Below are 57671 nucleotides of genomic sequence, written 5' to 3'. Positions count from 1 at the left end.
CGGTAACAGCGCCTGCTCGTAGGCATCGGCGGCGGCCTCCAACTGCGCCATGTAGAACGCTTTGGTCGCGGCAGCCAAGGCAAATACGCCAGTAATCAACGGTAGGTGATCCGGGGAAAGCTGTTCATCCCCCTCAACGGCAACAAACGTCGGGATCTCAAAGCCGGTCGCTTTAAGCGTTGCCAGAATACCGGCATCCACATCGCTAACGGAGACCACGGCCGCCGCCACATCGGTGTAGTCAGTCTGCCCCACGCGCACAATTTCGCGCAGGGTTTCAATGCTGGCTACCAGGCTGGCGCTGGTTGCTATCTTCAATTCTTTCATCATGCTGAGTCTCAAACGGTTAAGGATGAGGGTGTGCCACTGGGCACATAATGAGATAACCCTGGTTATCCCGGCAAAGTGATGAGCCAAGGCGCAACCATGACCGGCCGATGCGGGTAGGCATCAGACAACTATCGGGGACTGGGATCGGCAGCGTCCGATAGACATCAGTAAAATCAGAGCCGCAGCTCTATTTTTAATCATGCCTAACAGCGAGCATTGGCTAGCTTTACCGCATAACGGGCAGCGGTGTTCGCATAAATGGCGTTAAGGATACATGGAGTGATGGCATCATCAGACGTCTGGAGCGCAGCTGCGCTGAGGTGGTTAAACCCGTCATGCCTGTACTCCTCTGTGATGAAGTGGGGAATTCGCGCAATGATTACACGTTTTTTTCGAGGGTTCAAGCCGGTTAATAGTTACTATTAATGCATAATTATTTATTGATACCGTGTGGGTTTCCCCACACGGCCAGGCAGGCGTTGATTAGAACAGGTTGAACTTGTAATCCACCTGCAGTTCGATCGAGTGGTTCTGAGCGCGCATCGGCTTGCCATCCGAGGTCAGCTTCGGCTGGTTGCTCTGGCTCTGGTAGTTCCAGGATGGGCCACCGGACAGCTGCACTGCCAGGTTTTTCAGTGCAGGCTGTGACGGCGTCCAGCGGGAGAAAACCAGGGTTTCACCACGCTCAATGCTATGGCCTCGGTACTTCATCCCCCAGCCATAGTTGGTGACCATCCCCAGCTCAACCTCTGGCGTAACGGCATAGCCGAAGGTCCAGGCCAGCATCTTTTCCTTATCGCCCACATAGTCGTTACCCCAACTGTCGGCCATGGAGTTAAAGGTGCCGCGGCTGTGCTTGGCCAGGTGCCACTCAAAGCGCCCTAACCCGTTGCCATTATCGAGTGAGGCACGGGTGTATGAAGCCCCAACCTTGTGCTTCCAACGCTCGGCGCGCCATTCGGCGTACATCGCATAATGGTAGGCATCGTCATCGAACGTCTTGTGACGGGTGGACATGCGGGTCCAATCTTGCAGACCATGGTTGTAATACACCTGGCTGGCAAACTTGAGGCGATTTTCCGCCCATGACGCCGGTTGCCACCCCAGTTCCACCCCGTGGCGTTGCATATAGTTATGGCTTTCACCCAGGAAATAGAGTGCGCTATAGCCGTGATCGCTATAGCTCAATTCACCCGTCGCAATGCTGCTGATCTCCTTTTTATCCGCAGTGAGGAAATGGATCTTATCCGGAGAATCCCTGTCGCTATAACGGGTCACATAAGCACCTCGTACCCGTACTGGCCCGGTAGCCGCTTCACCACGCAATCCCAGGTAGGTACTTGGAATAGCGCGCGTGGAGTTGTTAAGTGCGCCCCATTTTTTAATCTGCTGCCAACCGGAATAAAGGTGCAGATAGGTGTCATCATCACCCAAACGCCCTTTCAGGTAGAGCTGACCCATCTTGTTGAAACCTTTCGCCTGGCCGTTGTCGTTATACAACACGCTACGGCCCCAGAAATCATCGCTGGCGGCCAGCTTAATCACGCCATAATAAGAAGCATCTACTCCCAATATATCTGCAAAATAGCCGGACTGATAATCAAGCGTGATCCCCTGCCCCCAGGCCGTTTGGATGGAGCGTTCCCCATAATCCTCGGTGCTTAAATTTTTAAACACGTTACGGAAAGAAAGATCTGCGTGACTATCATTAATAAAACTTGAGAAGAGATGATCGCTTACCTTTATTTCCTCTGCGCTGAGGGGTAAAGAGAACATCAGTGCAAACAATGCAAGAGGCTTTTTTATTTTAAATTTATTGATTTGATACATAGAAAAATCCCGTTTTCTATCTACTCACCCAGAACTATTTTAATTAAATGATTTCTAGATAATGTTGGAAATGTTTCACCCCGCAACCAGGGTGAAACACGGCTAATATTATTATTCTGTAATAATGGTATGGATCAGTTTTGGTGCTTGCGCCTTATCGGCAAGGGTGATGCTGTCATAGATTTTCGCCATGACGTTCGCCACATCCGGGCGGTTGGCATGGATCGTCACCAGTGAGTCACCGATGGCGACCCGATCGCCGACTTTTTTATGCATCATCAGGCCCACGGCCAGATCGATGTCATCTTCCTTGGTGGCACGACCGGCACCGAGCAACATGGCTGCCACGCCGATTTCATCGGCCACAATATTGGCTACCACACCCGCCTGCTTGGCCGGAACCTCAATCAGGTATTTAGCCTGCGGCAGCTTCTCTGGATGATCCACCATTGAAGCATCGCCGCCCTGGTTGGCCAGGAAGTCACGGAACTTGGCCAACGCCTTGCCGTTATCAATCACCTCTTGCAGCATGGCGCGCGCAGCCGGTAACGAATCGGCCTTCTTCGCCAGCACGACCATTTGGCTACCCAACTGCATGACCAGTTCGGTCAGATCTTCCGGGCCTTCGCCACGCAGCGTATCGATGGCTTCCTTCACTTCCAGCGCATTACCGATGGCGTAGCCCAAGGGCTGCGACATATCGGAGATCACCGCCATGGTATTACGGCCCACGTGGTTACCAATGCGCACCATCGCCGTGGCCAACTCGACGGCATCTTCAGTGGTTTTCATAAACGCACCGGCACCGGTTTTCACGTCCAACACGATGGCATCGGCACCCGCCGCAATCTTCTTGCTCATGATCGAACCGGCGATCAGCGGAATGGAGTTCACCGTACCGGTCACATCACGCAGCGCATACAGCTTCTTATCCGCCGGGGTCAGGTTACCGGTCTGGCCAATCACTGCCACCTTGTCGCGGTTCACCAGCTCGATAAACTGTTTGCTGGAGATTTCCACATGGAAACCGGCCACCGCTTCCAACTTATCGATAGTGCCGCCGGTATGCCCCAGGCCACGGCCAGACATCTTCGCCACCGGGATATCCAGCGCCGCTACCAGCGGTGCCAGCACCAGCGTGGTGGTATCACCCACGCCGCCGGTGGAGTGTTTGTCTACCTTGACGCCTTCGATCGCCGAGAGATCGATTACGTCACCGGAGTTCACCATCGACATCGTCAGATCGGCACGCTCACGGTCGTTCATATCCTGAAAGAAGATCGCCATCGCCAGCGCACTGGCCTGGTAATCCGGAATATCTCCCCGGGTGTAGCCGTTAACAAAAAACTCGATCTCTTGCGTAGTCAGCTCTTTTCCATCGCGCTTTTTGGCGATGATATCAACCATTCTCATTGTCATTCCCCGGATCTTTATTTCTGTAAGTCGATCTTGTAAACGGCAAAGCCGATATCGTCTTTTCCTACCAGCGTCATTGGATGCTGTGCGGACTGTTTGATGTAATCAGCCGCATTCTGGCTTGGTGAGGTCTCGATGCGGATATCCAACGGCTTATCCGCAGTAATTTGCGCGATCCGCCAGTTGTTTTTTACCTCTGGCTTATATGCGCCATGCTGTTTGGTCTGCTCGGAGATGTAGTTGGCCACGATAGTGCGCACTTCATCCGGCGAGGAGATAACGATATTTTTTTCACCCGTGCCGGCGAATTTGCCGGTAAATGCCCGGTAATTGTTCACGGCAACCAGGAATGGCGCGTCTGCTACCACCGGCTTACCTTTATAGGTCAGCGACTTGATACGCTGGGCCTGTGGATTGATCACGTTGCAATCCACGTCATAACGCGCAGGCTGGGTCACGTCGATCTGATAGCTCAGATCGTCAAACATATCGAAGTTGTAGGCCCGGAAACCGTTCCAGTTGAGCAGTGACTGTGGCTTATCGCTTTTCACGTCGATCTGGTTGTACATGCCCGCAGAGCACTCCAACCACTCTTTCAGATCGCTGCCTTTCACTTTCACTGCCGCCAGCGTGTTGGAATACTGGTAAAGATCGGCCGCGTTACGGAAGCTCAGAGGCCCTTTACGCATATCAACGAAGGCCGCCGGGTCGTTCTTCCTGCCACCCGCCTTGAACGGTGCCGCAGCAGAAAGAACCGGGATTTCAGCCAGATCCGGATCGCCCTGAATAAAGTGTTCAACGTAGGCTTTCTGCGCCGCACGGATGATCTGGATGGCCGAGGAGTCCTGCACTAATGACAGATAGGTATTGGTGTCTTCGGCAATGGTGCCAATCGGCTTGTTAACGAATTCACGGGTGTCGTTATGCGCCTGTTCCAGCGTTTTCACCAGCGTAGCCTTGGCCTCGACCAGCGATTTGTCATTCTTCTTATCAAAAATTGGGCGGGCTTCTGCACGGCTGGAGACCACCTTCCACTTATTGGTTTCCCCTTCCAGCACCAGGTCGATCACCCCCAGGTTATCCGCCCAGTGGCCCGGCATGACTGCGGGTACGCCATTAACCGTACCCTTTTCAAGATCTACCCCAGGAATAGCGGCGAAATCCTTGCTTGGGAAAATACCGTGAGAGTGGCCAAAGGTAATGGCATCGATGCCTGGAACCTGCGTGAGGTAGTAGACCGAATTTTCTGCCAGCGCCTTGTAAGGATCGGCAGAGATGCCGGAGTGGGCGATAGCAATCACGATATCCGCCCCTTCTTTACGCATCTGTGGCACCAGTTCCCTGGCAGTTTCGGTAATATCTTTGGCGACCACCTTGCCCGACAGCTTGTCCTTGTCCCACAGCACAATCTGTGGCGGTACGAAGCCGATATAACCGATGCGCAGCTTATGCTCTTTACCCTCGGTATCTTTTACCGGCGTGTCCACGATCAGGTACTGTTTGAAATAAGGCTTGTTGGTCTTGGCGTCATAGACGTTGGCGTTGATGTACGGGAATTTGGCCCCGCTAATCGCCATTTTCAGGTAATCCAGCCCGTAGTTGAACTCGTGGTTGCCCAGGCTGCCGACTGCATAATCGAGGGTGTTCATCGCCTGATAAACCGGATGCACATCGCCCTTCTTCAGGTTGGCAGCGGCATAGTCCGCCATCGGGCTACCCTGGATGATATCGCCGTTATCGACCAGCACGCTGTTGGTCGCTTCTGCGCGGGCAGCATCAATCAAGGTGGCCGCTCTCACCAAACCGTACTGAGCGGTGGCTTTATCTTTGTAATAGTCATAATCCATCATGTTGCCGTGAACGTCGGTGGTTTCCATGATACGGAGATCCACCGTTGCGGCATGCGCAGCGCCTGTAACCAACAGGGCCACTAACGATAGCTTGAGGGGAGAAGTCATTTTCATCACATATTCCTTATTGTTATAGCGATAGCAGGCCACAACCTCTTGATGTGGCCTTGAGCTAATTAAAAGAAGAAACCTACGACGGCGGCGTTCAGGAAGCTGACCAGCGTGGAGCCGTAAAGCAGCTTCAGGCCAAAGCGGGCTGCGGCATTACCTTGCTTGGAGTCCAACGCCTTGATGGCACCGACAATAATGCCGATAGAGGAGAAGTTGGCGAACGACACCAGGAACACCGAGATAATCGCCATGGTACGTTCAGAGAAGTTGTAATTACCCTGTGACAGGTTGAGCATGGCAACAAATTCGTTGCTGACGATCTTGGTTGCCATCAGGCCACCGGCCTGCACCGCTTCGTGCCACGGCACCCCCACCAGGAAAGCCAGTGGTGAGAACACATAACCCAATACCCCTTGGAAGGAAATGCCAAATGCAGCGGTGAATAGCGCGTTAGCCATGGTGATCAGCGCAATAAAGCCGATCAGCATCGCACCAACGATAATCGCTACCTTGAAGCCATCGAGGATGTATTCGCTCAGGACTTCGAAGAAGCTCTGCTTCTCCCCTTCAACGACATCCAGAATGTCTTCCTCAGGCTTGACCTGATAAGGGTTGATCAGCGACGCCATGATAAAGCCACCAAACAGGTTCAGCACCAAGGCAGTCACCACGTAGCGCGGATCAAGCATCACCATGTAAGCGCCCACAATCGCCATGGAGACCGTCGACATGGCAGAGGTACACAACGTATACAGGCGATGCTCCGGCAGCAGGCCGAGCTGTTTTTTCACCGAGATGAACACTTCAGACTGACCGAGGATCGCCGAAGCCACCGCGTTATAGGACTCTAAGCGCCCCATGCCGTTGACTTTGCTCAGCGCCAGGCCGATGTACTTGATGATAAAGCCCAAGATGCGCCAGTGCTGCAGAATGCCGATCAGCGCGGAGATAAATACGATGGGCAGCAAAACGGACAGGAAGAAAGAGATCTCGCCGTGATTCACCAAACCACCAAAGACGAAGTTAACCCCTTCGTTGGCATAGGAGAGCAAATTGCCAAATACCCCGGCGATCACGCCAATCACTTTATTGCCTACGTCGGTCTTAAGCAGCAGTGCGGTCATCAAAAACTGGCAGGCCAGCATGACGAAAATCGGACGATAGCGAATGTTTTTGCGATCGTTGCTCACTAAAAGCGCCAAAATACAGATAGTAACAATACACACTATCCCTATGATATATTTCATCTTTTCCCCAAAATTATCTGTGAACTTTTACGTTCCGTTGCCGAGCCTTGTACCCTGACGTTTGCCGGGAACTAATGATGTTATTATCGAAACATAACACAGACATTATGTTATTAAAGTTACATCGATCACATTTAAAAATCACAATAACCTTAAAATACATACATGTAACATGTTGCACTTATTACTAACATTAACTTGATTAGAGAATAGGCAGGGGTAAACATTGTTGGGGGTGAGTTTTCGATCTCTGGTGTCGGGCGTTTTGGGGGAGAAGGGAGAATGCTGGCGCAGGAAGGTAGCCCTGCCCTTGCTTGAAATTAGAGCAATCGCTCGGCTTTGTGACAGAAACCCATTGACGACACAGGGCCAAATACGGTTTAATGCGCCCCGTTGCCCGGATAGCTCAGTCGGTAGAGCAGGGGATTGAAAATCCCCGTGTCCTTGGTTCGATTCCGAGTCCGGGCACCATATTCAGAAGCGCTTGTCAATAATTCAGGATGAAAAATTGACCGGTTCTAAAGCGGGTCCAGATACACGATAACCGAAGGTGTGGTTGGAAAGTTTCATCCAGTGATACCATTACCCGGTTGTTGTAAAAAGGCTCTCGATGATCCCGCCTATCTCACTAGGCGGGATCTTTCGTGTACGATTTTTACAGCTTCCATAGGCGAATGTCAAATTGTGTCAAGGGGATACTCGTATTCAGCATCTCACCCTTTTCCCCATTCCTGCTCCAGAAGTTCACGTAACGCATCAATATCTTCATCAATATACTCCAACGTAGACCGTAAGCTGGAGTGCCCCAACAGACGTTTGACGGCTTGAATATTACGATCCGGGGATTTCATCAGGTTGGTCGCTACCGTGTGCCGAAAACGGTGAGGGCTGACAGCAAATCGGCACTCCTTGGAAATACGCCGAAAAAAAGCCCTTATGGGGTAAATCCCCATGTCTATGTCGTAACTTCCTGCCGCAAGCTGTGCTCTTCGTTTCAGGTCAAAACGGTTCACATTGAAAAGCTGATCACCTGATCCCGCACCTGCCGCTAATGAGCGTTCTAGAATGACCTCTAAGCGCGGATATAAAATAGATGTTATCGGAACCTTGAATTCACGGTGATTTTTTGAACCTTCGGAAATCACATCGATCCAGCGCTCCTCCAGATTGACATCGCACACCCGTACATGCAGAAGTTGGTTTTGACGCATCCCGGTATGACTTAACGTATCCAGTACAGACAGCCAAAACCAGGCAGGATAGCAAGCATTGGCTCGAGTGCTCATGGCATACGATTGAGCAAAGAGTCTCTCCTGTTGATGATGTTGATCCATCAATCGATAAACTGTTTTCACCTGCCCCTTTGAAAGCGTTTTTTTCTTCTTTTTCCCTACCCGGACAACCGCCTTATTAAAGGGGTTTTCCGTGTGGGATAGTAATCCCTTCTTCATGCCAAAATTAAATAATGCTCGCATATGCGTGACTTTATTGTTCCAGGTACAAGCCTCCAGTTTCTGTTCTTTAAGAACATGCCTACGCCATTCAAGTACCAATGTATTGCTAACATCACCAGGCAATTGCTGTGCGTACTTCTGAAAAGTTCGAACAACTTTCCGGTAACTCCATTCCGTCGCTGGCCGAAGAGAGTTACTGAAAAAATACTGCTCCATCAACTGTTCAAACGTCACATCCATCATGCCATAACTCCCTATTTCCTAAGGTTTTATCATCACAAGTGGGTTATCCCCTGGAATGTTATGGCCTTTATACAGTTTTTTGGCAACGATAAGATAACCTGTCATTTTCTGGAATCGCCCTTCCCTGGCCTTATCTTGATAGACATGGCAGGTATACATCACGCCTTTATCCTGTCGATGTCTCCCTAATCGTTCGAAGGCATTCTGTAAATGAGTTTTATCTTCGGAATGCCCCTGATTTTCCGATAAAAATTGGTGAAAAATATTTGGCGCACGAATAAAGACATAACCTGCAATAATATGAATCCTGGCATCGACAGTATTTACTGCAAAATCCCCTGAGCAACATCCTTCACTCAACCATCGCCAAAAACGTTCTCCAATCCCCTCTGGATCTGAAGGAGCGATGTCTTCCCCTGATTCAATCGCCGTATGCATCGATAATGCCTGCGCATCCTGCACCAAATTAGTGGGGTCAGAAAAACCCATGACAGCCAATAAATCCCCCGTAGTATCTTCTTCAGGAGAAGCTGGTTTGACAGCTTCACTATCAGGCACAGCGCTGTCGAGAGAGAAAGCAAGCCCTTCTGGTAGAGGACTCTCACCAGGTAGGAAAGAGGGAACCAGTTCCGGGGAAGATGCTGACTGAAGAGAGCTATTCACTAATGGCATTATCGTTTCAGGTGCAACCTGTGGGGTTGAGGCCGTAGTAGCAATGGCAGGTTCCCCTTTTCCTATTGATGTAGAGATAGCTTCAGAGACAATGGCATTGACTATTCCTGATTCGTTTCGAAATCCCGTCAAATACAGGGACAACGTGTTCAGCACCTCCGGCCAAGTACTCAACCAGATCAATACCTCATCAGGGATGACTTTCCAGGCCAGCATCGCGCCCAAGCTCTGCACCCGTATCGCATCAGCAACAGGCTTGAAACGAAAACGGTAAGGTGCATCCGGCATGGCACCAAGCGGCATCCAGCGCTGTCCACTTTCCAGCTCAACTTCGATATGGCATAACATGTCGAGCGACTGCAGCATGGCGGCATAGACAATCACCGCATTCCAGGCGGCACTCTGTGAGGCCTGATCTTCCGGTTGTGCCCCAACCGGCAACAGGTAATTTTTTGATAGCCGGGCAGCATAGGCCACTGTTTCAAGCAGATGATCCACCATCCCCCCCAGATAGGCATGATGGCCGTTCTCCGTGGCAGGGAACTGCTGCATCAGCGTGACGCAGTGTTCCAGCGGTTGCAGGTAATACTGCTGATACAGACTTTTTGGCAGTGACGAGTAATCCCACAACATCTGCAGCCATTGACGGCGCGGTGATATAGCCAAAAGTTTGGCTGCTTGTTCAGGTGCATGATAGCCATCAGGAACACTAGCGCCAGAGATAGCAACTCTCGCCTCCCCCTTTCCGATCGCCGTAGGTAGAAGTTTAAGGAGTGATTTCAACATGACTATTCTTCCAATAAGGTGTGTTTAGCAACAGTCTCAGCAAACTTACTTAACACCGTTTTTGCGATGAAATAACGCGCTAAAAAATATCTTTTATCAACACAATCAAATCCTTACAATAAGTTAACCCTACCATTTTATGGATATGCTTTTTCTCAGCAACAAAGAACCATAACTCACGCTTTAAAAGTTATTTATCTTCATTTTTTCATAGCTACATTCAATTAAAAAATGTCAGCTAAGGGCTTCATGATAACAAATACTTCTGTTATTCTCGAAATATGGAAATGTAAAAAGTGAGAGTCATGATGGAACTAGATGCCGTCGCAAGCGCCCTGAAAGAGTTGGGCCACCCTACCCGGTTGAGCGTTTACAAAGCGCTTGTCCGGTCTGGAGAGTGCGGGCTTCCCGTTGGTGAACTGCAAAAACGGTTAGACATTCCAGGCTCCACATTGAGTCATCACATTTCTGCACTAGTGTCGGTCGGTTTGCTGCAACAACGTCGTGAAGGCCGTACGCTGCATTGCCTTCCGCAATACGAAGTCCTCAACCAAATCGTCTCTTTCCTGGTTGAAGAGTGCTGTGCCGATCAAGACAAGTAATCACAATACACTGAATTTATTCTATTTAATTCGAAGTAAAAAATGCGAGGAGAAGCAATACACGATGAGCGACCTACTTTCTACATTGGATAACGTGGATAAGCCCCTCTTTGATTTGAGTATTTCTGAAGATCGATTTTTCGGTAAAAAAATCAATCATGCACCACGTATCTTGATGCTCTACGGCTCAGTGCGGGAGCGTTCTTACAGCAGGCTCGCGACGGAAGAAGCAGCACGTTTGTTGACAGCTATGGGTGCGGACGTGCGTATTTTTAATCCATCCGGATTACCGCTACCTGACGATGCCCCCGATACTCATCCTAAAGTGATGGAGTTACGTGAGTTGGTGATGTGGTCCGAAGGCATGGTGTGGTGCTCACCAGAGCGTCACGGTGCGATGACGGGGATCATGAAGGCTCAAATAGATTGGATACCTCTTTCGACCGGTGCCGTCCGTCCCTCACAGGGAAAAACGCTGGCAGTGATGCAAGTCAGTGGAGGTTCCCAATCATTTAACGCTGTGAATCAAATGCGTATCCTCGGGCGTTGGATGAGGATGATCACTATCCCCAATCAATCTTCTGTAGCAAAAGCCTGGCAGGAATTTGATGATGAAGACCGAATGAAACCTTCGTCCTATTATGATCGTATCGTCGATGTGATGGAGGAACTCATGAAATTCACCCTACTCACTCGCAGTAATTCTGACTATCTTGTCGATCGCTACAGCGAGCGTAAAGAAAGTGCTGAGGCGCTGTCTGCCCGCGTCAATCAAGGGAGCATCTAGCCAGACAATGGAGGCACTTCAACAGTTTAATCACTGCATGACCACCTTTTGGACGCAGCATCAGGCTGAGTTCCACCAATTTTTGAGAGCAAGAACTGGCGATAACGAATTAGCGTCCGACTTATTGCAGGAGCTTTTTCTCAAAGCCAGATCGATTTCTGATAACTTTTGCCAAATGCAGAACCCCAGAGCCTGGTTGTATACCTGTGCCCGCAATTTATTAATTGATACGCATAGAACTGCCAAGCCATTTCAGGAACTGCAAGAGTCATTTCTGTATCAAGAAGAACATTCACCGGCCATTACGTCATTGACAGAATGTTTGCCTGAGGTGCTTCAAACACTCAATGAGGAAGAACGTGAACTCATTGAACTTTGCGATATCTATCAGTACAGCCAGAAAGAAGTAGCAACATACAAAAATCTGTCACTTCCCGCGGTTAAATCGCGGTTACTCCGCGCCAGGCAACACCTTAAGCAGCAAATGATGGAAACCTGTACCATTGAGCTGGATGAGTTGGCCCAAATCTGTTGCCATAAAAAAATTTCCTGAAAAAACGCATCCTTTTCTATCCCCATTCGTTTACCTCAATGTAAGGCTACCCACTACTACATTGAGGATCAGAAAATGCCAAAAATTGAAATCTTTGAACCGGCTGGCTGCTGTGCAACCAGTAGTGTTGTTGTCAATCAGGACGCCATCACTTTCAGCACGGATATGGAATGGTGCAAGCAGAATGGGCTGGATGTTACTCGGCATAATCTGTCAAAAAATCCGCAAAGCTTTCTGCAAAACACCGTCGTCAAATCTTTCCTAAATTCTTCTGGGGCAGACTCCCTTCCATTAACCCTGCTTGATGGAAATGTAGTTATGGCAGGCCGTCTTCCTACCCGAGCTGATTTTGCCCGCTGGACAGATACCCCGTTGACTGCGGACTCAGCGGACACTAAGCAACCATCCTGTTGCTCTATCCCCCGTATGCCATAACGTTCCAGAAAATTTAAAAAGTTAGAAGAGGTTCATCATGAAAATTAATTTTTTAGAAGGGATCACCCCCTTTATTTTCTTTACCGGGAAAGGTGGCGTTGGGAAAACATCGCTGGCTTGCGCCACCGCAGTTACACTGGCTGACAGCGGGAAAAAGGTTCTGCTTGTCAGTACCGACCCTGCGTCAAACGTCGGACAGGTATTTGACCAGAAAATTGGGCACCAGATTGTTGCTATAACTAAAGTTGCCAACCTGTCAGCGATGGAAGTCGATCCAATGGCTGCGGCACAAGCCTACCGAGACCGTGTGTTAGATCCAGTCCGTGATGTGATGCCCAAAGAAATTGTGCAAAGTATTGAAGAACAACTGTCAGGCTCTTGCACCACGGAGATCGCCGCCTTTGATGAGTTTACTGGCTTGCTCACCAACACTTCTCTTCGCAGCGATTTTGACCATATTGTTTTCGACACTGCACCAACAGGCCATACAATCCGTATGCTGGAACTCCCTGGAGCCTGGTCAGGCTATCTTGAAGCCAACCCCGACGCAGCAGCAAACCTGGGGCCACTCATCGGTCTTGAAAAACAGAGAAATCAATATGCTGATGCCGTTGCTGCACTGTCAGACCCTGAACTGACTCGATTGGTACTAGTTGCCAGAGCCCAGGCATCGACTCTGAAAGAGGTCTCTCACACCTATGAGGAGCTCTACAATATTGGTCTGAAGCAGCAATACCTGGCTATCAACGGTATCCTGCCTGCAGAAGCGGCCAAGAATGACATTCTGGCCGAAAGCATCATTGCCCGAGAGAAAAAGGCACTGAATGAAATGCCGAAGAATCTTTCCGCATTACCCTTAAGCCAACTGCCGTTGAAACCGTTCAACCTGGTAGGCTTGGGTGCACTGCGCAAATTGTTCACCGATAGCAACACTGACGAACTGGAAACGATCCGGGCTGACCAGCAGGATCTGACCTTCCCTAGATTGTCTCAACTCGTCGATGAATTAAGTGCGTCAGGCAAAGGCCTGGTGATGACAATGGGTAAAGGTGGCGTAGGTAAAACTACCATTGCCGCCTCTATTGCAGTTTCTCTCGCACAAAAAGGGCATAAAGTTCATTTAACGACCTCAGATCCTGCAGCCCATTTATCTTATACCCTTGATGGTAGCCTGGATAACCTGACGGTCAGCAGGATTGACCCGAAGGTTGAGACAGAAAAGTATCGCCAGTTTGTTCTGAGTAATCAGGGTAAGGGACTTGATGCTGAAGGGTTAGCGGTTTTAGAGGAGGATTTACGCTCCCCGTGTACTGAAGAGATTGCAGTCTTTCAGGCATTCTCCCGCGTCATTAAAGAAGCAGAAGACCATTTCGTCATTATGGACACCGCACCAACCGGCCATACGTTGCTGTTGCTGGACGCCACCGGCGCTTACCACCGCGAAATGGTACGTCAGATGGGACAAAGTGGTGAACAGGCATTGACCCCCATGATGCAACTGCAAGATCCTGATCAAACGAAGGTGGTGATTGTCACCCTCGCTGAAACTACACCGGTATTGGAAGCGGCCAACCTGCAGGAAGATCTGCGCCGGGCAGACATTGAGCCTTGGGCATGGGTTATCAATAATAGCCTGGCGGCTGCATCACCCAGCTCTCCATTCCTCATTACCCGCTCAAATCGCGAACTGCCCCTCATTTCTGAGGTTGAAAAGAAATACGGCCATCGGATTGCTGTTGTTCCTCAACAATCCGCTGACCCTGTTGGCGTGGCCCAACTGCAAAAGTTGGCAGCTAGCGAATAACATCCCTCACGGCACAAGGCACGCGCGCAGAGCGTGCCTTGTGCCGTGAGGGTTTTAGTTTTGAAAATTCACAACTTTACTTCTTCTTTCCATCAACATAACATCCCGCCACACGCCACTCATCTCACTGACTTTTTCCCGGATACCTATTCGACTTTTCATGCAGCCTGACACTGCCTGTATGTTCGGGAAAGATACCCGCAATCAGAGTCCAGACATGATCAACATCGTAGATACCTGCTATAAAAAGGGTATCGCTATTCGATTTCTTGAGAATGGCTTAAGTACCGAGGGGACAATGGCGAAGATGGTCATTCAGATACTGACTGCCGTGGCCGTGGCTGAGGCTGAACGGGAACGAATTTTGGAGCGGACAAATTGACAGCCATGGCATCAGGAGTAAAGTTCGGACGTAAACCACACAATAAATCTGCGATAGTACGGGAGTTGATAGGGCAGGATAAACCGGAAAAAACTATACTGGAAAAACAGGTATATCACGTGCGGTCTTATACAGACTGAAAAAAATTACTCGGACAGAGCAAAAACCCTCCGGGTAATAGTAAAAAAGTAAGGGAATGTAAAAATGCAAGAAAGCAAAGTAAACATAAACCGAATTCACTCCCTTTACGAATCATTGGTCAAAAGGCATGCCTCACTTGAGGATACCTACCACGCCATTCTCAATGAAGGATTGAAAGCCTTTAACCTGTCTCTGGGGATTATAAGCCAAGTAGATGGCGACCGTTACTCTCTGCTTGCCGCTTCACCGGCGGGAAAAAACATTTCAGCAGGCATGACTTTTGAATTAAAAAACACCTACTGTCAACTTGTGATAAATGAAAGAAAAATAATAAGCATTGAGCATGCGGGAGCAAACCCCAATTTTAACACTAATCCAGTCTATATTGATATGAGGATTGAAAGTTACATATCTGCGCCAATATGGGTAACAGAAAAAGTATGGGGCACACTTAATTTTTCTTCTAATCAGATAAGAGAGATATGTTTTTCTGAAGATGATCATGAGTTCATTAGTTTAATGGCTGATGGCATCGGTTCGTTAGTCGAGATGACTCTATTAAACATTGAAAAAGAACGTGTTATTTCAGAACTGAGTAAAAACAATGATATCCTAGAAAGTATTTTTGAAAATTCAACGATCGGAATGGCACTGGTGTCCCCCTCAGGGCAATGGGTGAAAGTCAACAGATCACTGACACACATGCTGGGGTATTCTGAAGCACACTTACTTTCCATCAACTTTCAAAATATCACCCACCCTGAAGATTTAACCACAGACTTAAAACTACTAGAGACACTTTCTCAAGGGAAAATTCCTTCCTACCAATTGGAGAAAAGATATCTGACGGTATCAGACAATTATATCTGGATCCTCTTGAGTGTCTCCTTGGTACGGGAGAGTAATGGTGATGTAAAATATTACATTGCTCAGATTCAAAGTATTGATGAGCGTAAAAAAATGGAAATGGAATTGAAAAAACAAAAAGAGGAATTATATAACATCAATACTATTCTAGAACGGATGGCAACAGAGGACAGTCTGACGGAAATTGCTAACCGCCGAAAATTCATGCTCTGGTTTGATAGTGAAATGACAAGAATGGAACGTTATCCGTTCTCCGTATCACTTGCACTTGCCGATATCGATTTTTTTAAATCGTATAACGATGACTATGGCCATCAGGAAGGTGATTTTGCTTTGAAGAATATTGCCAAAAGGTTAAGTAGCACACTAAGAAGCCAGGACAAAATAGCCCGATTTGGGGGTGAGGAATTCATAATTCTTTTACCTGAAACAGATGAAAAAGGCTGTCTTTTAGCCTGTGAAAGATTAAGAAAAAGCGTTGAAAACTTAATGACTCTCAGAAGAACCGTTACGATCAGTATTGGTGCAGTGACATACTTCCCACCGCATGGGGAACTTGTACATTTTGATGATTTACTTAAAGCATCTGATGCGAAACTATATGAAGCGAAAAGGTCGGGGCGAAATCAGGTAAAAATGATTAACTTTACGGACTACCAAGGCTAATCTCTTTCTTATTTTAACTCTGATTAGATGGAATCCAAATCAAAAGCAATTCATTGATTATATAACATTAATAAAATACAGTAAATCCTCATGCAAAATGGCACAACAACATAATTTTTTAATCATAACAAATATTATCAATAAAAATCAGACATATTTAACATACTAAGTTTAGTTTACAAAAAAAGCCCGGAGACTATTCCGGGCTTTGCTTTACAGCCTATTTTATGTTGTCCTGATTATGCGGTCAGGACATATACAATAATACGCTTCTCAAAAATTATGGCAATGTAAACTCATTATTTTTAGATAACTTTACAATTAACTTACCCCCAAGCACTACTTAACAGCACTGTTCCCCCCCACTTCTGGATGTTGGTCGTGGTTAAATTACACTTATTATATAACCACCTTACTTTCACAACTGTCTATTATTCAATTTCTAGAGCATTACACAGCCATGAGTTTTATTTAGTTAAAAGCATCAAGGGGTTTATTTACCGGTTAATAGCACGCATGGGAATTTTATTCCTGGCACATGTAAAATACAGTCTAAAAATACTTGTGCAGAGGTGATTTATTTCAATTTCATGATATTATTATTGGTATGATAATATTTATTATGATCAAAAACCACTCATATTGGATGTTGGGTCAATAAAAAAGCCCCGGTGACGGGGCAATAATGTCAATAAGGATGTGTTTTTATTATGGGGTACACGCTTACTCAGTTAGATTGCATCATACTGCGATGCTTTTCAGCCTGTTCTTTATGCGCACTTGACTGAGCATTTTTCACCGTTTCATGGGCGATGGCGGCTTTTTCATGCTCATCCATCTGCGAGAATGATTTGGTATTTTTGCGTTCAGCATCAGTAACGCCCTGCTCTCCCATCATTTTCTTATGCTGTTCAGCCATTTTTTTATGGGCGTCAGAATTACTGTTATTCACGGTTTCATGTGCCACCACCGCTTTCTGGTGCTCATCCATGTCCATCATTTTTGTGCCAACACCGTCTACCGCAGATTTCGGTGTAGATGACATCATCTGATGTGCTGGCGCTTGGGCATTATTAACCCGCTCATGGATGTTCACGGTTTCTGCAGCCCAGGTTGAGGAAACAAAGGTCATAGCAAAAGCAGTGGCAATGATAATTTTGTTCATGGTGTGTTCTCCATTTTCACATCATACGTGTTCGAATCGTCTGAAACATCCTTTTACAGGGGATCTTAAAGATGTCTCGGTTTGCAGTAAATGGTCACAACGTAATCCAGTTAACATCAGGATCTCGCTGTGCCTGTTCAAGTTAAGAGTAATTATAAGGGAGGGGTTCTGTTGGACTCGTGACAGAATGATGACAAATGTGTAATGTTAGGATGTTTATTTAATTTTTATATAAAACAGATAGTTATGCATTGTTTTATTGAACGCTTTTAGTTGAAAGAATCTGACTTACAACTGTGAGCGGTTATATGACGGGCATATTTATTTTAAATACACCCGTCCTCTTCATGCGACGAACCGGGGAAAAGAGAGGGTGAAACGGGTTGAAATCGTATCTGAGATAACGCTAATTCTACCTTGATGTGCTGTTACGATGGATTTCACGATAGCCAGACCGATACCACTTCCCTCACTTTTTCTTTGTCTAGAGGGATCAACCCGATAGAAGCGGTCAAACAATCGGGGAAGGTGCTCTTGAGGAATGGGGGTTCCAGGATTTTCAACGATAAGATCAACCCATTCATACCGTTCGTTAACACGAACGGTAACCATCATTCCTCTGGGGGTATAACGAATGGCATTCGATAAAAGGTTATTGATGACCCGCCGCAACATGAGTGGATCTCCTCCAATGAGGGCAGGACTCCCCTCAAACTCGAGACTCACTTCTTGCTCCTCAGCCCAGGCTTCAAAAAACTCGAAGACCTTCATCGTTTCTGACCTGAGATCTATTATTGATCGCTCAGGAATGAGTTGGTTATTGTCTGCCTGAGCCAGAAACAGCATGTCACTGACCATCTTGGCCATACGATTGTATTCTTCAAGATTAGAGTAAAGCACATCCTCCAGTTCTTTATCCGGTCGGCGCTGACTTAACACAATTTCGGTCTGAGTAACAAGATTAGTAATGGGAGTCCTAATCTCATGGGCGATATCTGCAGAGAAATTAGCCTGTCGGGTAAAAACATCCTCGATACGTTCAATCATATGATTGAAGGAAATAACCAGTTGTTCCAGTTCTATGGGTACCCGATCAGGCTCAAGTCTGACATCCAGATTCTCAGAAGTAATATTTTTTATTTTCAGGCTGACATTTCTTAAAGGTTGATGTCCCTTGTGAACAGCAAACAAAACAGTAAAAATAATCATCAAACTGATGACTGAGGCGATCATGACAAGATTGTTTTTGAGCTCATCAATATAATGCAGATGAAAATCGATTGAGAGCGCTATCAGCAACGTGTATGGTTTGACGCTCTCCGGCGTCCTTACTGAGGATGCAATAAGGCGGTACGTTGTATGCCTCATCTCGCTATCAGAGTGATCCGCATTACTTTTCTTCTCTCCTGTCCAGAGAAATACGTCGCCGGAGCCAAGGTGCTGCGAAAAATCCAGCGTGGATGACACAGGGAGAAGATCGGGCCCATCCGGCGAGCGATAAAGTACCTGGTTATTTCCGTTGCTGAGTAATACCGAGATATTCCGGTAACTTTGCAATACTGTGCTGAGTCGTTCGACTTTCTGTCGCTCCGATCCATCAGGACTTTTAAGTATATTTTCCAAGGTCATACTGACTTGTTTCAGATCATTGACATCCTGCTCCGCAAAATGCCTCTCCACAGAATGCAACATGATCCACGTAAATGCCACAAAGGCGATGGTCGTCGACAAGCTGATGAAAAAAGTGAGGCGAGAGGCAAGAGAAAAAGGGCGGTGACGACAGTTAATCCTCATCGGGTACCTCAAGCACATAACCAACGCCACGTACCGTCTGAATCAATTTGGGTTCAAAATCGTTATCAATTTTTGCCCGTAACCGTTTAACAGCCACATCGATGGCATTCGTGTCACTGTCAAAGTTCATATCCCAGACCTGTGAAGCGATCAGTGAACGTGGGAGTACCTCTCCCTGATGGCGGATGAAGAACTCAAGGAGTGTGAATTCCTTACTGGTCAGCGTGATCCGGCTGCCCTTGCGATTCACTTTTCTCGACACCAGATCAAGGGTTAAGTCTGCCACCTGGAACTGGCTTTCCACTATAACGGCAGTGCCACGACGTAACAATGTTCTGACTCTCGCCAGAAGTTCTGCGAAGGCAAAGGGCTTGACCAGGTAATCATCAGCACCGAGTTCAAGGCCCTTGACACGATGCTCGATGGTACCGAGTGCCGTCAGGAGCAAAATGGGCATACCTTTATTTGCCGCCCGCAACATTTTCACGATATCCCAGCCATTCACATCGGGTAGCATGATATCCAGAACAATCAGGTCGTAATCTGCTGTCATGGCCAGGTGATACCCGGTCATGCCATTATCTGCCAGGTCGACAACAAAACCAGCTTCAGTCAACCCCTTACAAAGATATTCACCTGTTTTAACCTCATCTTCGACGATCAGTATTTTCACGCGCCCTCCGGAACATCGATATGGATGTTGTCATTCTAGTGGGCAAAAGGACGATATCAACGAATTAAAACGAAAATGACAGTTTTGTCATTATCCTGTCACTCACCAAACAGAGTCACTCCGGTAAGGTATCCACAATAATCATCAGGAAATCATTTGAACCATTTAACCAGGTGTACCTGGACGAGAAACGATATGTTCAAATTAAAACTACTAACTCTCAGTACATTGTTCGTTTTGGCGGGGTGTACCTCATTGGCTCCGGAATACCAGCGCCCTGAACTCCCCGTGCCACAACAATTTTCGCTCTCCCGGAACGCACTGGTTCCGGCAACGGCAGACTATCAGGATACCGGTTGGCGAGTATTCTTTGCTGACCCTCAGGCACAGACTCTGATTAACGACGCGCTGAGTAACAACCGTGATCTAAAAATGGCGACACTCAAAGTCCAGGAAGCACGAGCCCAGTACAATGTGACAGACGCTGACAGATATCCGCAACTGAATGCATCTTCCGGTATCACCTACAGTGGGGGACTTAAAAATGAAAGTTCCACTACCCAGGAATATGCAGCGGGCATTGACCTCAGCTTTGAGCTGGATTTCTTTGGCAAACTGAAGAACATGAGTGAGGCTGACCGCCAGAATTTCTTCGCCAGCCAGGAAGCTCAGCGTGCTGTACAGATTCTTCTTGTTTCCAACGTCTCACAAAGCTATTTCAACCAACGACTGGCTTATGAGCAATTGCAGATTGCCAGAGAAACACTGAAAAACTACGAGCAATCCTACGCCTTCGTGGAGCAACAACTTATCACCGGCAGCACAAACGTACTGGCACTTGAACAGGCTCGGGGAGTGATCGAAAGTACCCGTGCTGACATTGCCAAAAGAGAAGGTGAACTTGCCCAGGCGAACAATGCGCTCCAACTGGTGGTCGGAAAATACTCTGTACTGCCCGATGGTAAACTTAATGCGGAAACAGATATTAATCCGGTAAAACTGCCTTTGAACCTGTCGTCCAACATCTTGTTGCAAAGACCGGATATTATGGAAGCTGAACATGTGCTGAAAGCGGCAGATGCCAATATTGGGGCAGCCAGAGCCGCATTCTTCCCGTCAATTTCGTTGACGGGCGGCCTTTCAGGAAGCAGCACTGACCTTTCAAGCCTGTTTAATGCCGCGAGTGGCATGTGGAATTTCATCCCTAAAATTGAAATTCCCATCTTCAATGCGGGCCGTAACAAAGCCAACCTGACACTCGCGCAAGTACGCCAACAACAGTCAATTGTCAGTTACGAGCAAAAAATTCAGACTGCGTTTAAGGAAGTTGCTGATGCACTGTCACTTCGAGAAAGTATAAGCGGGCAATTAACAGCACAACAACGTTTTCTGGAGTCCCTTCAGATAACGCTGCTACGGGCACGCGGTTTATATTCCAGCGGCGCTGTAAGTTATATCGAAGTCCTGGATGCGGAAAGAACACTATTTTCAACGCAGCAAGCCATTCTGGATCTGAGATATGCCCAGCACGTTAACGAAATAAACCTTTTCACTGCCTTGGGTGGTGGTTGGACAGAATAAATTATTTTTGAAATAAATAAGGAGTTATAAATATGCGTCAGTCAATAAAAATAGCTTTATTGGGGATCTTCTCGGTTGTCATGGCCGCAGGTGTTCAGGCAAACGAGCACCAACACAGCACAGCAGATAACACGAAGGCCGAAGCTTCTTCGCAGCAGGTTATCAGCACTGCGGGGGTGGTGAAGGATATTGATATGAAAGAAATGAAAATCACCATCGCGCACGAAGCGATACCTGCCGTGGGTTGGCCTGCAATGACCATGCGATTTACGTTTACAGCATTGGATGACAATATCCGCGCACTGAAAGTCGGTAGCCATGTGAACTTCACTTTTGTGCAGCAGGATACTATTTCATTGCTTCAGGAAATTAAAAAAAGCCAGTCTTAATTGATTTTATGATGAGCGTTTATTGTGCCTGTCATACCCCCTGTTATGGCAGGCATGATTATTTACCCCCTACGGCTCCCTCCGAGTTAACAGGTTTGGCTTCTATCAATATTCAGTGGAATTAAATATGGCTTCTATAAAACTTAAATATACTGCAGTTATTGTCAGCAGTCTTTTGATGGGAGGGCTTATATCCGTTGGGGCTTACCATTATCTTTTCTCTGCAGACAAAACAGAAATACCGTCATCAGAGCGTAAGGTTCTGTTCTGGTTTGACCCAATGAAACCCGATACCAAGTTCGACAAACCGGGAAAGTCACCGTTTATGGACATGGATCTGGTCCCCAAATATGCCGATGAAGGTGGCTCCGAAAACAGCAACGGTATCCGTATCGATCCTACCCAGGTGCAAAATCTGGGTATTAAAACAGAAAAAGTCCGTACCGGACGTCTGACTTATGCGCAGACACTCCCTGCCACGGTCAGTTTTAACGAATATCAATTCGTTATTGTCCAGGCCAGATCAGACGGTTTCATTGAAAAAGCGTATCCGATGACTATTGGGGATAAAGTGAAAAAGGGTACCCCCCTGATTGACATCACTATTCCGGAGTGGGTCGAAGCGCAGAGCGAGTACCTTTTACTCTCAGGTACTGGCGGTTCAGCGACGCAACTTAAAGGGGTGCTGGAACGCCTTCGCCTTGCCGGGATGCCCGAAGATGACATCCAGCGCTTACGCAATACACGGAACATTCAGACCCGATTCACGATTAAAGCGCCTATCGATGGGGTGATCACCGCGTTTGATTTGAGAACCGGGATGAATATTTCAAAAGATAAGGTTGTTGCCCAGATCCAGGGGATGGATCCGGTCTGGATTAGCGCTGCGCTACCGGAATCTATCGCTTATTTGCTGAAAGAGAACTCTCAGTTTGAAATTTCCGTGCCCGCTTATCCCGAGAGAAAGTTCAACATCGAGAAATGGAATATTCTGCCCAGTGTTGACCAAGCCACCCGCACACTTCAAGTTCGCCTGCAGGTAGACAATAAAGATGAATTACTGAAACCAGGAATGAATGCCTACTTGAAACTTAACACCCAGAGCCAGGATATGTTGCTGATCCCGTCTCAGGCGGTCATCGATACCGGCAATGAACAACGTGTCATAACTGTCGATGGCAATGGCCGGTTCGTTCCTAAAGTCATCAAGGTGTTGCATGAGTCACAACGCCAGTCTGGGATTGGGGCTGGCTTGACAGAAGGTGAATCGATTGTCGTCAGCGGCCTCTTCCTCATTGACTCTGAAGCGAACATTTCCGGTGCGCTGGAGCGTATGCGTCATCCAGAGAAACACGCGACTACAGCGCCAGAAATGACGGCCCCTTCAGCAAACGCACATTCAGGTCACTGAGGAGACGAAGATGATTGAATGGATTATCAGGCGTTCGGTCGCCAACCGCTTTCTGGTCATGATGGGAGCCCTGTTTCTGAGCATCTGGGGAACCTGGACTATCATCAATACCCCAGTAGACGCCCTGCCTGACCTCTCTGATGTTCAGGTTATTATTAAAACCAGTTACCCGGGACAAGCCCCACAGATTGTAGAAAACCAGGTCACCTATCCCCTGACGACCACCATGCTCTCGGTACCCGGAGCAAAGACGGTCCGAGGGTTTTCACAATTCGGTGACTCGTACGTTTATGTGATTTTCGAAGACGGTACCGATCTGTACTGGGCAAGATCCCGTGTATTGGAATACCTGAATCAGGTTCAGGGCAAGTTGCCTTCAGGAGTCAGCTCCGAGATAGGACCTGATGCAACTGGAGTGGGCTGGATTTTCGAATATGCGTTGGTGGATCACAGCGGTAAGCATGACCTCTCGGAATTACGTTCTCTGCAAGATTGGTTCCTGAAATATGAGCTGAAAAATATTCCGAATGTGGCAGAGGTTGCCTCTGTGGGCGGCGTCGTCAAACAATACCAGATCCTCGTTGACCCGATGAAACTGGCCCAGTTTGGTGTAAGCCTGCCGGAAGTTAAGCAGGCCCTAGGCTCCTCCAACCAGGAAGCGGGCGGTTCTTCTGTCGAGATCGCCGAAGCAGAGTACATGGTACGTGCCAGCGGTTATCTGCAGGGCATTGATGACTTTAACAATATTGTCCTCAAGACGGGTGAGAATAGCGTCCCTGTTTACTTAAGGGATGTTGCGCGTGTTCAGATTGGGCCAGAAATGCGTCGTGGGATCGCGGAGCTGAATGGTGAAGGTGAGGTTGCGGGCGGTGTAGTGATTCTGCGTTCAGGCAAGAATGCGCGTGAAGTCATTTCTGCGGTCAAGGATAAGTTGGAAACCCTGAAAAGCAGTCTGCCAGAAGGTGTGGAAGTGGTGACCACGTACGATCGTAGTCAACTGATTGACCGTGCGATTGATAACCTGAGCTATAAACTTCTGGAAGAGTTTATTGTGGTTGCCATCGTGTGTGGCCTGTTCCTTTGGCACGTTCGTTCTGCACTGGTTGCCATTATCTCGCTTCCTCTGGGGCTGTGTATTGCCTTTATCATCATGCATTTCCAGGGGCTAAATGCCAATATCATGTCTCTGGGGGGTATTGCGATTGCTGTTGGGGCAATGGTGGATGCCGCCATCGTCATGATTGAAAATGCGCACAAACGGCTTGAAGAATGGGACCATAGTCACCCTGATCAGCAAATTGACAATGAAACTCGCTGGAAAGTGATCACCAATGCTTCTGTTGAAGTTGGACCCGCCCTCTTTATTAGCCTGTTGATCATCACCCTTTCATTCATTCCTATTTTTACACTGGAAGGACAAGAAGGGCGTTTGTTTGGGCCTCTGGCCTTCACAAAAACCTATGCCATGGCGGGGTCTGCATTACTGGCGATTGTGGTCATTCCTATCCTGATGGGGTATTGGATCAGAGGGAAAATACCGGCAGAAACCAGTAACCCACTGAACCGCTTTCTAATAAAAATTTATCATCCGTTGCTGCTGAAGGTTCTTCACTGGCCAAAAATGACGCTTCTGGTGGCTGCCCTGTCAATTTTTACCGTGATATGGCCACTCAGTAAAATGGGGGGAGAATTCCTGCCTAAAATCAACGAAGGCGATTTGCTGTACATGCCTTCAACACTGCCAGGTGTATCACCCGGTCAGGCTGCTGCCCTGTTGCAGACGACAGATAAACTGATCAAAACGGTGCCTGAAGTGGCTTCTGTTTTTGGTAAGACGGGTAAAGCAGAAACGGCAACAGATTCAGCACCACTTGAAATGGTGGAAACCACGATCCAACTGAAACCCCAGGACCAGTGGCGACCGGGAATGACGCTTGACAAGATTATTGAAGAGCTGGATGAAACGGTTCGACTACCAGGCCTGGCCAACCTCTGGGTTCCGCCTATCCGTAACCGCATTGATATGTTGTCCACCGGTATCAAGAGCCCGATAGGCATTAAAGTCTCAGGCACGGTACTCTCCGATATTGATGTCACGGCGCAGAGTATAGAAGAAGCGGCGAAAACTGTTCCTGGCGTGGTATCCGCTCTGGCAGAACGCCTGGAAGGTGGACGCTATATCGATGTCGATATTAACCGGGAAAAAGCGGCCCGATATGGCATGACCGTCGGTGACGTGCAGTTATTTGTCTCGTCTGCCATCGGGGGAGCCATGGTCGGCGAAACAGTGGAAGGAGTGGCCCGTTATCCGATCAACATCCGCTACCCTCAGGGGTTCCGCGACGGGCCTGGCGCATTGAAGCAATTACCGATATTGACGCCGACGAAGCAGCAAATCACCCTGGGGGATGTGGCCGACGTGAAGATCATTTCAGGCCCGACCATGCTGAAAACAGAAAACGCCCGTCCTTCAAGCTGGATTTATATCGATGCCCGTGGCCGCGACATGGTGTCCGTTGTTAACGACCTTAAAGCGGTTATCAGTGAAAAGGTCGAACTCAAACCGGGTACCAGCGTCTCGTTCTCGGGACAGTTCGAATTACTGGAGCATGCCAACAAGAAATTGAAGTTAATGGTTCCCATGACCATCATGATTATCTTCATTCTGCTTTACCTGGCATTTCGTCGCGTTGATGAAGCCTTGTTGATCCTGATGAGCCTGCCGTTTGCGCTGATTGGTGGTATCTGGTTCCTGTACTGGCAGGGATTCCACATGTCCGTTGCCACGGGCACGGGGTTTATCGCACTGACCGGGGTAGCCGCAGAGTTTGGTGTAGTGATGCTGATGTATTTACGTCAGGCTATTGAAGCGGACCCTAAATTGTCCAAGCCGGAAACATTCACTCGTGAAGGTCTTGATAACGCGCTTTATCACGGTGCTGTACTGCGTGTTCGTCCGAAAGCTATGACGGTCGCGGTCATCATTGCTGGACTTTTACCTATCCTGTGGGGGACTGGGGCAGGCTCAGAAGTCATGAGTCGAATTGCCGCCCCGATGATTGGCGGGATGATCACCGCCCCTCTGCTGTCCATGTTTATCATTCCGGCAGCCTATAAATTGATCTGGCTACGTCGGCATAAAAATTAATCATGCAAATCTGCGGGAATATCGGCTTCAGAGCCGAGTTCCCGCCATCACCCTTCCCTGTCCGGATAATAAAATCCGTGCGAGTAACATACAGAGGATCTTATGAAAAAAGTGTTGTTAATGACCATCATGCTAGCGTCTTCCCTATCTGCATTCGCGGGTGAAAAAATCATCGATTTATACAAGTCAGAAAATTGTGGTTGCTGTACGCAATGGGGCCAGGTTATGGAAAAGCAGGGCTATCAAGTTAACACTCACGTAATGAACGAGAGCGCCCTCGCCACATTAAAAGATAAATATGCCATCCCCACGGACTTAAGAAGTTGCCATGTGGCCATCACTGGCAATTTAATCATTGAAGGACATGTGCCTGCGGAGGCTATCAGCAAAGCTTTGGTTCCGGGTTCGGGTATCTATGGCCTTGCAACACCGGGGATGCCTGCTGGCAGTCCAGGCATGGAAATGGGCGATAAAAAGGACCCCTATAACGTCATCGCATTTGACAAAAACGGGTCACAGCGTGTGTTCCAGCGCATTGAATAAACGGGCACAGAGACTTTTCAGCCAGCCCTATATTCCGGTCTGGCTGAATACCGTAAAGAAAACTGCAGATAAATCACAGAGACATTCGTGATATCTGTGACCGTGACATATCCTGAAAAGAGTGACCAGTGCATGTCCAACAGGTCACGTGAACGTAAGGAGAAGTGCCGTGAATAAGAAAGGGTACGACATCCCTGATGCCGGTGAGACTTCCGGGCTTTCCGACTCACACCCCGAAAAACGCCGGGCAGTGAAAACTGTCCAGGATCCTGTTTGTGGCATGGCGGTAGATCCTGAGAAATCCGGGTTCAGTATGCCATTTCAGGATAAAAAATTTTTCTTCTGTTCTGCCTCGTGTGAATTAAAGTTCAAAACACATCCTGAACAGTATATTCATACCCAGTCCGCCTCCTCAGCACAGCATAAAGATCCCCAACCTCATCATACGCATACTGGCACGCCAGATGTCGGTCATAGTAGCGATGCCGTCTGGACCTGCCCTATGCATCCGGAAATAATACGTTATGCCCCAGGAGGTTGCCCTATTTGTGGGATGGCTCTTGAACCTCTGATTGTCACTGCAGATGCAGGTCCGAGTAACGAATTCCGAGATATGACTCGGCGTTTTTGGATCGGCGTATTATTGTCTTTGCCTATCCTTGTACTAGAGATGGGTGTGCATTTATCAGAAATGCTAACCCGGCTTATCCCACCCATATTATCCGTCTGGCTCCAACTGGTTCTTGCCACTCCGGTTGTTCTGTGGTGCGGTTGGCCTTTCTTTGAGCGCGCCTGGTTATCTCTACAAAACCGATCACTGAATATGTTCACCCTTGTCGCCATGGGGACCGGCGTAGCCTGGCTGTATAGTGTTATTGCGACCCTTTTCCCGTCCATATTCCCTCCCTCCTTCAGAAATACAGCTGGTGTAGTTGCTATTTATTTCGAAGCTGCTGCAGTCATTACCGTACTCGTTCTTCTGGGGCAAGTGTTGGAGCTTCGGGCCAGAGAACAGACCTCAGGGGCAATCAAAGCCCTGCTGAACCTTTCCCCCAAAACAGCCAGACGAATTAACCCCGATGGCCAGGAAGAAGACATCAGTATTGATGACGTGCTTCGGGGGGATCGGCTCAGAGTAAGGCCAGGGGAAAGTGTGCCTGTTGATGGTATTGTCGAAAATGGCAATTCATCCATTGATGAATCCCTGGTAACAGGAGAGTCAATGCCTGTCACCCGGGGAGTAGAGGACAAGGTCATTGGCGGGACCATAAACCAGACGGGAAGTCTGATCATTCGTGCGGAAAAAGTGGGCAGCGAGACGATGCTGGCCAGAATAGTCCAGATGGTGGCTGACGCCCAGCGAACACGAGCACCTATTCAGCGTATGGCAGACAAAGTGTCAGGGTGGTTTGTCCCCCTGGTGATTGTCATTGCCATTCTGTCATTCATTATCTGGGGGATATGGGGTCCTGAGCCCAGACTCGCTCATGGATTGATCGCTGCAGTATCGGTATTAATCATTGCCTGTCCCTGCGCTCTGGGATTGGCCACCCCGATGTCAATTATGGTAGGGGTAGGTAAAGGCGCGCAATCCGGTGTCCTCATCAAAAATGCGGAAGCACTTGAGCATCTGGAAAAGATTGACACGCTTGTTATTGATAAGACTGGCACACTGACAGAAGGTGCGCCCTCCGTCACCGCGATTATTTCTTTAATACGGGGAGGAGAAGATGCCCTTCTCAGGATCACTGCGGCAGTTGAAAAATCGTCTCAGCACCCATTAGGCCAAGCTGTCGTCGCTGCAGCCATAAGAAATGGCATTGATATTCCCGACGCAAGCGATTTTGATGCGCCTTCCGGGAAGGGCGTTATCGGCAAGGTCGAGGGCAAGGAGGTGGTGATTGGTAACGCAGTGGCGATGCATGAAAATGGCATTTCAACTGAAACCCAGCAGGAAGTGGCGGACTCGCTGCGTCGGGAGGGAGCCACGGTCATTTATGTCGCTGTCGAGGGAGTTTTAGCTGGCATGATGGCCATCGCCGATCCCATTAAAAAATCCACACCAAGTGCCCTCAAATCTCTTCAGAAAGAAGGGATCCGGATCGTGATGCTAACGGGGGATAACAGACTGACCGCTGAAGCTGTTGCCCGAAAGTTAGGAATTGATGAAGTAGAGGCTGACGTCCTTCCTGAGGGGAAAAGTGCCATTGTGGCCCGTCTCAGACAAGAAGGTAAAATCGTTGCAATGGCGGGTGATGGGGTCAACGATGCTCCCGCTCTGGCGGCGGCAGATGTCGGGATTGCCATGGGGACAGGTACGGATGTTGCCATAGAAAGTGCAGGCGTAACCCTTCTCAAAGGGGATCTCACGGGGATCCTGAAAGCTCGACGGCTATCTGAGGCGACGATGGTTAATATTCGTCAGAACCTGTTCTTTGCGTTTATCTACAACGCACTGGGTGTACCTGTGGCTGCTGGGCTGCTGTATCCTTTTTACGGGATATTACTCTCCCCGATAATCGCCGCTGCAGCAATGGCTTTATCATCCGTAAGTGTGATCGCCAATTCGCTTAGGCTAAAGAGAACCGATCTCGATAACTGAGTGTTATCCCGGGAATAAGCCCGGGTCATTGGGAGGAAAATCATGAAAAATGGCACACTGGCTCTTGTTGCCCTGATCGCTATATTGGTATTTGCCCTTATCAGGGAGCACTGGGAACATGTCGCTGGCTACTGGCCCTATCTGATCCTGCTTTTGTGTCCGCTTATGCACTTTTTCCATGGGCATGGGGATGGGCATAACCATAAAGGAAAGGATTCTTCTGACAAAAAATAACGATGTTCGGGGCCAGTCGACCCCGAACGTTAATCCAGAAATCGCTCATACTGTTGTATGTGCGCGTAGACATGTTTTTCCAGTTTACCGATTTTCGGTTTCTGTGGCTGAAAGGCCAGAGAATCAACGGGGCTATCCTTAACCAGCAATTCATAATGCAAATGAGGTCCAGAGGAACGACCACTGTTTCCTGACAACGCGATCGTCGAACCGCTACTGACTCGCTGGCCTTTCATTACCAGAATTTTATTGAGATGGAGGTATCGTGTCTTGACGCCTGCTTTTCCTGCCACCTCCACATAATACCCCATTGAGTTGCTGTATTCTGCTTTCATCACTGTCCCACTGATGACACTGATCACCGCCGTATTCATCGGCATAGAGTAATCAATACCATTGTGGGGACTGATTTTGCCTGATACCGGGTTAACGCGAGCTGGATTGAAAGAGGAACTGAGACGGGCAGAGGGCGGTTTTGGATAAGCCAGGTTCGTTAATTGGGGATCACGTCCTAATTTATAAAAATCAGTATCCGAAATGCGGTACGCGATATATTCTTTTTTTCCTGAAGATAATTTATAAGCGACCACGCGAGATTTTCCGGATCTTTTTTCGACCACAAGCCGTAGGGCTTCATTTATTTTAAGTTTCCGTAAATTGATGGCATCCGGAATAGACTTTTTAAGCGCAGCTATTTCACCCGATCCGAGTCCGGATCGGGTGGCGGTGATATAAAAATCATCCTTAATGACATCAGTAGAATACATACGCTAATTTCGCTGGTAATATAATTGTTACTCGCTATTCTAGAGTGGACAGGGTCATCTGTCATCATTAATCACACAAAATGGGACTACAGATGGTCATAATATTTGTAACATATCTTTTATACGTTGTCGTGCAAAAAATCCTGACGCTTTATGATAAGCCAGATGAGGATTGACTTTTGCGCTGACTGCGGTTATTAGGACTGATGCCCTCGCGATAATGAGCCGCATTTTGTCGGGCTTTATCTGCCAGTTTTACCAGCTCAGCATCAGAAATCGCTTCAGAGGCGGCAAAGAGTCTGGCCAAACCATCACTGACCCTGACATTCAACAACTCATTGTTTTTCATATTAAATTCCTTTCAAATTAATCATATCCTCCACTAAAGAAGGCAGGTAATTTCCGAAGAAATACACACTCAATCTGCATAAGCTGCGCGGATCCTTTCTGCCTGTATCTGATGAGCCGGTGCGGTAGCATTGTTGACTTTTTCATGCACAAGTGCAGCCCGGTCGGCAGCACTTAACTCAGAAAAAGAAACCGGAACAGGTTTGTTTTCTTCCAGTGCTAACATTTTTTTATGAGACTCAATAATTTTCTGATGGGCATACGAGCTGCTGTTATTCATAAATGAATGTGCAACGATAGCTCGCTCATGATCATTCATTTCAGAGAATGACTTTGCCCTATTTTTATTTACACTTGTTGAACTTTCTTTATGTACGGAAGCGTTGACATGTGAAACAGCAGACGCATTATTAACGAATCGATGAGCATTTAATGCCTGCTCACTGGTATTAGCAAAAGAAGTTCCTATGGAAAATGCGGAAAGCAAAGTAATAAGAATTATTCTATTCATGACCGTTATCCTTAATTATTTATATTGACACTTAGGGTGTAATAAAATAATACCTCATTTATAAAGTCAGTGCGGAAAATGACGTAAATGTAATGAAAATAATTACCCTCCCAACATTACGCAAATGTAATGATTATGTTGATTTTTTTATGTTAGCTTCATTTCAAGTTTTAAAAATGTCCAGAGTCCACGTCTCAAAAACACCAAAGAGCAGCCTACGAATTGCTCGAATCACTCTCAAAGGGAGAAAGATAATGCCGCTAAAAGTTACACGACGCTCTTTCATTAAGGGGCTCACTGTCACCGGCGTTACCAGCGGCCTCGGCGTGTGGAGTTTTAATGCCCGATCCAGTCTGAGCCTTCCACTGCCCCCGACACTGCTGGGCACCCATTTTGATCTGACAATAAGTGAAACTCCAGTCAACATCACGGGCAGCAACAAGCAGGCCAAAACAATCAATGGTGGCCTGCCCGGGCCAACATTGCGCTGGAAGGAAGGTGACAAAGTCACACTCAAGGTCAAGAACCAGTTGGATGAACAAACGTCGATTCACTGGCATGGCATTATTCTGCCCGCCAATATGGACGGAGTTCCAGGGCTCAGTTTTGCGGGCATCGAGCCAAACGACACCTATGTCTATACCTTCCAGGTCAATCAAAACGGCACTTACTGGTACCACAGCCATTCAGGTTTGCAAGAGCAGGAAGGCGTTTACGGTGCCATCATCATTGATGCCCGTGAGCCAGAACCGTTTAAATATGATCGTGAGCATGTGGTCATGCTAACCGACTGGACAGATGAGAACCCTCAACGCTTATTGAGCAAGCTCAAGAAACAGTCTGATTATTACAATGTTAATAAACCCACCGTCGGCTCCTTTTTCAGGGATGTAAACACCAAGGGTCTCTCAGCCACGATTGCCGACCGCAAAATGTGGGCGGAGATGAAAATGAACCCCACTGACCTGGCTGACGTTAGTGGCTATACCTACACCTATCTGATGAACGGGCAAGCTCCCCTGATGAACTGGACAGGGCTGTTTACCCGAGGAGAAAAAGTTCGTCTCAGATTCATTAATGGTTCTGCAATGACCTACTTTGACGTACGCATTCCAGGTCTGAAGATGATTATTGTCGCTGCAGACGGTCAGTATGTAGAACCCGTTACTGTTGACGAATTCAGAATTGCAGTTGCTGAAACGTACGATGTGATCGTCGAGCCAACCGAAGATGCCTGCACCATCTTTGCACAGTCCATGGATCGCACGGGTTATGCCCGAGGAACGCTGGCGATACGTGAGGGGCTCAGTGCCCGTATACCTCCTCTGGATCCCCGACCTGTTTTAACCATGGATGACATGGGGATGGGGGGAATGGATCACGGTATGTCCGGCATGGACCATAGCACGATGGCAGGAATGGCAGAGGGTGATCAGATGATGAGTATGGATGGTGCTGACATGGCGCAACCAGAGGTATCGTCGTCACCGATGGACCACAGCAACATGGCTGGAATGGACCATTCGCAGATGGCGGGTATGCCTGGCATGCAGAGTCATCCGGCATCTGAGGATAATAATCCGCTTGTTGATATGCAGGCCATGAGTGTGTCACCCAAACTGAGCGATCCGGGTCTCGGACTCAGAAACAATGGTCGTAAAGTGCTCACCTATGCCGATCTTAAAAGTACGTTTGAAGATCCCGATGGCCGGGAGCCCACACGAACGATAGAGCTCCATCTGACCGGCCATATGGAAAAATTCGCCTGGTCATTTAACGGCATCAAGTTTTCTGATGCAGGGCCTCTACTGCTTCAATACGGAGAACGCATCCGGATCGTACTTGTCAACGATACCATGATGACTCACCCCATTCATCTGCACGGCATGTGGAGCGATCTAGAAGATGAAACCGGTAATTTTTTAGTGCGTAAGCACACGATTGATATGCCACCAGGCACCAAACGCAGCTACAGGGTCACGGCTGACGCGCTGGGTCGCTGGGCTTATCACTGCCATCTTCTTTATCACATGGAAATGGGCATGTTTCGCGAAGTTCGGGTTGATGAATGAGGAGAGTGAATGTGAATATGTGGAATGTTAAACACCTCATGGTCGGGATACTCTTTTCTCCCTTGGCGTATGCCGGTCAACCTATACCTGTCTCCTCTCATGCGGGTCATGATATGTCTGCCATGCAGCAACCAGCCGAGACAGAAGACATGAGTATGACAGCCATGGAGCCGGTGATAACGGAGAGTCGCACGCCTATCCGCCCCATTACGGATGAGGACAGGAAAGCCGCATTCAACGCTCTTCAGGGACATAAAGTTCATGACAGTAGCATTAATTACTTCATTCTGCTTGACCAGTTGGAATGGCAAAAAAGCAATACTGCCAATATGTTCAACTGGAATGTCAACAGTTGGGTGGGCGGTGATATCGATCGGTTGTGGGTTAAAAGTGAGGGCAAGCGGGTCGGCGGTAAAACGGAAAGTGCAGAAGCCCAGTTATTATGGGGGCATGCCATCGGCTCCTGGTGGGATCTGGTCGCGGGGATCCGGCAGGATTTTCGCCCCTCATCACCACAGACCTGGGGCGCAATAGGTTTCCAGGGGCTGGCGCTCTACAACTTTGAATCTGAGATCACTGCCTTTGTGGGAAACGGCGGTAAAGCGGCGCTTCGCCTGGGGGGAGAGTACGATATTCTATTGACCAACCAACTTATTCTCCAACCCTCTTACGAGGTCAATTTCTACAGCCAGAATGATGAATCACGGGGAACAGGCAGTGGGCTGTCCGATACCGAACTCGGCCTCAGATTGCGTTATGAGGTGCGCCGTGAATTTGCCCCTTACCTCGGTGTTTCATGGGATCGGCGTTATGGAAACTCATCAGATTTTGCAAAAAATGACGGCGAGAAGGACAGCGAATTTGCCTTCCTGGCAGGTGTCAGGATGTGGTTTTAATTATCCAAATAATTCAATAGGAAATATTATGCGTTTATTTTATCAAGCTGCACTGGCTTCGGGATTAACTGTCGGTCTTGCTTTTTCAGCAATGGCACATCCTGAATTAAAAAGTTCGGAACCCCAGGCGAATGCAATGGTTTCATCGCCTACAAAAATAGAATTGAATTTTACCGAAGATTTGGCCACTAAATTTTCGGGGGCAAAATTAACCATGACCGGAATGAAAGGCATGTCCTCTCATTCACCAATGGCCGTTGCGGCCAAAGTATCACCAGGTAGTAACCCTAAGTCCATGGTTGTCACCCCTCGAGAACCATTACCTGCAGGAACATACCGAGTTGACTGGCGGGCGGTATCCTCCGATACACACCCTATTACCGGAAATTATACCTTCTCTGTGAAGTGATCGCTATGAACGACCAAGTAATGATTATAGTTCGATTTTTCCTTTATCTCGATTTGATGCTGGTTTTTGGACTGCCTTTTTTTGAGATATATGGAATAAAAAAAACACGACGTGAAGAAGAATCAGTCATTCATTTTAGGTCGTTCATCTTCTTTGCGGTCACCTCAGGTATTGTGCTGACATTTCTCAATATGCTTCTCGTCTCAAATGCCATGAGTGGAGTGACGGATTTCAGAGAGTTATCAATACATATTATAGAGATGGTGATTGAAGAAACAGAAGTGGGTGTCAGTTGGATCATTCGTCTGGTTGCACTTTTTATCGCATTGGCCGGTATTTTACTGTACAAGCGCAGTCAGCAAGTATCACGCTGGATAACCACTCTGGCGGGCATGGTGGCCCTGGCCACCCTCGCGTGGGGGGGGCATGCGGTCATGCACGACGGCATTCACTACTACCTTCACTTATTCAGCGATCTTGTTCATCTTGTCGCTGCGGGTACATGGGTAGGAGCGCTGGCGGCCTTTGCAATACTGTTGCTGCGTAAAGGTAATCACAACAAGCAGTTTGTTGAGGTTGTCTCGGAGTCGCTAGCCGGATTTGCCACAGCAGGAACGATTATTGTTGTGGCATTGAGCCTCAGTGCCGCGATCAATTATGTGTATATTACCGAAGGCACTCTTTCTGTACTTGTCAACAGTACCTGGGGGTTATTGCTGCTGGCGAAAACCGGGCTCTTTGGACTCATGCTGTTGCTGGCAGCAGCAAACAGGTTTCATCTTGGCCCACGCCTGGAACGCACAGTCAGTATGGGTGAATACAGTAAAAGTATCTCTTTAATGCGCCAAAGTATTCTGACAGAATTCTTTATTGCCATAATTATCCTTGCAGCGGTGGCCTGGTTGGGAATGTTGTCTCCTTCCGCCATGGGCAAATAGAGAAACAGCCGACCACTCCACGGGGTGGTCGGCGTACGGCCTGGAGAGCGAGTACATAATGCAGCGCATTCTCATTGTAGAAGATGAAATAAAAACAGGCAGTTACCTTCGTCAGGGACTGGAAGAAGTCGGGTATCATGTGGAGCTTTTTCACAATGGCCGTGAAGGTCTGAATGCTATACTGAAGGGTCACTATGAGCTGATTATTCTGGACATTATGCTGCCGAGCCTAAATGGCTGGCAAATCATCGAGGAGATGCGTAAATCCGGCCATGAAGAGCCTGTTTTGTTTCTCACTGCGAAAGATAATGTCCAGGATAAAGTGAAGGGCCTGGAGCTAGGCGCGGATGATTATCTGATCAAACCCTTTGATTTTGCCGAACTGGTCGCCCGAGTACGAACACTTCTGCGCAGATCTCGTGCCCTTGGTCCGACTGTCTGCAGTCTGGCTGACTTGACTGTGGATATGGTACGCCGGACAGTCATACGTTCTGGAAAACGGATTCATCTGACATCAAAAGAATATATCCTGCTTGAATTATTATTACAACGAACCGGAGAAGTGCTGCCTCGTAGCCTGATATCGTCGCTGGTATGGAACATGAATTTCGACAGTGATACAAATGTTATTGATGTCGCAGTGCGTCGCTTGCGAAGCAAAATTGATGATGATTTTGAACCTAAACTAATACATACCGTACGTGGTACAGGTTATGTTCTGGAGATAAAAGAAGAGTGAAAAAAAAGTTCTCCCTAACAACACGACTTAGTCTTGTTTTTTCCATTTTCATGCTTTCGGTATGGTGGCTATCAAGTTTCTTGTTAATTACTGCACTTAACAGTTACTTTGATAATCAGGATAAAGAATTTATTCTCGGTAAATTACAGCTTACTGAAGAATTCCTGAAAACCGAGACAACCAGCACCACTGAAAATATAAACTCTCTTTATGGTAAAATTAATGACGCCATGATTGGCCATGCTGGATTGTTTATTTCCATAAAGAATTCGGATAATGAAAAAGTGGTTAACGTCTATTCTAAGAATACCTCAATCCCGGAAAATCTGTTAAATAATTCTGGGCGCATTCTAAATAAAATGCTGCAAAATAGAGAGAACGGGACGATATACCGGAGTATTTCTCAGCGTGTTAGCCTACCCCAACCTACCGGACAGGATAAGTATTTCATCATTACCGTGGCCACGGATACCGGTTTTCACTCCCAGTTTATGGATAAGCTGGGAAACTGGTTGTTCTGGTTTAATCTTGGGTTGCTATTTATTTCAGTTTTCCTTGGCTGGCTCACTACACGGCTGGGTCTAAAACCGCTAAGGGAAATGACACGTCTGGCGTCAGGGATCACAATTAATAATCTTGACCAGCGTCTGGATCCAAATTCAGCACCCTCTGAAATAGCCGGAACAATGCGAGAATTTAACAACATGCTGGATAGGCTAGAAGGGTCATTCCAGCGATTGTCTGATTTTTCATCGGACATTGCTCACGAGCTGCGTACACCTGTCAGTAATCTGATGATGCAGACACAGTTTGCGCTCGCTAAAGAGAGGGATGCAGGACATTATCGCGAGATCCTTTTTGCTAACCTTGATGAACTCAAACGCTTATCCCGCATGAGCAGTGACATGCTTTTTCTGGCCAGGTCAGAGCATGGTCTTCTGCAACTGGATAAAAAGGATGTTGATCTTACCAGGGAACTGAAAGACCTCATTGAGTTGTTCGAGCCACTGGCGACGGAAACTGAGAAAAGAATAACCCTGAGTGGCTCAGCAACAGCTCAAGCAGATCCTGACATGCTCCGCCGGGCGTTCAGCAATCTGTTGTCGAATGCGATTAAATATTCTCCTGACAAGTCAAATATTACAGTCAAGATTGATGCTGACGAAGAACATACGATCATCAGTTTCATTAATACTGCCACAGGCATTTCCGTTGCGAATATTGACCGGTTGTTTGATCGCTTTTACAGAGCAGACTCATCAAGGGTCCACAACACGGAAGGTACAGGTCTTGGGCTGTCGATAACACGTTCCATAATCAATACGCATGGCGGAGATTTATCTGTGGAGCAGCAGGGAGGAGAAATATTGTTCAGGGTCTGTCTATTTCAACAAAGTAGACTGAAGAAACAATAAAAACCCCAGAAAAAAGGGGATGAGATGTGCCCTTGATGAGTGACAAAATTGTCATCATCCCGTCACGGGTTAAACAGAACCCAGTGTTTATACTCAACAGCAAATCAGGATAACAGCGGAATATGATGTTTCGCTTCAGGCCTGAACTGAGAAAGAAACTGAGGGTAGCGCGCCATAAATCAGCATTGGATGAATGGAATGCGAACCACCTATTGCTGAATACTGGAGAGTATAAACCATGAAGAAAATTATTATTGCTGCTGCTGTTGCCTTGACCTTTGTTTCCTCAGCCTGGGCCGCAGAAACCGTGAATGCACATGACCAGGTCAAGAATGCCCAAGCGATGGCACACCAAAATATGTCAACCACACAGGGCTCTGCTGTGCAGGGAACGGGGGCGAAAATGGCGGATATGGATGAACATGGTAAAGCCGCCATGTCGCATGAAACCATGAAAAACAGCAGTGCACCTGCACATCAGGATATGGCAGAAATGCACAAGAAAATGATGGACGATAAGGCACCAAATGACACGGCTAAATCAAAATCATTCGCAGAGATGGATGAGCATGAAAAAGCGGCCATTGTCCATGAAAAAGCCAACAATGGGCAATCATCCGTGATTCATCAGCAGCAAGCCGAAAGACATCGTAGCCAAGTCAAGACTAACTGATCCTGAGCTCGAACTCTTAGTATGTGTGTTGTGTCCCCCTGTTAATGCCGCTTTATGATGGCATTTGCCCCGACTGTAGGGGCTTTTTTTTGACTTTGCCCCTGCCAGTGGGGCTTTTTTTTAACCCGTTGCTCCGTTTCCCAGATTTACTGTGACGAAAACGTAAGTGAATGAGATATCGCTTTAATAGCTTTCAGACCAGAACCAAACCGAACGATTGCATCCCTGTTTTTTTCAAGCCCACTATAAGGCAGGTAGGAAATGTTTAAATCTGTGATCCTACTGAAAGCGGGTCGCTGTAGTTGATTACGTACATCTTTTTCGCGTGCATCGGGAGCAACCAAAAATAAAGCCGTTGAGGCAGAAAAATCATTTCCGTTAAGCGCCAGATCCAGCATACGGACAATACCTGAATAAATTGACGTTGAATGCTCCACTTCAAATGCTGCAATAACCTTACCGCCTTCAGGAGCAAACCAGAGCACATCAATTAACTTTGTCGCTTCCGCTCCCTTCGCGGTTGTAATGGATTCAGGCAGGCACTCAAGGCACCCCTTTGCAAGAGGTATGCCCTCATGCTGACGTCCTCGGTCATTAGACGCAATCCAGACATCATACCCAAGCCCTTTACCGATATCTCGCAACCATGCCTGTATTTCGCTGTGTGTCCGTTCGTTTTCGCCCTCCTGGCGCATCGCCTTGCTCAGTTCTTTTGCACTAATAGCTTCCTTCAGATATATGTTCCAATCTTCAACAGCGGAACTCGAATCTTCCAGAGGAGGGGCCGGGTAACGACCCGAACCAACATCAAAAAGAAGCCCAGCAATAGCACCAAGATCGTTAGAAAGTAAATCACGATATCGGGCATTAAGTGCAAGAACCCCCTCTCTCATTGCAAGAAAGTGCTCCCAACTTCCCAGCTTGACTTTCGCACCAGTAAGAGCATTAAATCCCTTGACTATCGCTGTGTTAAAAGGTGGTACATGGGTAGGGTGCAAGAAGTAAAGGAGGTTTGCAACTGCAGGACCAAGCCCCTTTATCTTCACATTATCAAGGGTATGTATATGGCGGATAATCTCATCAGCCTGACCGGAACAAGAGCAGGCATGAAGCAGACGACCAAAGGCTTTCTGATGATGCGGATTTTCATAGATATCAGGAATACGAAGTTTGGGTTTCCAAAGAAACGCATGATCCGCCCCTTTGAATATTTGTTTTTGTTCAGCAACCGAATGCACAATAGTCTCGAGAGATGAACCACGGTATGTCACCCCAAATGTTCCCTGTTCTATCTCATCCACAACAATGCTGATACCGTTCCGGATCGACCTAAAATTCTTCAAGCGCTTATCCCATAAGAACCATGTCTGATAGGTGGCTTGAGGATCATGCCGCCATTGTTCAATTAAATGACGAATATGTTTCTGGTGATTCATCTCCATTGAAGAACCTTTTGCAAAAAAGCATGATAACTATTTATGATTTCTACCTTTTTTAAGATGGTAGAACTAACAGCGTGAGGACTGAGCGTGATATCCCACCAGCATGGTTGGCATAGTTTAAGCTAGTCAGGGTGATAACGGCTACAATCAAATTGGCTATCAATTGCGGAACATTTTTGAAATTTTTTCCACATCTGGCCATCATCATGAATCGGGGGGAGTGAGTCTCTTTGCTAAGGTTGTTTCTCTGGCTAGAATTGAAGTACAGGGATAGCCGTTCCCAAAACTCGTCACTGTTAGCTGATTTTGTCCCGATATTTTGACGACGCCAAAAGTTATGTGCTACACGTGGATGATACTGTGAGTGTTTCAGCCAAATGTAGCAAGACGAGACTCATGGCGTTACGTCTATGGACAGCGCCATGTAAAAGATTATGCGCTGACTGTGAATGACATCATCATTCCAGTGTCTTCATGTTCTAACAGATGGCAATGAGCCATAAAAGCTTTCTCAGGCGGAGCCAGATGATTAAATTGTACTAACACCTCACTGACGGCTCCCTCAACATGAACGGTATCTTTCCAGCCACTGCGATGCGCCGCCGGGGGTTTCCCATTCTCTGAGAGGATCCTGAATTGAGTACCATGGATATGGAATGGATGCAGCATCATGTCCCCTACACCCGAAATCGTCCATTTTTCGTACTGACCTTTTTTTGCATCAAACATCGGTTTCTTCATGTTGAATGGTAGCCCATTAATAAAGTTGGCATTGAACAAATCAATTTTTCCACCTGTCGTCGCACCACCATGATCCATACCTTTCATCATATCGCCATACATTGTCATTGCAGGATCCATTTTCATTTTCCCATGATCTTCCATACTCATGCCTGCCATGGCTTTCTCACCAAATCGATCCATCAACGCTTGCATACCCTGGATGTCAACTTGAGGATCCATAGATAACAGTAATGAGCGCTGGGTCATGCCTTCAGTTGAAGGTATAGCAGGAAGTGTCACCAAACTTTCTGGAAGATTTTTCTCCCCTACTTTTAACGAAGTTTCTATATGCAAAACCGGTAAAACGTCATCAAACGGCGCTAATGTCATCCCTATTTGTTGCACGGGTAATGCCACAATATCAAAAGGTTTTCCATCCGACGTATCAACCAATACTTCGAATCTTTCCCCCATTAAAATAGGTAACTCTGTGATTTTTACCGGCTCTGAAAGATAGCCCCCGTCGCTGGCTATCACATACATGGCTCGTTTATCACTGGTAGCTAATCTTAAAGAGCGTGCATTACAACCATTCAAAAAGCGTAGGCGTAACCATCCGCGAGGAGAAACATGCTGGGGATACACCGCGCCATTTGTCAGCATCAGATCGCCAAACCAGCCAATAGCAGCGGTCATCACATCCATTTTGTAATCAACCTGCCCCTCACTGTTAAGCCTTTTATCTTGTAAAATGACTGGAATATCATCTACTCCCCAATTTTTGGGTAGGGTTAAATAACTACTTTCCTTGTCTTCAACAAGGATAAGTCCGCCTAATCCCATGGCAACATGGTACCCACTGACATGATGAGGATGTGGATGGAACCAACAGGTTGCTGCTTGTTGATCAACCTTGAATTGTGTTTTCCTGCTCTTGCCGGGTTCAATGATCGCTTGTGGTCCGCCATCAGCACTTCCAGGAACCTCCAAACCATGCAGATGAACTGTCGTCGCTTCTGTTAATTGGTTATTAATTAATAAAGTAACATCATTGTCTTTTTTTAAACGTAAAGCTGGCCCCAGTAGCGCACCGTTATAACCCCATGTTGTAGTAGGGGGTGTCCCTCGGAAAAGGGTTTTCCCTGATTGAATGGTTAATGCGATCAGGCCTTGAGCATCAGGTTCTAACAAAGGGGGGATTGGTAGAGCGGGATAGCTCGCTGCAAAAACACGAGAACTCCACAAAGGTAACGTAGTGGCAACACCCAATGCTGCACTTAACTTAATAAAATCGCGACGTTGCATATTCAACTCCTGAGTTTCAGGGCTAATTACATGGCTTTTGATATCTTTCAGAAAACATCGATTTTAATGAAATGACTTAGCATTTACGACGAATAAACCGATAAACGGCTGGGGTGATATCAACAAAGATATCTTTGTGCCATCTGGTACCACCTGTTAGTGATGCAGCTACCCACTGCATCACCTTTTAGTAGTATCGTTTTAATGTGATGGGGGCTTACCTGTGCCGACCTACAGCCATCACTTCGCGTTCATTCAGGTTATGGTATGTATTTCTCAAATGCAAATGATAAACATTATGATTTAGAGCAGGGATTTCGGACATTACCATGAGGATTTCTGATGCCTCAGCCAAACCCCACCCTTTCATTTTTCTATAATTAATCAACGACCTCTCTTGCACCGATGATCTAAAACCACTTTATTGTTTTTGGTGGTTTTTTAGCCATTCTTGCATCTGGTCAATTTCTGGTTGCTGGGCTTTTATGATTTCTTCTGCCAGCTTTCTCATTTCGGGATCTTTGCCGAATTTAAGCTGCGTTTCCGACATCTTAATGGCACCTTGATGATGAGCTATCATCCCTTTAGCAAAGGCTACATCTGGATCCGATGACATTACTCCCGCCATCATGTCATCATGCATAGTCTTCATTCCAGCCATCAACTCTTGAGATGCTGGAGACAGTGATCCATGCCCCCCCATTTGCATGGTCTGGTTGGCGGCGAAGACTGCCACAGGTGACATTAACAACACTGTTAGGAACAACATTTTTTTATTCATTTTACTACCCTTTCAAGTGAATTCGTTCGTTTGAAAGTATAGCTGTTATTTGTAATTCAGAACGTTTATGTCGTAAGTGCATACTCGTCCTCAAAGCTCCCGCGAAAAAGCGACCTGATTGTGGACTGCGCAAGCAGCCATCTATACAAAATCCCGGAAGACCTCATAACGATAGTGGTAGAGCGAGGTTTGGTTAAATAATGCAATAAATTCCGTAACATGCGGATTGAGGGTTATCATAGGGATGTTTCCTGAAATAAAAAGGAAAACATCTCCCCAGGGAAATATTTTCCCTGGGGAGTGATAGGTTGACTTAGCAACCCTGTGTTAAAAATCAGTGCTGCGTTGGTTTGTCGCCAGCCTCATCGATACAGACGAGTTGGACTTTCCCCGGCACAATTTCCAATACGGCAACCAGGAAGTTGCTCGGCGTCAGTAAGGGACTTCGGGGAGACCAGACGTTCTGGTCAATCCTGTCCAGGTGGTACTTTTCGACCAGTTGGTTTATCGCTTCAAACACCGGCACGTTAAGCTCAACCAGCCCCTGTACAACAGCATCGTCATGCAGGTTGGTGTCGTTCAACGTCAGCCCAAAATGCTTCTCCAGCAAATACGCCGCTATCGTCTGGTATTCACGAACTTCATGGGTATCCATCGTTAATTCCTCCGATATAGGTTCAGGCTGCAGCCAGGGTCTGTTCACGTAAAATAAGGTACTCAAAGGCTTCACGGGCAAAACGGCTTGCCTGGAAGATGGCCTTTTTGTCTTCTTTCAGTGCCTTCAGCCATGAGGCAATATAGCTCTCATGCTGAACATCACCCTGGATACCTACTTCAGCGCACAAAAATGCCGAACCGATTTCCGCCACAAGCTCTTCGAACGCATACACCGGGTCCCCGAACCGGCGTGAAGAAGACGTGATGCCTTCTCGCGCCAGGCGGGAGATGTGACCGGTTGAATGCACCAGCTCATGCAACAGTGTACTGTAGTAATCTGCCGGGCGATGGAACTGCACCGCTTCTGGCATTGTGATACGGTCGGCTCTAGGGCTGTAGAACGCCTGATCCTGATGCCGGTGTACCACCGGTACGCCACTGCAGGCAACCACCTGTTCTGCCCGTTGGATACGCTCAATATCGTGTTGCTCGGGTGTTTCCTCAGCATCACCGGCCACACTCACCGGCGTCAGCAATTTCTCGGGTAAATTCTCACACTGCTCAACGTTGAACAGGTGAAAACTGGTCATGAAATTCCGCCTGGAGACCACGGCGTTACCCTTCTCATCAAAAAGAGGCTTGCCTTGATCGTCAGTCTCTTTTTTTTCGAACGGCTTAAACAGGGTCACCAGTGTGGATTTCTCGCCTTTACGCACGTTACCGCCCACATCCAGTGCCTGTTTGAACGTCAGCCAGCGATGTGAGGTAAACCCCTTCTCTGCTGCATCAATCCACAGCAACAACACATTGATACCGCTGTAGGCCCGTCCAGTAATCGCGTTGGCCGGTAACCCGCTCATGTTGACAGAACGGCCGCCGGCAACAGTACGCCACGGTTTGCGCCACGGAGACGTGCCCTTCTCCAGCGCCGCGACAATTTTATCCGTCACGACCTGGAACAGGTCCACTTTATCCTGGTGACGTGATGCTGCCTTTTTCCTGGTCTGTTTCGTTGTCATGGTAAGTCCTCGCCATAAAAAACGGGGACTTACCCCCTTGCGGGAATAAATCCCCGCAAGGGTTGTCAGTGCTAGAATCGCATTAACCGATAATAGCGTCAGTGTGGTGAAGTCCTGGAGGTAACGTCACCGCCAGATGTAAGTGGGTGTTTAACCAGTCAGTCACCTGTTGCCACTCGGTACGTCCGACCGTCGAATGAAGGGCGTAGCACGTCGGGCAGTAATGGCTGACCAGCAGCAGTACCGCCATCACCAGAAAATCGTAAGGGTGATGGAAGGTATTGCACTGACTTTGCCGCCGTTCGGAAGAACACAACCGAACCAGGCAAAGAGGATCACCTGACAGGCCTGCGCCAAAATCACCGTTAAAGGCGATAACGCCCAGACCGACCAGACTGTCGTCATACCTCAGTGGTTTTGTTCCACTGTGGTCATAGACAGTCAAAGGCTTACCCAACCAGCAAAAACCCGGCTCGTTGCGAACCCGATGATGCACTCGGGTTATTGCACGGCACAGCTCACTCCAGGCCTCATGGGGAACCGTCTTGATAGGGGTGAAGAAGTAACATCTACGCATTACCATCCCGCCAGAATTGCCCTTGACTCCTCTAGCCCCGCTTCATAGAAGTGGTCCCAGGCTCCAGGGCAAACCGTTCTGCCCAGAGCAATGACGTCTTCGAACAAAACTTTGCATGGCGGATGGGTATAACGGAGTGGCTCCAACCCACATTTTCTCGCAACAGTTTGAGCCATATGAGCAACCGCCCAGATGTTATCGGTAAAATTGTCTTCATCCGGCTGAGTGCCGATATCCAACTTCTCGTGTGCTGCAATCACCAGCAAATCACCTTCAAGGTTAGCCAGTTCACACAAGTCATCGAGAGAAAAGGGGCTGTTGGCCTGGTTTGTCGTCATCATGGTAAGTTCCTTTATAATTAGAAAAGGGACTTACCCCCGATAGGGAGGTCAGCCCCTATGGGTGAGTAAAATCAAAACATCGGTTTAGCTGCCCTGGGTTCGAACAACCTCTAATGCAGCCTCCAGCGTTAACCAGCAGATCCCCGTGTTGGCATCAAAGTCATGAACAGCCTGTTCAAGGGCTGCTATGGCTTCGCCAGGGGTCGCCGTCTCGTCTTGAGACTGAACATCTTCGGCGTACCACAGATCCAGCAGGATCATTTCGTCCTGATCCGCACGCCGTTGAAGTTTTTGAATGGCTTCAGCCACCGTTAAGATAGCGGCCATCAGTCAATCGCTCCGCCAATAGCAGCCCATTCAGAATGCCGCACCGCAAAATCACGCAGTCGATGGTAGCTCTCGATCAAAAAATCATGACCCGATTCCGCCAGGACGCACAGGGCATACAATGACACCGTCATTCCCAACGCCTGGGCACTCATCTCACCCCGGTAATAGTTTGAGTGAACCTCAACGCGATAGGTTTTTTCTGTCTGCGGACAGACAAAGAATCCGCCATCGGATTGGGTGTACCAGTGCCAGAAATCACTGCCATAGTCCTCGCCATAGTCCTGACTGAACTTACGGGCATAGGCGTAGGACATCTGAGTAAAGCTGACCACATGGAGCGTGGCACTGTCCTGGGAAAAACCCTGTTGGACGAGTGCCGATACCAGGTTGTAGAACCCGGTCATCCAGTCCGTGTTCTCCGCCGTTACGGCGGGTGTTTTTGTCATCTGTATCATTCCAGGCCTTCTCCAAAAAAAGAGCGGAACCTGCCCTTTGGGGGACACGTCTCGCAAAGGATTGAGTAACAATAAGGTTATGCGACGTTCACCACAGACTTGGGTAGCAGCATCTCGCCGTGTTCGTTCAACATCGCTATACGTTCACGCAATAAACGACTGGCATGGCTAAAACATCGCCGGTCACGCTCACTCGCTCGCTTACAGCTCAGATTTTCCAGTTCTGCAAGATGACGTTGCGCACTACCCCGCCATGAACGCCGCTCATCATTCCCAACGCAGGCGCAGAAATGGGCATTCGCCAGGGTAAACATACGGTCTGTTGCATTGCGGTATTCCGCGACAAGAACAAAGGTTGTCATAAGTCACTCCGTATCAAATATGACAGGGAGTCATCCCTTTACGGGGATCGGCTCCCGTAAAGGTGAGAATGAAAATCTCTACCAGGGGAAAAGCATCCCGGCAGAGACAAGAGCCATTAGCTCGCTGAAGTAATTATCAGTTTGTAATCGTCATATTTCACCAGGAAGCTCTCTGTCAGCTCGACAGACTCCTCCCCCAGACGAACAAACAGGGTTAACGAAAATGTCACTTCCGTATCGGAAGGAACTGGCCGATTACTCCAGGCATCCTGCGCTGCTTTTATCAGCGCAAGTTGCCGACGTTCCCACTCAGCGATGCTGAAGCGGTCTACGGCGCGATCCCAGGCCGATAACGTGATAGATACCGGTAAAAAAGCCAGTTCTTTGTCTTTGTGTGAGTCCATAGATGTTTCCTTACGCAAAAAAATAAGGGAACACCTATCCCCAGAAGGGAAGCGTGTTCCCTTGAGGGTGAGTCAATCAGATAGGATGCCAATCAAGGCATGTTGGATAAGTGCACCTTCATCGCAGTGAACTGCGATCCCCGCTTTCAAAGGTTCAGGGGGGTTACCGCTCTAAAGCGCGTCCTCTCAGGTTATGGTCGCTTTGGCTTGCGATTGCCCGAAGGCGTCCTTCTCAAATCACCAGGACATTGGCTGTTGTCAGAGACAACGGGTTAGCATGTAAAATCGTACACAATTCAAACGCATTCGACAAGTCCATTCCTGCAAGAAATACAACTATCCTAGGGGCACCCGACAGCAATTATCACTGCCGATCAAAATTCATCATCACCCACTCTATTATAAACCCTGGCAACATAATGCCCGCGCCCGTCCCCATGCCCTAAATCCATTGAGACCATTGCTTCCGCCTCTTTTCGGCTCAATCCTTTATTCATATGATATTCCGTCGCTTCTCTAGAATAGGCATAGCGCAGACTGTGCGGAGATTCTCTCCCCGTTAACCCGGCCTCTTTGAGCGTATTTCTATATCTATCAATAGCAGAGTGCAAATTAGGCTTATCTATTAATTTCCCATTATGTTTATCAACATATTTTATCGCCTCATTGACTGCGCGAATAACCGTATCGCGATCCACTACCGTGGTATCCCTCGGGCGTCCACCTTTGGTTCCGAATACAATCCGTATACGCTCATCACCTTTATTTAATGCCTGCCGCCAAGTCTTCAATGACTTGGCGGATTGAACTGTCTCTTCCGTTCTCAATCCTAAATAACGGGCTAATTGCATTGCAGCGGCAACACCTTCGTCTTTATCACGGACCTGGGCGAGCGCTGCGTGATAGCGCTCGTCTGAAATAGCGACTTTTGAACCGTCACGACTGGCCCCAGATAAGCCGAGAGCTGAATTACTTAATCGTTCATGATTTGGATCGGCGAGTTTCGTCCTGCCAGCAGTAGAAAACATCGCCCGAATAGCCGCCATTTCATTTTGCATCGTCCGTTTTGATATATTTTCAGACTGACGATTTTTTATGTATAGCTCAACATGATTGGTTTTTATGTTACTGATATCGCGGATCTGGATATTTAATTTCAACATACTTTCGGCGAAACGAGACGCTATTCTGACGCGATCTGAAACAGTTTTAAAACTTCCGCCCGATTTTCGCGCCAATGTGATCAATTGCTTACTTAACTGCTTATTGGCTCTCGACATCCCCCACTCCTTTCGTCCTGAAAAACGCACGACATTACCGCCTTCGTCCTGAAGGATGAAGGACGAAGGACGTACCGAACTGCATTTTTGATGTACGCCAAAAACGTCTGAACAACGTTCAGCACGACGGTGATACATCCTGGCCCCGACGACACGGTTTGATTTGCGCTTCCTGCGGCTCGACTGATAACTGTGCATCGGGGTGGCAAAATGTTGAGTTCTTGTGAGGTATCCACAGCTCGCTGAGCTGCTTGCGGCTTGCGCCGGTACCTGACTATTGCCAGGTCACCTCCATCCATCAGCTTTCACTGATGTTGCCATCGTTACCGAGTCGATTGTTCTCCTTTATTTCATAGATAAGCGTCTTCATGGGGTTACCCCGTTTTTACGACGCGATGGTTTAAAAAATGGCCTTTTACTGCGCTGGACGTTCTGTAGCCCCTTGTTCGGCCAGCGTACTACGTGTCGGTCAGAGCGTAGAAAACGTTGGTAAAGCCCGTATTACGTGGGTTCGTCCGTTATGCGCTTTGCGCGTCACTTGGTATATGCTTCGCAATTACACAAGTGACGCGCTGCGCAACTCCCGCGCCAAATGCCTCTTCTGCAGATGCCAAATGTTCCAATTGGCATAGCAGAACGCCGCAAATGTTGCCGGATTGCTGGACGTCGGTCCAAAAAGATAAGGGCATAGACGTGATGTTTCTCCTGGTCATGGAGAAACTAAACCCGCCGGGAAGTTTCCCGCTGGGGTGTCAGTTGTCGTGATGAAACTGACGGTCTGTGAGTGGATAAGTGCACCTTCATCGCAGTGAACTGCGATCCCCGCTCTCAAAGGTTCAGGGGGGTTACCGCTCTAAAGCGCGTCCTTTCAGGTTAAGGTCGCATTGGCTGTGGTCGCTCGAAAGCGTCAGTCTCAGACCACGCTTCTCTCCGTATGACTTTGGCTGTGTGATCACCCTAGGGCGCTTCTCTCAGATCACCTGCGCACTCCTTGCGCTGAAAGCATTGGCTGTTGTCATCGACAACGATAGAACGGGGGGATCATAAAGGAGAGTTCAGAGATCTTCAACAGAAACAAGGGGGGATATATGCAGCAGAAGCGTTGGAGTTTTGCACATACCCACCGCCAGAGTCTGTTCGCTTGCCCCGCTCACAGACCGCTCCCGTTTGCCGGTGTGCTGGGTGGCCCCCGGCTTCACTGGCTTTTCTGACCGTGGATATGTGCATAACTCACTTTATTTTTTCAACATTGACAGGTTCACAATCGCTTTTTTCTCCGCCAGTTTAGCTACCGGTTTAATATAACCCTCAATGCCTGAAGACACTGGAGGAATAACATCAACACCGGTTGATTTTGATTGGTAACACGTCACCTGCTCTATCAGTTTAATCACATTATCGGCTGTTAGCGCCCCATTAAAAAAACCACTAATCAAGTTAACCAAACGAGGATCAACAGAGGATAATGCAGCTCCGCAAATAATGGCTTGCCGGTAAAAATCACCCCGAACTTGCGTCGGTAAACTTTCAACATAGTGTTGCGCAAATTTATCTTGCAGGTATATTGATGGATGTAAATACGCAACAATCTTCTTTCGTTTATCATCCATAATTACGCCCTGACCATCGCCTTCACCAAGGCAAATTGTGGCTCTTCTACTTTACTCACTTTATGACGAGGGAAATATTCCTTGATATAGGAATAGATAATTTCCGCACCTCCTCCTGTCAGATATATACGATGCATGCCGCTGAAGGATTCAATTTCATTTCTCACACCATCAGCCAAGGAAGCAGATTCCATTTGGGGTCGTCTCAGAAAACGGAAAATAAAGCACGTTAAGCCGGTGGCAGTGGTCGCAACGGTCTGAACTTGCCTGCGCCGACCTTGGTGCTGCTGCGCCAGAGATAATCGCCGGTCAGATTGATGTGTTCCCACCCCAGCGGTGACAGGTATTGAAACAGCGTCTCGTCTACCGGTTTGCCGTGCCCGTTCAAAGCATTGGTTGCCCGTTCCAGATAGGCCGTGTTCCACAACACGATGGCCGCCGTCACCAGATTGAGGCCGCTGGCTCGGTAGCGTTGTTGCTCAAAGCTGCGGTCGCGGATTTCACCCAATCGGTAGAAAAAGACAGCCCTGGCCAACGCGTTGCGCGCTTCGCCCTTATTCAGTCCGGCATTAACGCGGCGACGCAGCTCCACGCTTTGCAGCCAATCCAGTATGAACAGCGTGCGCTCAATGCGCCCCAGCTCGCGCAGTGCAACGGCCAGTCCGTTCTGACGCGGATAGCTGCCGAGCTTGCGCAACATCAGCGAGGCCGTCACCGTACCCTGCTTGATCGAGGTCGCGAGCCGCAAGATTTCATCCCAATGGGCGCGTATCTGCTTGATGTTCAGCCGGTCGCTGCTAATCATCGGCTTGAGCGCGTCATAGGCGGTATCGCTCTTTGGGATGAATAGCTTGGTGTCGCCCAGGTCTCGGATACGTGGCGCGAATCGGAAGCCCAGTAGGTGCATCAGGCCGAAGACATGATCGGTAAAGCCCGCTGTGTCGGTGTAGTGCTCCTCGATCCGCAAGTCCGACTCGTGGTACAGCAGGCCATCGAGCACATAGGTTGAATCACGCACGCCGACGTTGACTACCTTGGTGCTGAAGGGCGCGTACTGGTCGGAGATATGGGTATAAAACGTCCGGCCTGGACTGCTTCCATACTTCGGGTTGATATGCCCGGTGCTCTCCGCTTTGCTGCCGGTTCTGAAATTTTGGCCATCCGACGATGACGTGGTGCCATCGCCCCAGTTTCCGGCAAAGGATTGCCGGAACTGCGCGTTGACCAGTTCGGCCAGCGCCGTTGAGTACGTTTCATCCCGGATGTGCCAGGCTTGCAGCCACGACAGCTTGGCGTAAGTCGTGCCTGGGCAGGACTCGGCCATCTTGGTTAGCCCGAGATTGATGCCATCAGCCAGGATCGTCGTCAGCAGCAAGGTTTTGTCCTTGGCCGTGTCGCCGGTCTTCAGATGCGTGAAATGCCGGGTGAAGCCTGTCCACTCATCAACTTCCATCAGCAGTTCGGTAATCTTGACGTGTGGCAGCAGCATCGCCGACTGGTCGATTAGGGCTTGTGCGGTCTCCGGCACCGCCGCGTCCAGCGGCGTGATCTTCAGGCCGGACTCGGTAATGATGGCATCCGGCAGATCATTGGCCGCCGCCATGCGGTTGACGGTGGCAAGCTGCTGTTCCAGCAATGCCAGTCGGTCGTGCAAATACTGATCGCAATCGGTGGCCACTGCCAGCGACAATTCGTTGGCCAGCTTCAGAGTAGCGAACTTCTCGGCCGGCACCAGGTACTCATCAAAGTCCTTGAACTGGCGCGAACCCTGCACCCAGACATCGCCTGATCGCAGCGCGTTCTTTAGCTCTGACAGGGCGCACAGCTCGTAGTAGCGCCGGTCAATGCCATCGTCCGTGAGCACCAGTTTCGCCCAGCGTGGCTTGATGAATGCGGTCGGCGCGTCGGCGGGCACCTTGCGGGCGTTGTCGCTGTTCATGCCGCGAAGCACCTCGATGGCATCGAGTACGCCCTTGGCGGCTGGTGCCGCCCGTAACTTAAGTACGTCCAGGAACTGCGGCGCGTAGCGGCGCAACGTGGCGTAGCTTTCACCGATGCGATGCAGAAAGTCGAAGCTCTCCGGCTGCGCGAGCTTTTGCGCCTCCGTGACGCTGGCGGCGAAGGTATCCCACGGCATTACGGCCTCGATGGCGGCGAACGGATCGCCGCCGCTCTGTTTGGCTTCCAGCAAGGCTTGGCCGATGCGGCCATACATCCGCACCTTGTCATTGATCGCCTTGCCGGAAGCCTGAAACTGCTGCTGATGCTTGTTCTTGGCGGCGTTGAATAGTTTGCCAATGATGCGGTCGTGCAGGTCGATGATTTCGTCGGTGACGGTGGCCATGCCTTCAATGGCCAGCGAAACCAGAGTGGCATAGCGTCGTTGCATCTCGAACTTTGCCAGATCGGCAGGCGTCATCTGCCCACCCTCACGGGCGATCTTGAGCAGGCGGTTCTGGTGAACTTGTCGCTCGATGCCTGCGGGAAGGTCAAGCGCCTGCCAAGCCTTGAGGCGCTCGATGTGTTCAAGCATATGCCGAGAGTTCGGCTTGACGGGCGACTGGCGCAGCCATGCCAGCCACGTCAATTTGCTGCCGTCCTTGCGCTTGAGAAGTTCGTCCAGGCGCTGACGGTGGAGCGATAACAAAGAATCGGTCAACGCCGCGTAAATGCGCCGGTTGGCACGGGTGATGGCCTCGGCGCTCGCGCGCTCGATGGCATTCATGGCGGGCAGGATGATGCTCTGGCGCCGCAGGTTTTCGACAAGGGCGCTGGCCAGCACAATGCCTTTATCGGTCTGCAAGGCCAGCTCGGTCAATGTATGCACGGCTTGCCGGTAGTGACTCATGGTGAAGGGCTTGAACCCGAACACCGTTTGCAGCTCGACCAAGTGCTCCCGCCGCGTCTGCTCGCGCTGGCCGTAATCGTTCCAACTTTCCACCGGCACCTTGAGTTGTGCGGCCACCATGCGCAACAGGGGCGGAAACGGAGGCTCATCGATGCCCAAGAAGATGCCAGGGAATCGCAAGTAGCAAAGCTGCACGGCGAAGCCCAATCGATTCGCAGCGCCGCGACGCTGGCGGATCACCGATAGGTCGGTTTCGTTGAACGTGTAGTGCCGTATCAGTTCGTCTTTGGCATCTGGTAGTGCCAGCAGGCTTTCGCGCTCGGTGGCGGACAGGATTGAGCGGCGCGGCATGATCAGTCTTCCCGCAGGTACTGGTACAAGGTTTCGCGACTGATGCCGAAGTCACGGGCCACCAAGGTTTTTTGATCGCCTGCCGCGACTCGCTGTTTCAACTTGGCAATTTGTTCGCTGTTCAGCGATTTCTTTCGTCCCCGGTAGGCACCGCGCTGCTTGGCCAGCACGATTCCCTCGCGCTGGCGTTCGCGGATCAGTGCGCGCTCGAACTCCGCAAAAGCCCCCATGACCGACAGCATCAAATTGGCCATCGGTGAGTCATCGCCGGTGAACGCCAGCCCTTCTTTGACAAACTCCATCCGCACGCCCCGTTGTGTCAGCCCCTGAACGATGCGGCGCAGGTCATCGAGATTGCGTGCCAACCTGTCCATGCTGTGCACCACCACGGTGTCGCCCTCGCGCACAAAGGCCAGCAGCCTTTCAAGTTCGGGACGTTGCGTGTCCTTGCCGGAAGCCTTATCGGTGAATACCTTACCGACTTCGATTTGCTCCAGTTGCCGATCAGGGTTCTGGTCGAAGCTGCTGACGCGGATATAGCCAATGCGTTGACCTTGCAAGGTGCCTCCAAAGGTAAAAGTGTCAGGATGAAATCTATTACCCTTGGCGGCTTGTGTCAATAAATACAAACTACAACTCTATTCTGACGTGCTTTGCGCCAAGCATCTGACATCAGGTTAGGGTATAGCTTAACCGGACACCTCGGCCTCTGTGCCTTTACTGCTTTTCGGTACAACCGTCAAGAACAGGCAGAGCGCTCCGATAGTTATCGCCACATCAGCGAGGTTGAAGGCGGGCCAGTGCGCAAGTCGCCAATGGAAGTCAAGGAAATCAACAACCTGTCCACGCAGCACACGATCCGCGACATTGCCCAGCGCACCGCCGAGGATCAGGCTGTATCCCATCGCTTCGAGACGGGGCAATTGCTGGCACAGCATGCGTCCCAGCCAAGCAGAAACGACCAGGCCCAGCGTGATGAAAAAGTAACGTTGCCAGCCGCCAGCGTTCGCCAGAAAGCTGAATGCCGCGCCGGGATTCAGGACATGGACGAAGTTGAAGAAGGGCGTGACTTCGACCTGTTCACCGTAGGCAAACGTGCGGGTGATGGCGAACTTTGCGAGCTGATCTGTCATGACAGCACTGGCGGCCACTGCGAACCAGACCCAAGTCGATGTGCGGCGAGCCGATTGCCACACAGGGGCGGCCAGCGGCATCAGCCACCCGGCGAGCGCCGTGCAACTCAATCCAAGTACCCACCCCGCCAGCACATCGGCAGGAAAGTGCATTCCGGCTGCGATGCGTGACCAACCGACCAATGCGGCGTACAACACCAAGCCGATGCGGCCACGACGGCCTATCAAAGGCCAGAGCGCGCCGACCACCAGCGCGGCATAGGTGGCATGCCCGCTGGGCAGGCTGTAGTGTCGTTCGATGCCCCCGATAACGCGCACCATGTCGCCAAAAACGGCAGGCGGGCGTGGAAAGTCGATCCATGGCTTCAAGATGGTGGCGACGAGAAATGCCAACGCAAAGGCCACGCTAAAGACTCTGAGTCTGTACCGGATGGCATCGGCCCGCGTTGGGTCAGGTGCCGACTTTGACCATCCCCACATCGCCAAGAGCATCAGTGGTGCAGTCCAGTAGTTGCCTATCACAAGGTTGAAGAACGATGCCAGCGGTTCCAGCGCTGCAGGTGTGCTCATGTTGATGGCTTGGAACAACGCGATGTTCAGACCACCCCAGTCGTAGAGAAAGAATTTCCAGCTCATTTGCGCAACAGCCTCAAGCCATTGCCAACGACGAGCAAGCTGGCCCCCATATCAGCAAACACCGCCATCCACATGGTCGCTTGACCCGTGAAGGTCAGCACCAGAAATACTGCCTTGATGCCAAGGGCCAGCACAATGTTTTGCATCAGCACCTGCGCCGTCGCACGCGACAGGCGCACGAAGGTCGGAATCTTGCCCAGGTTGTCGTCCATCAGGGCCACGTCAGCGGTCTCGATGGCGGTATCTGTGCCAGCCGCTCCCATGGCAAAGCCGATGTCCGCACGCGCCAAGGCCGGGGCATCGTTGATGCCATCACCGACCATGCCGACCTTGCCCTTTATGGCCAGTAGCTCAACTTCGCGCAGTTTGTCGTCTGGGAGCAGATTGCCTTGCGCACGGTCGATCCCGGCTTGTGCGGCAATGGCCTGTGCCGTGTGGGGGTTGTCGCCGGTCAGCATCATGGTGTTGATGCCCAGTGCATGAAGCTCGGCAATGGCGCTCCTGCTGCTTTCCTTGATGGTGTCCGCTACGGCAAATAAGGCATGAACCCCTTTTGCGCTGACCAACATCACGACAGTTTTACCCATGGTTTCCAGCGCCGCGATGCGCTGTTCCAGCTCGGGAGTACGCTGCCCCAGCTCTTCTAGCATCCGCTGGTTGCCAAGATGGTAGGTTTCACCGTTGATTTGGCCCTGCACACCCCGACCGGGCAGCGCGTTGAATTCGGCCACGTCGAGCAAGGCAACCCCGTCCGTCTGCGCGGCCTGTGCCACCGCCTTGGATACAGGATGGTCCGAGCGGGCCGCCAGACTGGCAGCGATGCTGCGGCTGTCCGAGGCGAGTGCATTGCCCCATGTGACAAAGTCGGTCTGTGCGGGCTTGCCGTGCGTGATCGTGCCGGTCTTGTCCAGAGCCAGCCAGCGCAGCTTGCGGCCTTCTTCCAGATAGACGCCACCTTTGATGAGAATGCCGTGGCGGGCGGCGGCGGCCAGGCCGCTGACGATGCTGACCGGTGTAGAGATCACCAGTGCGCACGGGCAGGCGACCACCAGCAGAACCAATGCACGGTAGATCCAGTCGAGCCATGCCGCACCCATGAACAGCGGCGGCAACAACGCGACGGCGATGGCAACGCCGAATACAACGGGGGTGTACCAGCGGGCGAACTGATCGACAAAACGCTGAGTCGGCGCACGACTACCTTGCGCAGCCTCTACCGCGTGAATGATCCGGGCCAAAGTGGAGTTGTTGGCCAAGGCGGTGACGCGGTACTCGAACGAGCCGGATTCGTTGATCGTGCCAGCGAACACCGAATCACCGGGGGATTTTTCGACCGGGAGGCTTTCACCCGTGATCGGGGCTTGGTTGACGGCAGAGCGGCCTTCCAGCACCTCACCATCAAGGGCGATGCGCTCACCTGGTTTGACCCGGACGCGGGCGCCGATGGTGATTTGCTTGGCGCCCACCTCGCGCCATGTGCCGTCAGCCTGCTGTACCGTGGCCTGTTCCGGGGTCAGGTCGAGCAGGCCACGGATAGCGTTACGAGCGCGATCCAGCGATTTGGCTTCGATTACCTCGGCCAGCGCGAACAGTACCATCACCATTGCCGCTTCGGGCCAGTGGCCGATCAACATGGCACCCGTGACCGCAATCGACATGAGGGCGTTCATGTTGAGATTACGGTTCTTGAGCGCAATCCACCCCTTCTTGTAGGTGGAGAGGCCACCCGTGAAGACCGCGACAAGCGCCAGAACGACAACCGACCAGTGATTGCCGTTGTGGAGCCAGTAGACCGCCTCGGCCGCCGATGCAGTGACCAAGGAGATGCCCAGCGGCCACCAGTTGGTCGGCGTGGTCACAGGGGCGGCGGATGGAGATGCGACCTCTGCCGTGTCCACGACCTGCGCCTCGAATCCAAGCGCTTGCAGTGCCACGAGCACGTCTGGCAGAACCTGGTTCGCATGGCGTACCGACAGCGTGCGCTGCATCAGGTTGAAATCGAGATCAGCAACACCGGCCACGGTGCCGAGCTTGTTGCGGATCAACGTCTCTTCGGTCGGGCAATCCATCTTGGCAATGGACAGCTTGGTCGTCTGCTCGGCCGACGCCTGATCCATGCGCACAGCTTGCATGCCGATGGCCTTCAGCGCCTGCTCGACGGGAGACAACGAAGGCAATTCGTGTCGCACGGCCAAGGTACGTTGCATCAGGTTGAATTCAAGACCCGCCACCCCCGCCAGACCGGCCAGTTTGCTTCGGATCAGCGCCTCTTCGGTCGGGCAATCCATGTTCTCGATGCGGTACACCGCTTGAGCCGATCCGGTTGCCAGCGGGGCCGGTGCCGTGGGTTGGATGATCGGCTCAGTCGTGCAGCCACACCCCTTTGAAGCGCATTCGCTCATGAGTAACTCCTGAAAATCTTCTATTCAGCCTCCATTAAAATCTCTATAGTCACTATAGAGTCAAGTGATAATTGGAGATTGATGCATGGAAATCAGAATTGGCGACCTCGCCAAGCGCTCTGGGTGCGAGGTCGTGACCATCCGCTACTACGAGAAGGAAGGGCTACTGCCGAAGCCAGCGCGAAGCGGTGGCAACTTCCGGCTGTACGGTGAGGTGCACATTGAGCGCTTGCAATTCATCCGTCATTGCCGTTCGCTCGACATGACGTTGAGCGAGATTCGCGCATTGCTGGGTCTGCGAGACAACCCGATGCAGGACTGTGGGGAGGTCAACACGCTGCTGGAGGCCCATATTCAACAGGTGGAAATGCGTGTGTCCGCGCTGTTGCAGTTAAAACGGCACTTGGTTGATTTGCGCGAGAAGTGTTCTGGCTCTCGATCTGTAGAGGCGTGCGGCATTTTGCAAGGGTTGGGCAATTGCAATTGCCATGGTGAAAGTGCCACGAACAGTCAAACATCTGGGTAAGTAAG

General features: G+C 49.3%; 52 protein-coding genes, 1 tRNA gene and 1 pseudogene (1 of these 54 running past the window's edge). 23 read left to right on the top strand and 31 right to left on the bottom strand.

Features of this window, described 5'->3' with window-relative positions; all coding sequences use genetic code 11:
• The 5 genes from speF to N6G83_RS44615 all read right to left on the bottom strand — a co-directional run.
• Positions 1-327, bottom strand: partial view of an ornithine decarboxylase SpeF gene (speF, locus tag N6G83_RS44635; protein ID WP_211135965.1) — the beginning only. 1836 nt of this gene lie to the left of the window's left edge; only the first 327 of its 2163 coding nucleotides appear in the window; its start codon is at positions 325-327; the stop codon falls past the left edge of the window.
• A gap of 486 nt (positions 328-813) precedes the next feature.
• A complete protein-coding gene (locus N6G83_RS44630; protein WP_260524178.1) occupies positions 814-2106 on the bottom strand; it encodes an OprD family porin in 1293 nt (430 codons plus the stop codon).
• A 165-nt stretch (positions 2107-2271) separates the two neighbouring features.
• Positions 2272-3573, bottom strand: coding sequence for a pyrimidine-nucleoside phosphorylase (locus N6G83_RS44625; RefSeq protein ID WP_024528372.1), 1302 nt, complete (start codon positions 3571-3573; stop codon positions 2272-2274).
• A 17-nt stretch (positions 3574-3590) separates the two neighbouring features.
• Entirely contained in the window at positions 3591-5534 is a 1944-nt protein-coding gene (locus N6G83_RS44620) for a bifunctional 2',3'-cyclic-nucleotide 2'-phosphodiesterase/3'-nucleotidase (RefSeq protein WP_409529736.1), read from the bottom strand.
• A gap of 68 nt (positions 5535-5602) precedes the next feature.
• The gene (locus tag N6G83_RS44615) at positions 5603-6784 is read right to left on the bottom strand and encodes a NupC/NupG family nucleoside CNT transporter (RefSeq protein WP_211135962.1); all 1182 of its coding nucleotides are present in this window, start codon (positions 6782-6784) and stop codon (positions 5603-5605) included.
• 395 nt (positions 6785-7179) lie between these two features.
• Here N6G83_RS44615 and N6G83_RS44610 point away from each other — a divergent pair.
• Positions 7180-7255: transfer RNA gene (locus tag N6G83_RS44610), tRNA-Phe, on the top strand.
• Between the two features lie 242 nt (positions 7256-7497).
• On the opposite strand, the gene N6G83_RS44605 is transcribed toward N6G83_RS44610, so the two are convergent.
• Positions 7498-8481 carry a tyrosine-type recombinase/integrase gene (locus N6G83_RS44605; protein ID WP_050135188.1) on the bottom strand — a complete coding sequence of 328 codons (984 nt, stop codon included), beginning with the start codon at positions 8479-8481 and terminating at the stop codon, positions 7498-7500.
• Between the two features lie 18 nt (positions 8482-8499).
• Positions 8500-9939: a TraI domain-containing protein gene (locus N6G83_RS44600; protein ID WP_072077654.1), complete on the bottom strand. Its 1440-nt coding sequence runs from the start codon at positions 9937-9939 to the stop codon at positions 8500-8502.
• A 308-nt stretch (positions 9940-10247) separates the two neighbouring features.
• Between N6G83_RS44600 and N6G83_RS44595 the strand changes: the two genes are divergently transcribed.
• The 7 genes and pseudogenes from N6G83_RS44595 (at position 10248) to N6G83_RS44565 (ending at position 16176) form a co-directional block, all read left to right on the top strand.
• Positions 10248-10541, top strand: coding sequence for an ArsR/SmtB family transcription factor (locus tag N6G83_RS44595; protein ID WP_050135222.1), 294 nt, complete (start codon positions 10248-10250; stop codon positions 10539-10541).
• Between the two features lie 64 nt (positions 10542-10605).
• Positions 10606-11328: an arsenical resistance protein ArsH gene (gene arsH, locus N6G83_RS44590; protein WP_050135186.1), complete on the top strand. Its 723-nt coding sequence runs from the start codon at positions 10606-10608 to the stop codon at positions 11326-11328.
• A gap of 7 nt (positions 11329-11335) precedes the next feature.
• Positions 11336-11881, top strand: a complete 546-nt coding sequence (locus N6G83_RS44585; protein ID WP_050135185.1) for a sigma-70 family RNA polymerase sigma factor — start codon at positions 11336-11338, stop codon at positions 11879-11881.
• Positions 11882-11956: 75 nt separating this feature from the next.
• Entirely contained in the window at positions 11957-12316 is a 360-nt protein-coding gene (locus N6G83_RS44580) for an arsenic metallochaperone ArsD family protein (RefSeq protein WP_050135183.1), read from the top strand.
• Between the two features lie 37 nt (positions 12317-12353).
• On the top strand, positions 12354-14120 hold the full coding sequence (arsA, locus tag N6G83_RS44575; RefSeq protein ID WP_050135182.1) for an arsenical pump-driving ATPase: 1767 nt from the start codon (positions 12354-12356) through the stop codon (positions 14118-14120).
• Between the two features lie 214 nt (positions 14121-14334).
• Positions 14335-14680 (top strand): annotated as a pseudogene (locus N6G83_RS44570) (recombinase family protein); the annotation flags it as partial.
• Positions 14681-14706: 26 nt separating this feature from the next.
• Positions 14707-16176 (top strand): sensor domain-containing diguanylate cyclase, encoded by a 1470-nt coding sequence (locus N6G83_RS44565; RefSeq protein WP_050136408.1) that lies wholly within the window; start codon positions 14707-14709, stop codon positions 16174-16176.
• 727 nt (positions 16177-16903) lie between these two features.
• Here N6G83_RS44565 and N6G83_RS44560 read toward each other — a convergent pair.
• The 3 genes from N6G83_RS44560 to N6G83_RS44550 form a co-directional block, all read right to left on the bottom strand.
• Positions 16904-17341, bottom strand: coding sequence for a hypothetical protein (locus tag N6G83_RS44560; RefSeq protein ID WP_050136406.1), 438 nt, complete (start codon positions 17339-17341; stop codon positions 16904-16906).
• A gap of 345 nt (positions 17342-17686) precedes the next feature.
• Positions 17687-19135, bottom strand: coding sequence for a Cu(+)/Ag(+) sensor histidine kinase (locus tag N6G83_RS44555; protein WP_050147540.1), 1449 nt, complete (start codon positions 19133-19135; stop codon positions 17687-17689).
• The gene (locus tag N6G83_RS44550; RefSeq protein ID WP_050136401.1) at positions 19125-19808 is read right to left on the bottom strand and encodes a copper/silver response regulator transcription factor; all 684 of its coding nucleotides are present in this window, start codon (positions 19806-19808) and stop codon (positions 19125-19127) included. Before N6G83_RS44550 ends, N6G83_RS44555 begins: the two co-directional genes overlap by 11 nt.
• A gap of 195 nt (positions 19809-20003) precedes the next feature.
• Here N6G83_RS44550 and N6G83_RS44545 point away from each other — a divergent pair, with 195 nt between their 5' ends.
• The 7 genes from N6G83_RS44545 (at position 20004) to N6G83_RS44515 (ending at position 29716) form a co-directional block, all read left to right on the top strand.
• Positions 20004-21389: an efflux transporter outer membrane subunit gene (locus N6G83_RS44545; protein WP_050147538.1), complete on the top strand. Its 1386-nt coding sequence runs from the start codon at positions 20004-20006 to the stop codon at positions 21387-21389.
• 32 nt (positions 21390-21421) lie between these two features.
• Entirely contained in the window at positions 21422-21778 is a 357-nt protein-coding gene (gene cusF / locus N6G83_RS44540) for a cation efflux system protein CusF (RefSeq protein WP_050136396.1), read from the top strand.
• 127 nt (positions 21779-21905) lie between these two features.
• On the top strand, positions 21906-23189 hold the full coding sequence (locus N6G83_RS44535) for an efflux RND transporter periplasmic adaptor subunit (protein WP_050136391.1): 1284 nt from the start codon (positions 21906-21908) through the stop codon (positions 23187-23189).
• 10 nt (positions 23190-23199) lie between these two features.
• Complete coding sequence (locus N6G83_RS44530; RefSeq protein WP_050136389.1) at positions 23200-26337, top strand: CusA/CzcA family heavy metal efflux RND transporter; 3138 nt, start codon at positions 23200-23202, stop codon at positions 26335-26337.
• A 102-nt stretch (positions 26338-26439) separates the two neighbouring features.
• A complete protein-coding gene (locus N6G83_RS44525; protein WP_050136386.1) occupies positions 26440-26880 on the top strand; it encodes a DUF411 domain-containing protein in 441 nt (146 codons plus the stop codon).
• 169 nt (positions 26881-27049) lie between these two features.
• Positions 27050-29482 (top strand): heavy metal translocating P-type ATPase, encoded by a 2433-nt coding sequence (locus N6G83_RS44520; protein WP_306423607.1) that lies wholly within the window; start codon positions 27050-27052, stop codon positions 29480-29482.
• A gap of 42 nt (positions 29483-29524) precedes the next feature.
• Entirely contained in the window at positions 29525-29716 is a 192-nt protein-coding gene (locus tag N6G83_RS44515; RefSeq protein WP_050136383.1) for a DUF2933 domain-containing protein, read from the top strand.
• Positions 29717-29745: 29 nt separating this feature from the next.
• Here the strand turns inward: N6G83_RS44515 and N6G83_RS44510 are convergent, their stop codons facing one another.
• The 3 genes from N6G83_RS44510 to N6G83_RS44500 all read right to left on the bottom strand — a co-directional run bounded on the left by N6G83_RS44510 (position 29746) and on the right by N6G83_RS44500 (position 31342).
• Positions 29746-30483 carry a peptidoglycan DD-metalloendopeptidase family protein gene (locus N6G83_RS44510; RefSeq protein ID WP_050919680.1) on the bottom strand — a complete coding sequence of 246 codons (738 nt, stop codon included), beginning with the start codon at positions 30481-30483 and terminating at the stop codon, positions 29746-29748.
• 151 nt (positions 30484-30634) lie between these two features.
• Positions 30635-30832, bottom strand: coding sequence for a hypothetical protein (locus tag N6G83_RS44505; protein ID WP_050136380.1), 198 nt, complete (start codon positions 30830-30832; stop codon positions 30635-30637).
• A gap of 69 nt (positions 30833-30901) precedes the next feature.
• On the bottom strand, positions 30902-31342 hold the full coding sequence (locus tag N6G83_RS44500; RefSeq protein ID WP_050136377.1) for a hypothetical protein: 441 nt from the start codon (positions 31340-31342) through the stop codon (positions 30902-30904).
• A 254-nt stretch (positions 31343-31596) separates the two neighbouring features.
• Here N6G83_RS44500 and N6G83_RS44495 point away from each other — a divergent pair, with 254 nt between their 5' ends.
• The 7 genes from N6G83_RS44495 to N6G83_RS44465 all read left to right on the top strand — a co-directional run bounded on the left by N6G83_RS44495 (position 31597) and on the right by N6G83_RS44465 (position 38484).
• Entirely contained in the window at positions 31597-33414 is a 1818-nt protein-coding gene (locus N6G83_RS44495; RefSeq protein ID WP_050136374.1) for a copper resistance system multicopper oxidase, read from the top strand.
• A 38-nt stretch (positions 33415-33452) separates the two neighbouring features.
• Positions 33453-34310 (top strand): copper resistance protein B, encoded by an 858-nt coding sequence (locus N6G83_RS44490; RefSeq protein ID WP_226716387.1) that lies wholly within the window; start codon positions 33453-33455, stop codon positions 34308-34310.
• Between the two features lie 28 nt (positions 34311-34338).
• On the top strand, positions 34339-34719 hold the full coding sequence (copC, locus tag N6G83_RS44485) for a copper homeostasis periplasmic binding protein CopC (RefSeq protein ID WP_050136368.1): 381 nt from the start codon (positions 34339-34341) through the stop codon (positions 34717-34719).
• A gap of 5 nt (positions 34720-34724) precedes the next feature.
• On the top strand, positions 34725-35657 hold the full coding sequence (gene copD / locus N6G83_RS44480; protein ID WP_050136363.1) for a copper homeostasis membrane protein CopD: 933 nt from the start codon (positions 34725-34727) through the stop codon (positions 35655-35657).
• Positions 35658-35715: 58 nt separating this feature from the next.
• Complete coding sequence (locus N6G83_RS44475; protein WP_050136360.1) at positions 35716-36396, top strand: heavy metal response regulator transcription factor; 681 nt, start codon at positions 35716-35718, stop codon at positions 36394-36396.
• Positions 36393-37811, top strand: coding sequence for a heavy metal sensor histidine kinase (locus N6G83_RS44470; RefSeq protein WP_050136357.1), 1419 nt, complete (start codon positions 36393-36395; stop codon positions 37809-37811). The genes N6G83_RS44475 and N6G83_RS44470 overlap by 4 nt, the downstream gene beginning before the upstream one ends.
• Before the next feature lie 238 nt (positions 37812-38049).
• On the top strand, positions 38050-38484 hold the full coding sequence (locus tag N6G83_RS44465) for a hypothetical protein (protein WP_050136354.1): 435 nt from the start codon (positions 38050-38052) through the stop codon (positions 38482-38484).
• 146 nt (positions 38485-38630) lie between these two features.
• On the opposite strand, the gene N6G83_RS44460 is transcribed toward N6G83_RS44465, so the two are convergent.
• The 18 genes from N6G83_RS44460 to N6G83_RS44375 all read right to left on the bottom strand — a co-directional run bounded on the left by N6G83_RS44460 (position 38631) and on the right by N6G83_RS44375 (position 57140).
• Positions 38631-39926 carry a type II restriction endonuclease gene (locus N6G83_RS44460; RefSeq protein WP_211135964.1) on the bottom strand — a complete coding sequence of 432 codons (1296 nt, stop codon included), beginning with the start codon at positions 39924-39926 and terminating at the stop codon, positions 38631-38633.
• Between the two features lie 432 nt (positions 39927-40358).
• Positions 40359-41954 carry a multicopper oxidase CueO gene (cueO, locus tag N6G83_RS44455; protein WP_050136352.1) on the bottom strand — a complete coding sequence of 532 codons (1596 nt, stop codon included), beginning with the start codon at positions 41952-41954 and terminating at the stop codon, positions 40359-40361.
• A gap of 421 nt (positions 41955-42375) precedes the next feature.
• Positions 42376-42735, bottom strand: a complete 360-nt coding sequence (locus tag N6G83_RS44450) for a DUF305 domain-containing protein (protein ID WP_050136350.1) — start codon at positions 42733-42735, stop codon at positions 42376-42378.
• A gap of 334 nt (positions 42736-43069) precedes the next feature.
• Entirely contained in the window at positions 43070-43390 is a 321-nt protein-coding gene (locus N6G83_RS44445) for a TA system toxin CbtA family protein (protein ID WP_072077761.1), read from the bottom strand.
• 22 nt (positions 43391-43412) lie between these two features.
• On the bottom strand, positions 43413-44411 hold the full coding sequence (locus N6G83_RS44440; protein WP_050136348.1) for an ArdC family protein: 999 nt from the start codon (positions 44409-44411) through the stop codon (positions 43413-43415).
• A gap of 82 nt (positions 44412-44493) precedes the next feature.
• A complete protein-coding gene (locus N6G83_RS44435; RefSeq protein WP_050311407.1) occupies positions 44494-44988 on the bottom strand; it encodes a hypothetical protein in 495 nt (164 codons plus the stop codon).
• Positions 44988-45329, bottom strand: coding sequence for a hypothetical protein (locus N6G83_RS44430; protein ID WP_050136345.1), 342 nt, complete (start codon positions 45327-45329; stop codon positions 44988-44990). The genes N6G83_RS44435 and N6G83_RS44430 overlap by 1 nt, the downstream gene beginning before the upstream one ends.
• Positions 45330-45413: 84 nt before the next feature.
• A complete protein-coding gene (locus tag N6G83_RS44425; RefSeq protein WP_050136343.1) occupies positions 45414-45656 on the bottom strand; it encodes a hypothetical protein in 243 nt (80 codons plus the stop codon).
• The gene (locus N6G83_RS44420; RefSeq protein ID WP_050152502.1) at positions 45656-46105 is read right to left on the bottom strand and encodes an antirestriction protein; all 450 of its coding nucleotides are present in this window, start codon (positions 46103-46105) and stop codon (positions 45656-45658) included. The genes N6G83_RS44425 and N6G83_RS44420 overlap by 1 nt, the downstream gene beginning before the upstream one ends.
• Positions 46106-46191: 86 nt before the next feature.
• Positions 46192-46476, bottom strand: coding sequence for a hypothetical protein (locus N6G83_RS44415; RefSeq protein WP_050136663.1), 285 nt, complete (start codon positions 46474-46476; stop codon positions 46192-46194).
• A 116-nt stretch (positions 46477-46592) separates the two neighbouring features.
• Positions 46593-46880 carry a hypothetical protein gene (locus N6G83_RS44410; RefSeq protein WP_050136662.1) on the bottom strand — a complete coding sequence of 96 codons (288 nt, stop codon included), beginning with the start codon at positions 46878-46880 and terminating at the stop codon, positions 46593-46595.
• A 374-nt stretch (positions 46881-47254) separates the two neighbouring features.
• Complete coding sequence (locus N6G83_RS44405; RefSeq protein WP_050147528.1) at positions 47255-48160, bottom strand: integrase domain-containing protein; 906 nt, start codon at positions 48158-48160, stop codon at positions 47255-47257.
• Positions 48161-49395: 1235 nt separating this feature from the next.
• Positions 49396-49770, bottom strand: coding sequence for a plasmid partitioning/stability family protein (locus N6G83_RS44400; protein ID WP_050136660.1), 375 nt, complete (start codon positions 49768-49770; stop codon positions 49396-49398).
• Positions 49771-49772: 2 nt separating this feature from the next.
• Positions 49773-49964: a plasmid segregation protein ParM domain-containing protein gene (locus N6G83_RS44395; protein ID WP_050136659.1), complete on the bottom strand. Its 192-nt coding sequence runs from the start codon at positions 49962-49964 to the stop codon at positions 49773-49775.
• Between the two features lie 35 nt (positions 49965-49999).
• Positions 50000-52969, bottom strand: coding sequence for a Tn3 family transposase (locus N6G83_RS44390; RefSeq protein WP_050110602.1), 2970 nt, complete (start codon positions 52967-52969; stop codon positions 50000-50002).
• 2 nt (positions 52970-52971) lie between these two features.
• A complete protein-coding gene (locus N6G83_RS44385) occupies positions 52972-53529 on the bottom strand; it encodes a recombinase family protein (protein ID WP_004213590.1) in 558 nt (185 codons plus the stop codon).
• A gap of 129 nt (positions 53530-53658) precedes the next feature.
• Positions 53659-54738, bottom strand: coding sequence for a signal peptidase II (gene lspA, locus N6G83_RS44380; RefSeq protein ID WP_050136658.1), 1080 nt, complete (start codon positions 54736-54738; stop codon positions 53659-53661).
• Entirely contained in the window at positions 54735-57140 is a 2406-nt protein-coding gene (locus N6G83_RS44375) for a heavy metal translocating P-type ATPase (RefSeq protein ID WP_011638891.1), read from the bottom strand. Before N6G83_RS44375 ends, lspA begins: the two co-directional genes overlap by 4 nt.
• A gap of 85 nt (positions 57141-57225) precedes the next feature.
• Here N6G83_RS44375 and cadR point away from each other — a divergent pair, with 85 nt between their 5' ends.
• Positions 57226-57666 carry a Cd(II)/Pb(II)-responsive transcriptional regulator gene (cadR, locus tag N6G83_RS44370; RefSeq protein ID WP_050136657.1) on the top strand — a complete coding sequence of 147 codons (441 nt, stop codon included), beginning with the start codon at positions 57226-57228 and terminating at the stop codon, positions 57664-57666.
• Positions 57667-57671: the final 5 nt, after the last annotated feature.

The sequence above is a fragment of the Serratia sp. PL7 genome (assembly GCF_945957435.1).
This window is presented reverse-complemented; position numbering and strand designations above follow the sequence as displayed.

Coding starts and splice junctions, on each gene's coding strand:
- N6G83_RS44445 (WP_072077761.1), bottom strand. CDS start 43,390: ATGGATACCCATGAAGTTCGTGAATACCAGACGATAGCGGCGTATTTG.
- N6G83_RS44460 (WP_211135964.1), bottom strand. CDS start 39,926: ATGGAGATGAATCACCAGAAACATATTCGTCATTTAATTGAACAATGG.
- N6G83_RS44430 (WP_050136345.1), bottom strand. CDS start 45,329: ATGATGACGACAAACCAGGCCAACAGCCCCTTTTCTCTCGATGACTTG.
- N6G83_RS44490 (WP_226716387.1), top strand. CDS start 33,453: ATGGTCGGGATACTCTTTTCTCCCTTGGCGTATGCCGGTCAACCTATA.
- N6G83_RS44465 (WP_050136354.1), top strand. CDS start 38,050: ATGAAGAAAATTATTATTGCTGCTGCTGTTGCCTTGACCTTTGTTTCC.
- N6G83_RS44425 (WP_050136343.1), bottom strand. CDS start 45,656: ATGGCCGCTATCTTAACGGTGGCTGAAGCCATTCAAAAACTTCAACGG.
- N6G83_RS44395 (WP_050136659.1), bottom strand. CDS start 49,964: ATGGAATCTGCTTCCTTGGCTGATGGTGTGAGAAATGAAATTGAATCC.
- N6G83_RS44560 (WP_050136406.1), bottom strand. CDS start 17,341: ATGAACAAAATTATCATTGCCACTGCTTTTGCTATGACCTTTGTTTCC.
- N6G83_RS44530 (WP_050136389.1), top strand. CDS start 23,200: ATGATTGAATGGATTATCAGGCGTTCGGTCGCCAACCGCTTTCTGGTC.
- N6G83_RS44525 (WP_050136386.1), top strand. CDS start 26,440: ATGAAAAAAGTGTTGTTAATGACCATCATGCTAGCGTCTTCCCTATCT.
- N6G83_RS44585 (WP_050135185.1), top strand. CDS start 11,336: ATGGAGGCACTTCAACAGTTTAATCACTGCATGACCACCTTTTGGACG.
- N6G83_RS44415 (WP_050136663.1), bottom strand. CDS start 46,476: ATGACAACCTTTGTTCTTGTCGCGGAATACCGCAATGCAACAGACCGT.
- N6G83_RS44510 (WP_050919680.1), bottom strand. CDS start 30,483: ATGTATTCTACTGATGTCATTAAGGATGATTTTTATATCACCGCCACC.
- N6G83_RS44615 (WP_211135962.1), bottom strand. CDS start 6,784: ATGAAATATATCATAGGGATAGTGTGTATTGTTACTATCTGTATTTTG.
- arsH (WP_050135186.1), top strand. CDS start 10,606: ATGAGCGACCTACTTTCTACATTGGATAACGTGGATAAGCCCCTCTTT.
- N6G83_RS44515 (WP_050136383.1), top strand. CDS start 29,525: ATGAAAAATGGCACACTGGCTCTTGTTGCCCTGATCGCTATATTGGTA.
- N6G83_RS44420 (WP_050152502.1), bottom strand. CDS start 46,105: ATGACAAAAACACCCGCCGTAACGGCGGAGAACACGGACTGGATGACC.
- N6G83_RS44475 (WP_050136360.1), top strand. CDS start 35,716: ATGCAGCGCATTCTCATTGTAGAAGATGAAATAAAAACAGGCAGTTAC.
- N6G83_RS44505 (WP_050136380.1), bottom strand. CDS start 30,832: ATGAAAAACAATGAGTTGTTGAATGTCAGGGTCAGTGATGGTTTGGCC.
- arsA (WP_050135182.1), top strand. CDS start 12,354: ATGAAAATTAATTTTTTAGAAGGGATCACCCCCTTTATTTTCTTTACC.
- N6G83_RS44625 (WP_024528372.1), bottom strand. CDS start 3,573: ATGAGAATGGTTGATATCATCGCCAAAAAGCGCGATGGAAAAGAGCTG.
- N6G83_RS44630 (WP_260524178.1), bottom strand. CDS start 2,106: ATGTTCTCTTTACCCCTCAGCGCAGAGGAAATAAAGGTAAGCGATCAT.
- N6G83_RS44450 (WP_050136350.1), bottom strand. CDS start 42,735: ATGAATAAAAAAATGTTGTTCCTAACAGTGTTGTTAATGTCACCTGTG.
- cueO (WP_050136352.1), bottom strand. CDS start 41,954: ATGCAACGTCGCGATTTTATTAAGTTAAGTGCAGCATTGGGTGTTGCC.
- N6G83_RS44545 (WP_050147538.1), top strand. CDS start 20,004: ATGTTCAAATTAAAACTACTAACTCTCAGTACATTGTTCGTTTTGGCG.
- N6G83_RS44495 (WP_050136374.1), top strand. CDS start 31,597: ATGCCGCTAAAAGTTACACGACGCTCTTTCATTAAGGGGCTCACTGTC.
- N6G83_RS44620 (WP_409529736.1), bottom strand. CDS start 5,534: ATGACTTCTCCCCTCAAGCTATCGTTAGTGGCCCTGTTGGTTACAGGC.
- N6G83_RS44390 (WP_050110602.1), bottom strand. CDS start 52,969: ATGCCGCGCCGCTCAATCCTGTCCGCCACCGAGCGCGAAAGCCTGCTG.
- N6G83_RS44605 (WP_050135188.1), bottom strand. CDS start 8,481: ATGATGGATGTGACGTTTGAACAGTTGATGGAGCAGTATTTTTTCAGT.
- N6G83_RS44555 (WP_050147540.1), bottom strand. CDS start 19,135: ATGAGGATTAACTGTCGTCACCGCCCTTTTTCTCTTGCCTCTCGCCTC.
- cusF (WP_050136396.1), top strand. CDS start 21,422: ATGCGTCAGTCAATAAAAATAGCTTTATTGGGGATCTTCTCGGTTGTC.
- N6G83_RS44405 (WP_050147528.1), bottom strand. CDS start 48,160: ATGTCGAGAGCCAATAAGCAGTTAAGTAAGCAATTGATCACATTGGCG.
- N6G83_RS44600 (WP_072077654.1), bottom strand. CDS start 9,939: ATGTTGAAATCACTCCTTAAACTTCTACCTACGGCGATCGGAAAGGGG.
- N6G83_RS44440 (WP_050136348.1), bottom strand. CDS start 44,411: ATGACAACGAAACAGACCAGGAAAAAGGCAGCATCACGTCACCAGGAT.
- N6G83_RS44580 (WP_050135183.1), top strand. CDS start 11,957: ATGCCAAAAATTGAAATCTTTGAACCGGCTGGCTGCTGTGCAACCAGT.
- N6G83_RS44400 (WP_050136660.1), bottom strand. CDS start 49,770: ATGGATGATAAACGAAAGAAGATTGTTGCGTATTTACATCCATCAATA.
- lspA (WP_050136658.1), bottom strand. CDS start 54,738: ATGAGCTGGAAATTCTTTCTCTACGACTGGGGTGGTCTGAACATCGCG.
- N6G83_RS44410 (WP_050136662.1), bottom strand. CDS start 46,880: ATGGACTCACACAAAGACAAAGAACTGGCTTTTTTACCGGTATCTATC.
- copC (WP_050136368.1), top strand. CDS start 34,339: ATGCGTTTATTTTATCAAGCTGCACTGGCTTCGGGATTAACTGTCGGT.
- N6G83_RS44375 (WP_011638891.1), bottom strand. CDS start 57,140: ATGAGCGAATGCGCTTCAAAGGGGTGTGGCTGCACGACTGAGCCGATC.
- copD (WP_050136363.1), top strand. CDS start 34,725: ATGAACGACCAAGTAATGATTATAGTTCGATTTTTCCTTTATCTCGAT.
- N6G83_RS44565 (WP_050136408.1), top strand. CDS start 14,707: ATGCAAGAAAGCAAAGTAAACATAAACCGAATTCACTCCCTTTACGAA.
- N6G83_RS44500 (WP_050136377.1), bottom strand. CDS start 31,342: ATGAATAGAATAATTCTTATTACTTTGCTTTCCGCATTTTCCATAGGA.
- N6G83_RS44535 (WP_050136391.1), top strand. CDS start 21,906: ATGGCTTCTATAAAACTTAAATATACTGCAGTTATTGTCAGCAGTCTT.
- cadR (WP_050136657.1), top strand. CDS start 57,226: ATGGAAATCAGAATTGGCGACCTCGCCAAGCGCTCTGGGTGCGAGGTC.
- N6G83_RS44435 (WP_050311407.1), bottom strand. CDS start 44,988: ATGCGTAGATGTTACTTCTTCACCCCTATCAAGACGGTTCCCCATGAG.
- N6G83_RS44595 (WP_050135222.1), top strand. CDS start 10,248: ATGGAACTAGATGCCGTCGCAAGCGCCCTGAAAGAGTTGGGCCACCCT.